This window comes from Burkholderia sp. FERM BP-3421 (genome assembly GCF_028657905.1).
Taxonomy (GTDB): Bacteria; Pseudomonadota; Gammaproteobacteria; order Burkholderiales; family Burkholderiaceae; genus Burkholderia.
Genome location: NZ_CP117782.1, coordinates 1,368,869 through 1,424,554 on the forward strand (window position 1 = coordinate 1,368,869; position 55,686 = coordinate 1,424,554).

The following is a 55,686-nucleotide window of genomic DNA, read 5'->3' on the forward strand; positions in this document are numbered from 1 at the left end:
CAACAGCGGCATGTGTTTGATGATGGCAAGTTTGATTTTGTGTGCAAATTGGTATTTCAATCGACAGATGTCCAAAATCAAAATGTCGATGCATATCGGCAGGAGCACTCTCTAGAGAATCTCGTGAGTTCTCCGGGGCATGTGAATGCGCTTCTTGATCGAATGCAGCGAGCTCCAGACCTAGGTATGCTCATGCCGCCGCTTGCCCACGTTGCTCAGTTCACTTTGGGGCATTCGTGGTGGGGAATGAATATCAACTGCAAATATATTGCCCTGCAGTTGGGAATTCAAATCCCGTTCGACTCGTTCACTCCACTTGCGCCGCTTGGTCGCATGTTCTGGGTCCGGCCTGCCGCATTGAGGAAGCTATTCGCGCGCAGCTGGACAAATGAGAGCCTCAGAGTAACTGCGGGCGAAGCACACAAGACCATGACGGCGCTGCTCGAGCGGATTCTTGCATACTGCGCCCTAGACGCGGGATTCCTAGCGCAGTGCGTAATGACGCAGGACCAAGCCGAATTTAACTATACGAAACTGGAGTACAAGGCTCAGCGGCTCGCCGCACATCTCCCAACCGGAAATATCATTGATCAGATTGAGCAGATGGAGCTTTTCGCCAAGCTTTCGGAGATTCTGCCACCGGGAACCTCGAAGCAAAAGATCGCTTACATCGAGGGGCTTGTGGGGTTGCGTGAAGCGCTGGCAACCGGTGGTGACCTAAATGACGCTAGACCTGTCGGTGAGGAACCTGCACAGTGAACAGTCCAACGTCGGACTGAGTAACCAAAAGAAGTTTGCCGCCCGGCCAGACAAGTTGGAGCAAAGCCAGATAGAAAGTCAACTGGCTCTGGCTGGCGCAGCGAGATCAGATTCATCGCGACACCGCGGATCCACTTCCAGTCGATCGTATGCGAGAACGCCCAATCGCAGAACCGGGGGGCGACTCGACCGCCTGATCGTCACCGCACACCGCGCGATCCTGGCCGCCCGCCCTCTTCATCGCGCGCTTGCTCGCACGGAGGCTCGACGACTCGGTACGCGGCGAGTGGTCGGGATAAAAGACGTCCTCGGACAGGGCGCGACGAGCCTTTTGAGATTTCATGGCGGATATGGACAGGAAATAAAAACTGAAGAATTCCGGTCGCGTATAATCTGGGCACAAAACAAACACGAGACCCCATGAAAATTACAATTTTTTGCGTCGTTCTCACGCTCACCGGATGCGTTGGCGTCAGCGTGATTCCAACAGCCGATGGGGGATACACGGTCGCCCCCGCCGCCACCGGAGGTTTCTGACCGACTGCGGACAGGCTTCGCAGCCCGCGCCCGCGCAAAGCCCGCTCCTCGGCGCACCGTTTCACGGTCAGGCAACACGTGGCCGGCGGCAGCCGGCTGCTGTCAGCTTCGTTCAGCGCGCGCCACGCCAGTCTCCCGCGTAGCCACCTCATCGAAGATTCAAGCAAAAAGCCCAGTCCACGGACTGGGCTTTTTGTTTTCCGGATGCCGATCGCCGCGTTCCCTCCTTCAAGGCCTCGCCCGGCTCATCGCCGCAACCGGCCCGACCTGCGCGCATCCTCCCGCATCAAACCACGCTCGCCCCCAGCAATTCCCGGTCGACCGTCGCGCGCGCCGTCTCGAACACGCGTTCGATCACCCGGCGCTCGCTGAGCAGCAAGCCGTCGACATGCACGAGCCGCCAGTCGATCACCACCGCGTCGCCTTGCAGCACACGGTAATGCGCCTTCTCGCCGACCCACACCTGCTCGGTCTTCACCTCGATCTCATAGCCCTTGTAGGCCTCACCGAAGTCGCCGATATCCGTTCCCCTCGGTTCCATCCCGCCTCCTTCGCCCCGCGCTGCGCGGATCAATCGTATTCCTCGGCCAGATAGGCCTTGCCGTCGTCGGTGATGTCGGCGCGGTCCGGGCCGCTCTGGTAAACAAAGCCGTCATTGAGCAGTTCTTCGAACGCGATGCGGAAACCGGCCGGCAAGGGCCGGCCCGCGCCGAACTGGTCGATCCATTTCAGCGCTTCGATCGCTTCGGGTGTGAGGGTGGGAAACATGGGCCGCCTCCGCCGTCGGTATCATTTCATCCTAGCACTTTCCCCGTGCCGGAAAGAAATGCCGTCGACGGGCGGCCCGACGCCGGTCAAAGGCGTGCGATCGACACCTCGGTCGACTTGACGAGCGCCACCACCTCCGCGCCCACCTTGAGTTCCAGTTCGTCGACCGAACGCGTCGTGATCACCGAGGTGACGATGCCGAACGGCGTATCCACGTCGACCTCGGACACCACCGGCCCGCGGATGATTTCCTTCACCTTGCCCTTGAACTGATTGCGTACGTTGATTGCGGTAATGCTCATCGGGTCATCGCTCCAAAATTCGAGTCATACAACAGTGGGTCACGGACGGTGGCGTCACACCGCCCAGCGAATCCGGGCGACCACGTCGTTCCCGGTCAAATGCGCGGCGCCGGTCTCGACCGGCGCGCGCGCACCGTTCGACAGCACCCGCTGCAACACGCGTGCCTCCAGCGTCGCGAATCCGCTCGACGCGCGCGCGCGCGGCCGTTCGAGCGGCACCGCCTGATCGAGCGCGATCCTGCCCTGCTCGACCAGCAGGATCCGGTCGCCGAGCGCGACCGCCTCCTGCACGTCGTGCGTGACGAGCAGCGCGGTAAAGCGGTGCTCGCGCCACAAGCGTTCGATCAGGCCATGCATTTCGATGCGGGTCAGCGCGTCGAGCGCGCCGAGCGGCTCGTCGAGCAGCAGCAGTTGCGGCCGATGCACGAGCGCGCGGGCCAGTGCGACCCGCTGGCGCTGGCCGCCCGACAGCTGCGCGGGCCAGTCGTTCGCGCGCTCCGCGAGCCCCACTTCGTCGAGCACCGCGCGCGCCGCCTCCTTCGCGCCGCGCCCGAGCCCGAGCATCACGTTCTGCAGCACCGTCTTCCACGGCAAGAGGCGCGCGTCCTGATACATGATCCGCGTATCGAGCGGGCCGCCCGTCTCGCCCTGTTTGACGAGCGCGCCCGCGCTCGGCTGTTCGAGCCCGGCGATCAGGCGCAGCAGCGTGGATTTTCCGCAGCCGCTGCGGCCGACGATCGCGACGAAGCTGCCGCGCTCGATCGACAGATCGACGTCGCTCAGCACCGCGCGCTCGCCATAGCGTTTGCCGACCCGCGTCAAGCGCACCGCCGGATCGGCTGCCGACGGACGTACGCCGCCGCGCCGCGCGAGCGGCAGCACGTGCGCGCCGCCGTCGCGTTCGAGCACGGCCGCCTGCTGCGCGTCGCCGTCGAGGGTGCGCGCTTGCGCGAGTTCGGCCTCGAGATCCGCGCCCGCGATCGGGCCGAACGAAGCCGCAAAGGTCGTGCCGCTCATGTCGATGCTCCTGGTTGATGCGCGGGGTGCCAGCGCAGAGTCACGTGTTCCAGCCAGCGCGCGATCACATCGGCGAGCTTGCCGAGCACCGCGTAGAGCAGGATGCCGACCACCACCACGTCGGTTTGCAGGAATTCACGCGCGTTCATCGTCATGTAGCCGATCCCCGACTGCGCGGAAATGGTCTCGGCGACGATCAGCATCACCCACATCAGCCCGAGCGCGAAGCGCACGCCGACCAGGATCGACGGCAGCGCACCCGGCAGGATCACGTCGCGATACAGCGCGAAACCTCGTACTCCATAGCTCTTCGCCATCTCGACGAGATTCGGATCGACCGAACGGATTCCGTGATAGGTGTTGATGTAGACCGGAAAGAACACGCCCAGCGCGACCAGGAACAGCTTCGCCTTCTCGTCGATCCCGAACCACAGGATCACGAGCGGAATCATCGCGAGCGCCGGGATGTTGCGGATCATCTGGATGGTCGAATCGAGCGCGATCTCCGCGCTCCTCGACAGGCCGGTCGCCAGCCCGAGCGCGAGCCCGACGCCTCCGCCGAGCGCGAAGCCGGCCAGCGCGCGCCAAGTGCTGACCTTGACGTTGGTCCACAGGTCGCCCGACTCGACGAGCGCCCACGCCGCGCGCACCACCGCGAACGGCTCAGGCAGCACGCGGGTCGACAGCGCGCCCGCGCGCGCCGCCAGCTCCCACGCGAGCACCAGCGCGGCCGGCACGAGCCAGGGCGCGATGCTGCGCCAGGCGCGGGCGACGAGCCCAGCGCGATCGACACGGAAAATCGATGCCATGCGCATTCCCTCCCGCTCAGCTCTGGCTTGCCTTGGGCAGATAGCTGTTGCCGACCACCTCGCCGAACGGCCCCGACAGCGGCCCGCCGCGACGCGTGACCTGGTCTTCCTTGATCAGCGGGAACACCAGCTCGGCAAAACGGTACGACTCCTCGAGATGCGGATAGCCCGACAGGATGAACGTTTCGATCCCGAGCGCGGCATATTCGCGCATCCGCGCGGCCACTTGTTCGGGATTGCCGACGAGCGCCGTCCCTGCGCCGCCGCGCACGAGCCCCACCCCCGCCCACAGGTTCGGGTAGATCTCGAGTTCGGCGCGCCCGCCGCGCTTGCCGCCGTGCAGCGCGGCCATGCGGCGCTGCCCTTCCGAATCCATCTTCGCGAACGCCTGCTGCGCGCGCGCGACCGTCTCGTCGTCGAGCCGGCTGATCAGCCGTTCCGCGTCGCGCCACGCCTCGTCCTCGGTTTCGCGCACGATCACGTGCAGGCGGATGCCGAACTTGATCTGGCGGCCACGCTCGGCCGCGCGCGCGCGAATGTCCGCGATTTTCTTCGCGACCGCCTCGGGCGGCTCGCCCCAGGTCAGGTAGGTGTCGATGTGATCGGCCGCGATCGTATGCGCGGCCGGCGACGAACCGCCGAACCACAGCGGCGGATGCGGATGCTGGACCGGCGGATACAGCAGCTTGCCGCCCTTCGACTGCAGATGCCTGCCGTCGTAGTCGATGCTCTCGTTCGTATGCGACGCGCTCAGCAGGTCGCGCCAGATGTGCAGGAATTCGTCGGTGATTTCATAGCGCGTGTCGTGATCGGCGAACAGGCCGTCGCCTTCGAGCTCGGCGGAATCACCGCCCGTCACGACATTGATCAGCAGCCGGCCGCCCGAGAGCCGGTCGAAGGTCGACGCCATGCGCGCCGACAGGCCCGGCGACGCGATGCCCGGCCGGATCGCCACCAGGAACTTGAGACGGCGGGTCGCCGGGATCAGGCTCGATGCGACCACCCACGCGTCCTCGCACGAACGGCCGGTCGGCAGCAGCACGCCTTCGTAGCCGAGCGTATCGGCCGCGACCGCGATCTGCCGGAAATAATCGTAGTCCGCCGCGCGCGCACCTTCCGCGGTGCCGAGATAGCGACTGTCGCCGTGCGTGGGAATAAACCAGAACACATTCATCTGCTGCTCCTGCCTGACTGTTCGTACCGGAAAATACGGGGACGACACGGCGCGCGCGTCATCGGACGCGCGGTCGGACCCGCTTGCGTAAAAGTTGGGAGTCGCTCGCCGGATCGCACCGCGCGACGGGCGAGCTCGCCTGGCGCGGGGGACGGCCTGACCGTCTCTGGGAAATCAGTCTATGGTGCGCGGTATCGTTGAGGAACGATTTTTTTGAGCTTAGTTTTTCCGCTTTCGTGCTTTGCGTGCTGCTGCAGCGAATAAGGGCGCGTGTGCCGCCTATAATGTCGCCCAGACTCCTGACAACCCCGCGCGATCCGTTGCAGACCGCGCGCTTTCGCGGTGTATCCGATGCAGAAAGTAATCCTGCCGTTTCTGTCCGGCTTTCTCGCCGCCCTGTTCTTCCGCGAGGCGACGCTCGCCTTGCTGCACACGGCCGGCCTCATCGAATCGGGCGGTTTCTCGACGCTGCCGTTCGCGCCGCTCGGCATTCCTGAATTCGTCGCCAACGCGATCATGAGCGCAGGCTGGGCCATCCTGATGGCCTGGCTGCTGCGCGTCGCGCCCGAGCGGCGCGCGCCGTGGATTCAGTCGCTCGTGTTCGGCGGCCTGGCGCTCACGGCCGCACGCCTGTTCGTGATCGATCCGCTGCGCGGCATCTGGCCGACCGGCAACATGCTGCCGCCGATCGTGGTCGGCTTCGTCGCGAATGCGATCTGGGGCTGGGGCGCGCTCGTGTTCATGCGCGCGTTCATGTCGGACGACGACGGCGACGACGACGCCTGAACGCCCCGCCGCCGCACGCGGTTCAATCGCGCAGATGGCGCAGCGGATGCGCGTCGGCGGACCACGGGCTGTCGAACATCGCCCGCACCGCGTCGCGGCTCAACGCGTCGATCGACGCGAAGCGCCAGCGCGGCGCATGGTCCTTGTCGACGATCAGCGCGCGCACGCCCTCGATCACGTCGCCGCGCGCAAAGGTCGAACGGGTCAGGTCGAGGTCGCGACGCAGGCATTCGGCCATCGTCGCCCCGCGCGCACGCTCGATCAATTCGAGCGACACGGCCATCGACAGCGGCGAGAGCTGGGTGCGCATCGCATCCGCGGCCTTCTCCCCCCATCCTTCCGGCGCCGCGCAATCCTGTTCCGCGGCGAGCGATGCGAGGATCGCGGCGAGATCGGGCTGCGCGAAATGCCGGTCGATCGCGGCGCGCGCGACAGCCAGCGGCGAGGCGTCGGGCGTCGGCGCAACCCGCTGCGCAGCCGCCGCGGCTGCGACCCGCGCGGTCACCGCCGCCCCGTTCGCGAACGATTCCGCCCGTAGCGCATCGAGCAGCTCGGGCAGCGCGGCGTCCGGCAGGTAGGCGTCGGCCAGGCCCGCATACAGCGCGTCCGCCGCGCCCAGCGCCGCGCCCGTCACGGCGAGGTAGCGCCCGAGCATGCCGGGCGTGCGCGCGAGGAACCAGCTCATCCCGACATCGGGAAAGAGCCCGATGCGCGTCTCCGGCATCGCCATCCGGGTCGAATCCGTCACGACCCGCAGGCCGCCCGTGCGGTGCGCCGCCTGCGCGATCCCCATCCCGCCGCCCATCACGACGCCGTGCATCAGCGCGATATACGGTTTCGGGTAGGTGAAGATCGTGTGGTTCAGCGTGTATTCGTCGATGAAGAACGCATCGACCGCGTCGTGTTCGCCGCGCTGGCAGGCCTCGTGAAAGAAGCGCACGTCGCCGCCCGCGCAGAATGCGCGCGGATGCGGGCTGTGGACCACCACCGCCAGGACCTCGGGATCCTCGCGCCAGGCGTCGAGCGCCGTCTGCATCGCGCGGATCATCGCGTCCGACAGCGCATTGAGCGCCTTCGGACGGTTCAGTTCGAGAAAGCCGATGCGGTTCGCCACGTGGGCGCGCACCTCGGTGAAACCTGCTGCGTCGGAAGCGGAATCGGTCATGGGCGGGAAGGAAACGGAGGGCGGACGCGCGTTCAGTGCGCCTGCATTTTCGAGAACAGGTTGAGCACGACCACGCCGGCGACGATGAGCGCGAGCCCGAGCACCGCCGGCCAGTCTGGAATCTGACGGTACAGCACGATCGCGACGAGCGTGATGAGCACGATGCCCGCGCCCGACCAGATCGCATAGACGATCCCGACCGGCATGCTCTTGAGCGTCAGCGACAGGCAATAGAACGCCGTGCCGTACCCCGCCGCGACGACGAGCGTCGGCCAGAGACGCGTGAAGCCTTCGGAGGCGCGCAGCGCCGAGGTGGCGATCACTTCGGCGACGATCGCGATCGCGAGCCATGCATAGCCGGGCAAGTTCATCGCGTCAGGCCTCCGGCAGCGCCAGCGTGTCGTAGGCATGGCCGAGCTGCGCGCACAGCGCCTCGACCACGAGTGCGTGATCGCGCCGTTGCGGCATGCCCGATACGGTGATCGAGCCGATCACGCCCGCGCCCGCGACGGTCAGCGGGAACGCGCCGCCATACGGCGCGTGATCGGCATTCGCGAGGCCGTGCTTGTCGGCGAGCGTCGCGCCCGCCTGCCGCAAGCGCAGCCCAACCGCATAGGAACTGCAGCGGAAATGCGCGACGACGTTGCTTTTGCGGCGCACCCAGTCGGCGTTGTCGGGCGTCGCGCCGTCGAGCGCCGCATAGAACAGCGGCTGGCCGAAGGTGCGCACGTCGATCGCGACCGCCTGGCCGCGCGCGCTCGCGAGCGCATGCAGTTGCACGCCGAGCGCCCAGGCGCGGCCGGCGTCGAAATGGGGAAACACAAGGGTGCGTTCTTGCGTGACGATCGTTTGCAGGTCGAGCGCGATATCCATGAGGCTTTGAGCGAGAAGCGCGCGAGCCGCGCGATTGAGAAGGCGGAAACTGCCCGATTCTAGCGCAGCGATTTCGCCGCCGAGGCGCAGCGCCCGCCGCGGGCCGCGGTCGTTGCATGAAGTCATTGCATTCGTGCGAACGATCTCTTATAATTTCGTTCTCAGACGCGGGGTGGAGCAGTCTGGCAGCTCGTCGGGCTCATAACCCGAAGGTCACAGGTTCAAATCCTGTCCCCGCAACCAGTTTCATGCGAAAGCCTTGATTTCGATTCGAAATCAAGGCTTTTTGCTTTGGCGCGCGGCATCCGCACGATCGACGCGCTTCGCGCACCCGGCTCGGCCTCGCCCGCCTCTATCCGGCAGCCGATGGACGGGCAACGCGTTTCCGGCGCGCCCGATAGAATGCTGACCAGCTTCGGCATCACCCCCATCTCACCAATCCAGGGCTGGACAGCAGCCTGCGTCACCGTTTTCCGGTGAGCCATCCCCTCGCATCCCAAGTCACGCTGCTTGGAGAAAACTATGTACAGCCAACGCTTGTTCGCCAGTTGGGGCGATATGGATTTCAATGCGCACATGCGCAACACGGCCTACCTCGACAAGGCGGCCGACGTGCGCATGAGGTTCTTCGCCGAACACGACTTCCCGATGAGTGAATTCGTGCGCCAGGGCCTGGGGCCCGTCGTCATGAAGGATGAAATCGAGTACATGCGCGAATTTCACCTGCTCGAGGAGGTGGAGGTCTCGCTCTGCCTGGCCGGCATGTCGGACGACGGCAGCCGCATGTTCATCCGCAATGAATTCTTTCGCGAGGGCAAGCTCGCCGCACGGGTGACCTCGACGGTCGGATGGCTGGATCGGAAGCAGCGCCGCCTGATATGTCCTCCCGGCCCGCTGCTTGCCGCCTTGCAGGCGCTGGACAAGAGCGACGACTTCGCGGTGCTGCCGAGCAGCGCCAATTCGCAGTAAGCGCTTCGACCCGACGAAGCCTAGGCCGCCCGCGGCCCTTCGCTGCGCCCACATCCCGGAGGACATCCGCCGCCGCGCTCGAGCGACGGGCCCCGCCCTCGTCCCGCCCTCGTGCGCGGCTCCACGCCCATGCGCCCGATGATCGCAGCCCGGGCCCGCGTATCGCTTCCCTTCGCGTCTCCGTGCAAATCCCGATCCGCCCCGCACTGTCGGCCGCCATCGCAAAATGATAAGTTCCCGCTGAGACCAGAAGTGGCACGGTGAACGCCGGCCTCGCCGCCGCGCCGCACCTTCGCCTGATCATCCCAATCGACTAACAAACGGGCCCCCGCGTGAAACTCGATGGCTGCTATATCAATCTCGACCGGAGCGCCGAGCGCCGCGACCTGATGGAGGCGCAACTGCGCGAACTGGGCGTCGCCGACCTGATCCGGCGGTTCGCGGCCGTCGACGGCCGCGCGCACGGCCCCTACGAGGGCATCGCCCAGAATGGCGCCTGGGCCTGCCGGCGCTCGCACGAGGCCGCGCTCGGCGCGGCATCCCCGGACAGCGCGACGATCGTGCTCGAGGACGACGTCGAGATCAGCCACCACTTCCCCGCGATCCTGCAACCGGACACGATCGCCCACTTCGCCGCCACCTCGCCCGAAGTCGACATGGCATTCCTCGACTGCTGCATCTACTGGGCGCAGGCGCCGCTGCTGCTCGCGAAGAGCGAGGGCCGCATGACGCAACGCGCAGCGGATGCGCCCGACGACGTCCGCCACCGGCTCGCGACCGTCGACGTGCTCGATGCGCGCGGCATCTACGCGTATTGCGCGGCGGCCTATGTCGTGACGCCGAAGGGCAAGCGCACGCTGGCGCGCCTGTTCGAAGCCGCTGCGGCCGATCCGGCCACGCCGATCGACACGCTGTACAACCGCTGGATCCACACCGGCGCGCTGGACGCGCGGATCTTCGTGCCGTTCCTCGCGACGCCGCGGCTCACGCTCGCGTCGACGATCGGCTGCGAGGACGGCGATCTGCCCGTGATCGATCCGGACGAACGTTTCTGGGCCGGCGTATTCCGGCGCCTCGTATTCGCCGGCAATCCGGCGTTCGATCTCGCGCAACTCGAGACCCACCTGAACCCCGCGCGCGCATCACGCGAATACCTGCTCGGGATGCGCGTCTATGAACACTTCCGCACGCTGACCTGAGGCGCGCGACGGCGGCGCGCCGGGCCGGGGCATGCAAGAATGCCCCGGCCCGGTGATACACTCGCGTCACTGTCCAGCCTCCCCGACCTATGAAATTCTGCTCCGTCTGCGGCCACGAAGTCATTGCGCGCATCCCGTCCGGCGACAACCGCGAGCGCTTCGTGTGCGACCAATGCGGCACGATTCACTACCAGAATCCGCGCAACGTGGTCGGCACGATCCCCGTCTGGGGCGATCAGGTGCTGCTGTGCCGGCGCGCGATCGAGCCGCGCTACGGCTATTGGACGCTGCCGGCTGGCTTCATGGAGATGGGCGAGACCACCGCCGAGGCGGCCGCGCGCGAGACGCTCGAGGAAGCCGGGGCGCGCGTCGAGGTGCAAAGCCTGTTCTCGCTCCTGAACGTGCCGCACGTGCATCAGGTCCACCTGTTCTATCTCGCGCGCCTCACCGATCCGTCCTACGCGGCCGGCGAGGAAAGCCTCGAGGTGCGGCTGTTCGACGAGGCCGACATTCCCTGGGACGAGCTGGCCTTCCCGACCGTCAGCCAGACCCTGCGCTTCTTCTTCGCCGACCGCGAGGCAGGCGACTACGGCGTGCACACAGGCGACATCTTCCGTTCGCTGCGCAACGGCTGAGCGCGGGCCGGCATGGTTCCCTGGCTCGGCCCCGACGATCCGTTTCCGCCCATCGAGCGCGCGCTCGGCGCAACGAGCGGCGCGCCGGGCCTGCTCGCCGCGAGCGCCGACCTGCTGCCCTCGCGGCTCATCGACGCGTATCACCGCGGCATCTTCCCGTGGTATTCGGACGGCCAGCCGGTGCTGTGGTGGAGCCCCGACCCGCGCATGATCCTCGCGCCGCGCGAATTCAAGATCTCCCCGTCCTTCAGGAAAACCCTCAAACGCGTGCTGCGCGAACCGCGCTGGGAGGTGCGGGTCGATCATGATTTCGCCGGCGTGATGCGCGCGTGCGCGCAAGCGCCGCGCGCCGGACAGCGCGGCACCTGGATCACGGCGGAGATCATCGACGCGTACGCGTCGCTGCATCGCACGGGCCACGCGCACAGCATCGAGACCTGGCTCGACGGCGAGCGCGTCGGCGGGCTGTACGGCGTGTCGTTCGGCAGGATGTTCTTCGGCGAATCGATGTTCGCCAACGTCAGCGATGCGTCGAAAATCGCACTCGCCACGCTCGTCGCGCACCTGCGCGAACACGGGGTGGAAATGATTGATTGCCAGCAGAATACGTCGCATCTGGCGTCGCTGGGCGGACGGGAAATCGCGCGCAAGGCCTTCGTCGCCCAGGTGCGCCGCGCGGTTGCCGAACCGGCGATCCCCTGGCGGTTCGACAAGGCCGCCCTTGCCGTCCTGGTCGGCCATGCCGCACCGGCGGCAGCGGGCAACACCGAGCGCTAGTGCGGCACATCGTCCACGCATCGAGAGCTGCCTGTGACTGATCTCACTGAGTTGCCGCATTCACGCGGCAGTTCTATCAAGGCCGCTTCCACGAGACCGATCTGACTCCGTTATTGCCGCCAATATTGTGGTCGATTCGAAAGGAAATGGCCGCGACAAGCGCGGCGAGCGCCGCTCGTCCCCAATTCACCGCAATACAAAAATGTGTAGCAATCCGATGACAAATACTGTGGCGATTGCGGCATAGAAAGCCACTTTCGTCCGCAGGAAATCGAGCTTGCCAGACTTCCGTTCGTATTCGTTATCCAGGTTCCAGAAATCAGCCGCCGAATCGGGGCGATAGGAGAGATTCAGGACGACGATCGCGCCAGCCGCAACGAACAGAACCAACGTCAGGACCGTAACGACCATTGATATTCCCTCACTTGGAGGTCCACCGATAGAACTCATCCCGCTCATCTTGATACACGTCGCTGGCCATCTCGCCGCCAATAGCGCCCGCGCTCGTGCCGATGTATGCGAGTATCGCGGCGCAGACCGGTTCAGCGGGCCCGCACAGGAACGAGGCGAACAGACCTGCAATGCCGCCGCCGGGCATCGAGCCCGCAGATACTGCTCTGCCGTGCAGCCTCCTTCACTTTCTTGTCCGCGTGGATGATGGCACCCACCGCAAACAGGGAGGTGACGAGCATGGCAACTTTTGCCATGACCCGCATCCTGCGAATGGCTGCGTTGACGTCATCGTTCGGACGCCCCGCCGCCTCGATGACCACGTAGTAAACCTTGTTTCGTTCCCGCTCCGTCAGTGCTGAAAACGGTTGATTGAATTCTCGCCGGGCGTACTTGTCCAGATAGTAGTCAAAGCCTCTCGACTTGAGCTTTATCTTCTCGGCACTGGCAACGCCGATAGCACTGGTATATCGCCGATACTCGACAAAGAGCTTGTCTCGCAGCTGGTTAATATAAATCGCGCCGTCCTTGACCGTGATGTGTCCGTGACCGGCCTGCTTCATAGCTGCAACAGAACGTCTTCACGCTAATGTGCGCCACTCTCGGTGCCCGCCCGTCACGACCGGACAAGAATTTCCCCCCTTATTCCCGCTTGGCCGAGCCCGCTCGATGAACCTACAGTCAGGCCTAGACATGATGCATTTAGCCCCGTTTTTATGTTAATTTCGTCGTAGCCAGTTTCGTAGTCGTCCGACCAGGAGGCTCGTCGGACCCAGCCACACAAACTGATGATTGATAAAGGTTTTTGATGGCAATCGTTGATAGACTGCCAGCAGAATATGTCGCATCTGGCGTCGTTGGGCGGCCGGGAAATCGCGCGCAGGGCGTTCGTCGCCCAGGTGCGCCGCGCGGTCGCCGAACCGGCGATCCCCCGGCGGTTCGACAAGACCGCCCTTGCCGTCCTGGTCGGCCGCGCCGGCCCAACGGCAGCGGGCCACACCGAGCGCTAGCGCGGCACACCGTCCACGCATCGAGAGCTGCCCATGACTCACCCCACTGAGCTGCCGCTTTCACCGCTATCCGCGTTGCAGTTCTACGCAACGGCGCCGTACCCGTGCAGCTACCTGGACGGCCGCGTCGCGCGCTCGCAAGTCGCCACGCCCAGCCACCTGATCAACTCCGACATCTACACCGAGCTGGTGAAGGCCGGCTTCCGGCGTTCCGGCGTATTCACCTACCGCCCCTATTGCGACGGCTGCCGCGCCTGCATTCCGGTGCGCGTGCCCGTCGACGCCTTCACGCCCGGCCGGACCCAGCGCCGCATGTGGAAGCGCCATCGCGGGCTGGTCGCGACCGTCTCGCCGCTGCACTACGACGAAGAACACTACGCGCTCTACATGCGCTACCAATCGGCCCGCCACGCGGGCGGCGGCATGGACCGCGACAGCCGCGACCAGTACGAGCAGTTCCTGCTGCAAAGCCGGATCAATTCGCGCCTCGTCGAGTTCCGCGACCTCGAATCGCCGGGCGGCGAGCCGGGCACGCTGCGGATGGTCAGCATGATCGACATCCTCGGCGACGGCCTGTCGTCGGTCTACACGTTCTTCGAGCCGGACGACGGGCACACCAGCTACGGCACCTACAACATCCTGTGGCAAATCGAACAGGCGAAAAGCCTGCGACTGCCTTACGTGTATCTCGGCTACTGGATCCGCGAAAGCCCGAAGATGGCCTACAAGGCCAATTTCCGGCCGCTCGAAGGGCTCGTCGAGGGACGCTGGCGCGTGCTGGATCCGGCCCGCATCGACCTGCCGCCCGTCGACGCCGCGCTCGTGCGCGCGCCGCTGCCGGGCGGGCACTCCGGCACGCCCTGAGCCGCCGCGGCGCGGGCCGTCGGCCCGCCCGCCAACTCCGCTAAAATAGCGGGTTACCAATTTTCCGGCCTCGCCCTACCGTCGTGTTCAGCTCCCTCTATCCGCTCGCCCGCGCGTCCCTCTTCAAGATGGATGCGGAAGATGCCCATCACCTCACCCTGCGCCTGCTCGGCGCCGCCGGCCGCACCGGCCTCGCGAGCGCGTTCGCGCCGCGCGTGCCGGATGCGCCGCGCACCGTGATGGGCCTGACCTTCCGCAACCCGGTCGGGCTCGCCGCCGGCCTCGACAAGGACGGCGCCTGCATCGACGGGCTCGCCGCGCTCGGCTTCGGCTTCATCGAGGTCGGCACGGTCACGCCGCGCCCGCAGCCGGGCAACCCGCGCCCGCGCATCTTCCGGCTGCCCGACGCGAACGCCGTGATCAACCGGATGGGCTTCAACAACGGCGGCGTCGACCAGTTCGTGAAGAACGTGCAGGCCGCCCGCTATCGCGGCACGCTCGGCCTGAACATCGGCAAGAACGCCGACACCCCGATCGAGCGCGCGGCCGACGACTACCTGTACTGCCTGGAACGCGTCTATCCGTTCGCGAGCTACGTGACGATCAACATCTCGTCGCCGAACACCAAGAACCTGCGCCAGCTGCAGGGCGCGGGCGAGCTCGACGCGCTGCTCGCGGCGCTCAAGGACAAGCAGCAGCGCCTCGCCGACCTGCACGGCAAGCTCGTGCCGCTCGCGCTGAAGATCGCGCCGGATCTCGACGACGAGCAGATCAAGGAGATCGCCGCGACCCTCGTGCGGCACCGCATCGAGGCCGTGATCGCCACCAACACCACGTTGTCGCGCACCGCCGTGCAGGGTCTGCCGCATGCCGACGAGGCCGGCGGCCTGTCCGGCCGGCCGGTGTTCGACGCGTCGACGGCCGTGATCCGCAAGCTGCGCGCGGAACTGGGCGACGCGCTGCCGATCATCGGCGTCGGCGGCATCTTCTCGGGCGACGACGCGCGGGCGAAGCTCGCGGCAGGCGCGTCCCTGGTGCAGCTCTACACGGGCTTCATCTACCGCGGCCCGGCGCTCGTCGCCGAGTGCGCGAAAGCGCTTCGCACCGCGTAATATAGACATAAACAAACAGTATTTAAGATTCGATTGCCTTTTCGCTATCATGGCCCGCTGTCATACACGCCCGTATCGGGCAAGCAAAGGAGCACGATGAAAGTAGCGCTGCTGAAGAAGATTCTGGTTGCCGGCCTGATCGGCGCGTCGTTCGCCGCCGCCACCGCGCATGCGGCCGATCTGCTCGACGAGGTCAAGCAGCGCGGCACGCTGCGGGTCGGCCTCGAAGGCACGTTCCCGCCGTTCAACTCGAAGAATCCGCAGGGCGAGCTGGTCGGTTACGACGTCGACATCGCGAAAGCGGTGGCCGCGAAGCTCGGCGTGAAGCCCGAATTCGTGACGATCGAATGGAGCGCGATCATCGCCGGCCTGCAGGCAGGCAAGTTCGACGTGATCGCCAATCAGGTCGGCATCACCGACAAGCGCAAGGAGGCGTTCGACTTCTCGCCCGCGTATACGTACTCGGCCGCGCAGCTGATCCAGCGCAAGGACGACAGCCGCCAGTTCAAGTCGCTCGACGACCTGAAGGGCAAGAAGCTCGGCGTCGGCCTCGGCACCAACTACATGGACATGGCGAAATCGGTGCCCGGCATCGACGTGAAGACCTACCCGGGCGCGCCCGAGTACCTGCGCGATCTGGCCGCCGGCCGTCTCGACGCGGCGCTCAACGACCGCCTGATGCTGGCCTACCTGCTGAAGAACTCGCAGCTGCCGCTGCGCACCGGCGCGCTGCTCGGCTCGGGCGATCCGTCGGGGATTCCGTTCAAGAAGGGCAATCCGAAGTTCGCGAAGGCGATCGACGACGCCATGGCGCAGCTCGAAGCCGACGGCACCTTCACGAAGATCTCCGACAAGTGGTTCGGTATCGACGTGACGAAGCCGATCAAGTAAATTCCGCATTCGCCGCGCCCCGCGCGGCGTCACTCCAGGGCGGCATCCGCAACGATGCCGCCCTGCGCTTTTTCGCCCGGTTTATGATTGCGCTTTCGCGCACGCTCCCCCGTATTACATGTCGACCACTACTCTGCTCGTTCAATCGCTCCCGGTGCTCGCCCAAGGCGCGGTGCTGACGGTCAAGTTCGCCGTGCTGTCGATGGTGTTCGGCCTGATCGCCGCCGTCGCCCTCGCGCTGATGGGCATCAGCCGCATCGCAGTGCTCGCGGGTCTCGCGCGCGTCTACGTGAGCCTGATGCGCGGCACGCCGCTGCTCGTGCAGATCTTCGTGATCTACTACGGGCTGCCGAGCCTCGGCATCTCGCTCGACCCGACGCCCGCCGGGGTGATCGCGCTGTCCGCGAACGTGGCGGCCTACATGTCCGAAAGCATGCGCGGCGCGATCAACGGCATCGACAAGGGCCAATGGCTCGCGTCGTACAGCCTGGGCTTGTCGTGGGGGCAGACGCTGCGCTACGTGATCGGCCCGCAAGCGCTGCGGATCGCCGTGCCCAGCCTGTCGAACAGCCTCATCAGCCTGATCAAGGACACCTCGCTCGTGTCGGTGATCACCGTCACCGAGCTGCTGCGCAGCGCCCAGGAAATCATCGCGTCGACCTACCAGCCGCTGCCGCTCTATCTCGCCGCGGCCGCCGTGTATTGGGTGCTGTGCCAGATCCTCGAATGGGCGCAGCGCTGGTACGAGCGCCGGCTCGCGCTGCCGAGCCGGCACTGAGCGCGCCGCGCCGGCGTCACTCCATCGGATAGCGCAGGCCGAGCGCCGCGCGCGCCGCGTCGGCCATCGCGATCATCGCGCGCGAATGCGCGTGCGTGATCAGCGGGCTTTCCAGCCGGCCCGCGCGCAACAGCTCGCAGAAGTGCGCGATCTCGTAGTTGAGCCCGCCGCCCTCGAACGGCGCATCGAGCTCGACCACGCGCGCGTCCGCGTAGCGGATCGTCGCCCGGGCCGGATTCCACCAGTTCTCGTGGATCGTCACGTGGCCGCCCTCGGCCGCCAGCAGCGCGTCGCCGCGCCCCATCACGTCGAGTCCGCAGAACAGCTGCGCCACGCCGCCCCGCGCATGGCGGCTGTTCAGGCTGGAAAACACGTCGACGCCCGTCGCGCCGAGCCGGCCGAGCGTCTGCACCTCGTCGGCCGCGCCGAGCCAGTCGACCGCGAGAAACAGCTCGTAGATGCCGATGTCGAGCAGCGCGCCGCCCGCCTGTTCGAAGCGGTAGACCGGATGGTCCGCCGGCACCGTCGACATCGCGCAGCCCGCGCGCACCAGCCGCACCTCGCCGATCGGATCGCGCTCGAGGTGCGCGCGCAGTTCGCGATACAGCGGATAGAACGGCGGCTTCATCGCCTCCATGAACAACCGCCCGGCCGCCTGGGCGGCGGCCAGCACCGCGTCCAGCTGCCGCGCGTTGATCATCGCCGGCTTCTCGCACAGCACCGCCTTGCCCCCGGCGAGCGCGGCAAGCGCGTACTGCGCATGGCTGTCGTTGAGAGTGGCGATGTAGATCGCGTCGAGATCGGCCGCGAGCAGCGCGTCGAGGCTGTCGCAGGCGCGGCCGCCGTGCGCCGCGCAGAAATCCGCCGCGGCCTCCGGGCGGCGCGCCCACACATGGGTGAGCGTCGCGTCGCCGACGTGCGCCACGCTGTGCGCGAAGCGGCGCGCGATACTGCCCGCGCCGATGATGCCGAAGCGGATCGGCGCATGAGGGGAAAGGGTCATCGATAGAGGTCCGGGGTCGGCTGTAGGGGCGGCCGACGCACGCGCCGGCCGGCCGTCATGATAAACGGCCGGCGGCCGGCCCGCGACCCGCCCGCTACCCGCGCTCGGGGATCTCCACCGCGAAGTTGCGCATTTCCTCGGCCGTGTAGTCGATCAGCTGCAGCGCCGCCGCCTCCGCTTCGCGCGGATCGCGCCGCTCGATCGCCGTGACCACCCGGCCATGCGCGCTCAGCGCCAGCTCGCGGATCCCCTCGCGCTGGCTCATGCGGGGGTTGACGAGACGCAGCGCGCCCCGAATGATCGCGGCCATCTGCTGAAAGAACTGGTTGCCGCTCGCATACACGATGCGGGTATGCAGCAGTTCGTCCGCCGCGTCGTAGCCCGGCTCGCCCGGCTCGACCAGCCGGAACGCGTCGAATGCGTCGCGGATGCCCGCGATCTCGCCCGCGTTCGCGCGGGTCGCGGCCTGCGCCGTGGCGCGCGGCTCGATCAGCATCCGGAACTCGATCACGTCGCGCATGAATTGCGGATCGGGTTTCGCGCGAAAGCGCCAGTTCACGACGTCCTCGTCGATCATCCGCCAGTCATGCATCGGACGCACGCGCGTGCCGACCTTGGGGCGAACATCGAGCATGTCGCGTGCGAGCAACATCGACAGCGCTTCCCGCATCACGGTCCGACTCACGTCGAACTCCTTGGACAAGACATCCTGCGGCGGCAGGATCCCGCCGTACTTGTCTTCGACAATGCCGGTGACAAGCCCGTCCATCACTTTGCTGACCAGTGACCGGTCTTTTCCCTGTTCCATGAGACCTCCCCGAAACGACGTCTGTGTAGGCACACTGCCCCCGCAGTCTGGCCGGCCCCTGCTCCAGAAATAAAAAGATGAAACCGTGAAGCTATTGTTCTTATGTTCGATACGTTGCTGAGTTCGACGCCAATGCGCTATCTGGATATCACCTGACAGGGTTATCCCTCTTACCATATCCAGAGAAAATTCGGACTCAAAAAAGCCCGGCAAGCTTCCAGAAAGCTTACCGGGCCTGGGTTTTCGCCGGAAGCCGCGCGCCGTTTCGACACGCGCGCGGGCACCCGCTCAATGCTTTGGATAACTGATCGACTCGACACCCAGCGCCGTGCCGAGCAGGCACAGATCCGCGCCGCGCGCGGCGAACAGGCCCACCGTCACGACGCCCGGCCAGCTGTTGACGGCCGCCTCGAGCGCGCGCGGATCGGTGATCGCGAGCCCCTTCACGTCGAGGATCTCGTTGCCGTTGTCGGTGAGGAACGGCGTGCCGTCCTGCGCGACCCGCACCACCGGCACGCCGCCCAGCGCCGCGAGACGGCGGCCGATCGCGGTGCGCGCCATCGGCACCACCTCGACGGGCAGCGGGAAGCCGCCGAGCACCGGCACGCGCTTGCTGCCGTCCGCGATGCAGACGAACGTATCGGACACCGACGCAACGATCTTCTCGCGCGTCAGCGCGCCGCCGCCGCCCTTGATCATCGCGCCGCTCGCGTCGATCTCGTCCGCGCCGTCGACATAGACCTGCAGCCCATCGATCTCGTTCAGGTCGAATACCTTGATGCCGTGCGACTTCAGGCGCTCGGTGGTCGCGATCGAGCTCGACACCGCGCCGCGATAGCGCGTCTTGACGGCGGCCAGCGCGTCGATGAAGCAGTTCGCGGTCGAGCCGGTGCCCACCCCGATCACGGCGCCTTCCGGCACGTTCTGGATCACATAATCAGCGGCGGCCTGGCCGACCAGGCGTTTGAGTTCGTCTTGGGTCATGGGAAATGGACTGCGGTAAAAGTAAGTGCGGGAAAAAACGCAAGTTTACCGGAGTCGTGGCGCATCCCGCCGATCGACGGATCAATCGACGGATCGGCTTGCGCGCCGCTCAGCGCGCGGCCGGCGCCTGGAGCGCCGCGTCGCGCTCGGGCGGCGCGGCCTGCGGGAAGTATTTGTCCAGCAGCGCCTGCGCGATCGCGTCGGTTTGCGCGTCCGGGTTGCCCGCGTAGTCGGACGGCCGGAAATGCATCTGGAACGCGGCGAACACGCGCCGCGTACGCGCATCGAGCACCCCGTCGGTCGCGACGTCGTAGCCGTAGCGCGCCAGCTTGAGCTGCAGCGCGCGCACCTCGACCGGTGCGTCGGGCGCGCGCCCGCCGAGCCGCGCGGCCACCGTCGCGTCGTCCGGCCATGCGCCGACGCCCGCCTGCGCGAGCGTGCGCCACGGAAACAGCGGCCCCGGATCGATCTTGCGCTGCGGCGCGATGTCGCTGTGTCCGACCACCCGCGTCGGCGGAATCCGATAGCGTGCGACGATGTCCTTCGCGAGCCGCACGATCGCCTCGACCTGCGCGGGCGGATACGGTTGCCAGGTCCGTCCTGCCGGCGTATCGATCGGCCCGCGGTTGACGTTCTCGATGCCAATCGACACGCCGTTCAGTTCCGTCGTGCCCTGCCACTCGCTCACCCCCGCATGCCATGCGCGCTGCGATTCGGGCACCAGCTGGTAGACGACGGGCTCGCCGCCCACCTGCGTCGGCTCCGCGGGCACCACGTAGTGCGCGCTGACGGCTTCCTCGGTCAGCACGTGCAGCGACTGCGCCTCGTCGATCTCGGTGTAATGCATCACGAGGAAACGGATCCGCGGATCCGCGCCCTGCGCGGGACGGCTCGTATCCGCATAGTAGGTGCCGCGCTCCACGAGCGTGGGCGAGGTGCAGGCGGCCAGGGCGCACAGGCTGGCGGCAAGGGCGGCGCGTAGCGGGAAGTTCATGGATGGGACGGGCAGGCGGGTGGAAAAGCGCGCCGGCCGCGGCGCGGGGAGCCGACGACCCCGCCGCGCGGCGGGGAGATTCACGGCGTGCGCCCGGTCGCCCCGGCGCGGCGGATCGCGCAACTAGGCGTTCGATTCTAGCAAATGGCTTGTGTTAAGAAAGGGGGCTCGCAACAATCGATTCCCGTTGCGGCGGAATCGCGCCGGCGCCGGCCCCGGCCGCGTCCGGCGCTCGATGCCGGCGGCTCGCGAGCCCGGCCCCCGCGCCGGGCGTTGCACGACATGACGCGTCCCGGGCCCGCCGGCGGCCTTTCGGGATCACCCCATCCTGACGCGGCGGACGGCGAATGGCATGCTCGTCCGCACGGCGGCCGGCAATCACGGCCGCGCCCCGCCCCGGACGACGACCTGGGCGAGCGCCGGCGACGCCCCTGCCCGCGCCCGAGACGCAAGCGCCGAACGCGCGCGGGCGGCGCAACGATGCAGCGCCACGCCCGGCCGGCTCCGAGCCCGGCGCCGATGACACAACCCGTGCGCCGGCGCGCAACCGGGTCGAGACAAGGAAGGAGAGACATGGTGGAGAAAGTCTGGCTGAAGTCCTATCCCGATGGCGTGCCCGCGACCGTCGACCCCGACCAGTACCGGTCGCTCGTGCATCTGCTCGACGAGGCGTTCACGACCTTCGCGTCCCGTCCGGCCTATGCATGCATGGGTCGCGAGATGCGTTACGCGGAACTCGATGCGCATTCGCGCCATCTCGCCGCGTGGTTCCAGGGGCTCGGCCTCGCCAAGGGCGCGCGCATCGCGGTGATGATGCCGAACGTGCTGCAGTATCCGGTCACGGTCGCCGCGGCGCTGCGCGCGGGCTACGTGGTCGTCAACGTCAATCCGCTGTACACGCCGCGCGAACTCGAACACCAGCTCGTCGATTCGGGCGCGGAAGCGATCGTGATCCTCGACAATTTCGCGACCACGCTCCAGCAGGCGCTGCCGAAAACCCAGGTCAGGCACATCGTGGTGGCGACGATGGGCGACCTGCTCGGCGCGGCCAAGGGCGCGCTCGTGAACTTCGTCGTGCGGCACGTGAAGAAGATGGTGCCCGCCTATACGCTGCCGGGCGCCGTGTCGTTCCCCGCCGCGCTGCGCGAGGGCGCGCGGCGCACCTGGCAGCCGGCCGAGCTCGGACGCGCGGACATCGCGTTCCTGCAGTACACGGGCGGCACGACCGGCGTGTCGAAGGGCGCGATGCTCACCCATCGCAACGTGCTCGCCAACATCCTGCAGAACGACGTGTGGGGCCAGCCCGTGATGAACAAGGCGCCGCGCGTCGATCAGCTCGTGACGATGTGCGCGCTGCCGCTGTATCACATCCTCGCGCTCAATGCCTGCATGCTGATGGGCGCGCGCTGGGGCGCGCTGAACGTGCTGATCCCGAACCCCCGCGACATCCCCGGCTTCGTGAAGACGCTCCGGCGCTACCGGATCAACTTCTTCCCCGGCGTCAACACGCTGTTCAACGCGCTGCTCAATGATCCCGGCTTCGCGTCGCTCGATTTTTCGGGGCTGCGGCTCACGCTCGGCGGCGGCATGGCGGTGCAGGACGTGGTCGCCGAGCGCTGGCTGAAGGCCACCGGCTGCCCGATCCTGGAAGGCTACGGCCTGTCGGAAACCTCGCCCGCCGCGACCCTGAACCCGGCGACGCTCAGCACCCACACCGGCATGATCGGCGTGCCGATCCCGTCCACCGAGGTGGCGATCCTCGATGCGGGCGACCAGCCCGTCGCGCTCGGCGAGTCGGGCGAGATCGCGATCCGCGGGCCGCAGGTGATGGCGGGCTACTGGAACCGTCCGGACGAAACCGCCAAGGTCATGACGGCCGACGGCTTCTTCAAGACGGGCGACATCGGCGTGATGGATGCGCGCGGCTACGTCAAGATCATCGACCGCAAGAAGGACATGATCCTGGTGTCCGGCTTCAACGTGTATCCGAACGAGATCGAGGCCGTGGTCGCCGCGCATCCCGGCGTGCTCGAATGTGCGTGCATCGGCGTGCCCGACGCGCACTCGGGGGAAGCGGTCAAGCTGTTCGTCGTGCGCCGCGATCCCCTGCTCACGGCCGCCCAGCTGACGGACTACTGCCGGGAACAGCTGACCGCCTACAAGCGCCCCCGGCACATCGAGTTCCGCGACAACCTGCCGAAGACCAACGTCGGCAAGATCCTGCGCCGCGCGCTGCGCGACGGGCAGGAGCAACCCGCCTGAGGCGGCGGGCCGGGCGCCCTTCGCCCGGCCGGAAACACGACGGCCCGCGCTCGCAGATACGCGGGCGCGGGCCGTCGTGATGGCAGGGGCCGCCCGGCTTCGCCGGACGCCCCCTGCCGCTCACTTCGTCACTTCTTCACCGTGCGCTGGCGCACCGCCTCGTACAGGCATACGCCCGACGCGACCGACACGTTCAGGCTCTCGACGCTGCCCGCCATCGGGATGTTCATCACGTCGTCGCAGGTATCGCGCGTGAGGCGCCGCATCCCCTCGCCTTCCGCGCCCATCACGAGCGCCACCGGACCGTCGAGACGGGTTTCGTAGACGCTCGCGGTCGCATCGTCCGAGGTGCCGATCACCCACACGCCCGCATCCTTCAGCTCGCGCAGCGCGCGGGCCAGATTGGTCACGGTGATGTACGGCACGGTATCGGCCGCGCCGCTTGCGACCTTGGCCGCCGTCGCGTTCAGGCCCACCGCGCGATCGCGCGGCGCGATCACCGCATGCGCGCCGGCCGCGTCGGCCACCCGCAGGCACGCGCCCAGGTTGTGCGGATCGGTCACCCCGTCGAGTACCAGCAGCAAGGCAGGCCCCGAGATGCCGTCGAGCAGCTCGGCCAGATTCTGCGCGAGCGGAATGTCCTCGACCCGCGCCACCACGCCCTGATGCCGCTCGGTGTGGGCGAGCCCCCAGAGGCGGGTTTCGTCGGCCGCGATCAGGCGCACGCCGGCGTCCTTCGCGGTCTGCAGGAAGTCCTGCATCCGGCGATCGCGGCGCGTCTGGTCGTACAGCACCTCCGCGACCGTCGCCGCATCGTGCCGCAAGCGCGCGGTAACCGCATGAAAACCGTAGAGAACCTTCAGACGTGACATGGCTGGAACAACCTTCGATCAAACGTGCGATCGCGCAACCTGCGCGATCGCGATGAAAAAATGGAAAGCGCCGCGTTTCCGGCCGGCTGACCGGGAACGCGGCGTCTTCGATCAGGCGTGCCGGATTCGCGCGCGAATCCGGCGACGCTCAATGCTTGCTGCGCGGACGCACCTTCTTGGCCGCCGACTTCGCGGCGGGTGCGCCCTTCTTGCGCGCCGCGCCGCGCGCTGTGCGCGCGTCCTTCACGGCGGCCGTCGGCGCGCTCGGGGCCTTCTTGCGGCGCGCCGGCTCGTCGACAGGCGGCAGCGCGCGCACGCGCGGGCCGCCGGCTTCGCTCGCGGGCGGCGGCGCGGTGCGCCCGGTCTTCACCGGCGTATCGCGCACGAGCCGGAAGTCGATCTTGCGCGCATCGAGATCGACGCGGCTCACCTGCACCCGCACCCGGTCCGACAGGCGGTAGCGGATCCCGGTGCGCTCGCCGCGCAGTTCGTTCTTGATCTCGTCGTACTGGAAATAATCGGAACCGAGCTCCGTCACGTGCACGAGACCCTCGATGAACAGCGTGTCGAGCTGCACGAAGATGCCGAACGACGTGACGCCGTTCACCATCCCGCCGTACTCCTCGCCGAGCTTGTCGCGCATGAAATAGCACTTGAGCCAGGCCTCGACGTCGCGCGACGCCTCGTCCGCGCGGCGCTCGTTCGACGAGCAGTGCAGGCCCAGCTCTTCCCAGATCGCGGTGTTCGAACGCGCCCGGCCGCGCGACTCGTCGTCGGCCTGCTGCATCGCGCGGGCGCGCGGCGACAGCGCGGTGTTCAGCTCGACGCCGTCCGGCGCCTTCGGCGTGTACTTCTTGCCGGCCAGGATCGCGTAGATCGCGCGGTGCGTGAGCAGGTCCGGATAGCGGCGGATCGGGCTCGTGAAGTGCGCGTAGGCCTCGTAGGCGAGCCCGAAGTGGCCGATGTTGTCGGGGCTGTACACCGCCTGCTGCATCGAGCGCAGCAGCATCGGCTGCAGCATCTGCGCATCGGGCCGATCGCGGATGCGCGCCATCAGCGCGGCATAGTCGCTCGCGTGCGGCGTCTCGCCGCCGCCGAGCGTGAGCCCCATCCCGCGCAGGAACGTGCGCAGGTTCTCGAGCTTCTCGGCGGTCGGCCCCGCGTGCACGCGATACAGGCCCGGATGCTTGTTGCGCTTGAGGAAGTCGGCCGCGCACACGTTCGCGGCCAGCATGCATTCCTCGATCAGGCGGTGCGCATCGTTGCGCTGGCGCGGCACGATCTGCTCGATCTTGCCCTGCGCGTTGCAGACGATGTAGGTCTCGGTGGTGTCGAAGTCGATCGCCCCGCGCTTCTGGCGCGCGGCGAGCAGCGCCTTGTAGACGCCGTAGAGGTTCTGCAGGTGCGGCAGGAGCGCGGCGCGGCGCGCCGCCTCCGGCCCCTTGGTGTTGCCGAGCACCGCGGCCACTTCGGTATAGGTCAGGCGCGCGGCCGAATGGATCACCGCGGGGTAGAACTGGTACGCCTTGATCTCGCCGCGCGCGGTCACCACGATGTCGCACACGAGCACGCAGCGGTCCACCTGCGGGTTCAGCGAACACAGGCCGTTCGACAGCTTCTCCGGCAGCATCGGGATCACCCGGCGCGGGAAATACACCGACGTGCTGCGCTCGACCGCGTCGCCGTCGAGGCCGCTGGCCGGCTGCACGTAGTGCGACACGTCCGCGATCGCGACGATCAGGCGGAAGCCGTCGCCGCGACCGACCGCGACCGGCTCGCAGTACACCGCATCGTCGAAGTCGCGCGCGTCCTCGCCGTCGATCGTGACGAGCGGCACGTCGCGCAGGTCCACCCGGTAGCGCAGGTCGATCGGCCGCACCTTGTCCGGCAGCGACGCGGCCTCGCCGAGCGCGGCCGCGCTGAACTCGTGCGGCACGCCGTACTTGCGCACCGCGATCTCGATCTCCATGCCGGGATCGTCGATATCGCCGAGCACCTCGGTCACGCGCCCGATCGGCTGCGAATGACGGCTCGGGAAATCGGTCAGCTCGACCACCACCACCTGTCCGACCTTGGCCTTCTTCGCGTTCTGCGTGACCAGGATGTCGTGGCTGATGCGCTTGTCCTCGGGCGCCACGATCAGCGCGCCGTTCTCGTTCAACAGCCGGCCGATCACGCGCTTGTTCGCGCGCTCGGTCACCTCGACCACATGACCTTCGGGACGGCCGCGCCGGTCGTAGCCGACGATCCGCGCCAACACGCGATCGTTGTGCATGACCTTCTGCATCTCGCCGTTCGGCAGGAACAGATCGTCCTGGCCGTCGTCGCGAATCACGAAGCCATAACCGTCGCGATGGCCCTGTACGCGGCCCGCGACGAAGTTGGACGGATGGGTGAGCTGGTAATGACCACGCTTGTCGAGCCGGATCTGGCCGTCGCGCTCCATCGCGGCGACCCGCCGGAAAAACCCTTCGCGCTCCTGGCGCTTGATCGACAGCGCTTCGGCGATGTCGTTCGCGGCGAGCGGAACGTCGCTGGTCCGCAGCGCGCCGAGAATCTCTTCACGGCTAGGGATGGGATACGGATACTTGCTCAAGGGCTTGTCGATGGTTGTTCTCGTTGCGTTGGCTTGCGTTGAAACGGCAGACGCCGAATGCCGCCCCATTCTATCACCCGCCGTCGCGGCGAACGCCGGTCGTGCGGCAGCGGGCCCGGCGCACGACCGGCAACCCACGAAACAAAACAAAACGGAAACAAAGGTGTTGACAGGTGTTTCAACCCAGCTATAATTACGTTCTTCGCAGCAAACACACCGGCCCAGGTGGCGAAATTGGTAGACGCACTAGGTTCAGGTCCTAGCGGTGGCAACACCGTGGAGGTTCGAGTCCTCTCTTGGGCACCATCAGCTGTTTCGGCGTAAGTCGATGGTAACGAGAAACCCCGCAAGATTCTGTCTTACGGGGTTTTTTGTTTTCCGCGTCGCTTTCCGAATCCGCCCTGCGTTCCGCGGTCTTCTTTCCCTCCTGCGCGCGACCCATCCTCGCGGATCGGCCGCGCGCCCGCATGCCGACCGCTCAGGCGGCCGGCGCGCGACGCTTGAGCCAGGTCGCGCAGAACACCATCACCAGCAGCACGCCGATCAGCGCGTACGGCACGACCGGTTGCAGGTCGTACAGCGCGTTGCCGACGAGCGGCGCGATCACCATGCTGCCCCCCTGCGCCATCGACATCGCGCCCGCGCATGCGCCCTGCTCGGCCGGTTCCACCGCCGTGCTGGCCAGCGCCGCGACCGCCGGGAACGACGCGCCCATCCCGAACGCCGCCACCAGATAGCTCACGCCGATCAGGACCGGCTGCGCCGGCTCGACGAGCAGCACCGATGCAAATCCGAGCGCGCCGACGAGCGCGCCCCAGCGCAGCCATTGCAGCGGCGCGACGCGCGGCAGGCGGCCGACCAGCGCCTGGGTGACGATCAAGCCGAGCCCCGCGCTGCCGAGCGCATAGCCGGCCACGGCGGCCGCCTCCCGCGCCGGCACCTGCAGGCGATCGATGACATAGAAGCCCAGCGCGCTGTTCGCGATCATCACGACGCTGTAGAGCGCGAGCGCGCTCAGCCAGGGCACCCGGATCCGTGCGTCGCCGACCCGCAGCCGCGCCGGCGGCGCGCGGCGCGCCTGCCGCGCGCTCGCATCGTGCAGACGGCCGAGCCCCGGCAGACCGATCAGCGGCAGCAAGGCGAACACCAGCAGCGCGATGGCCAGGTCATGACGGCCGATCCAGCCGACGAGCGGCGGCGCGAGCACCATGCCGACGGCGCCCGCCGCGCCGAAGCGCGCGAGCACGGCCCCGCGCGAGCGGACGTCGGTGTGATCGGCAATCCACGCGGTCGCGCCGACCGGCAGGCCCGCGAACCAGCCCCCCATCGCCGCGCGCGTGATCAGCAGCGCCGCGAGATTGAGCCCGAGCGCGGGCAGATGCTGCGCGCCGCCGCGCAACGCCCATCCGACGTAAGCGGCGAGACACAGAAAGGACAGGCTGAAGCCGACGATCGCCATCCGCATCACGGGAATCCGGCCGAGCACGTCGGCCGCGCGTCCCCAGCGCTGCGAGGTCGCGATCCACACGAGGCCGACCACGCCGATGACGAAGCCGACGTGCCAGGCCTGCAGATGCATCAGGCGGGCCATCGGGCCCGCCACCGCGACGAACGCATAGGTGCCCGCCATCATCGCGAAGTTCGCGAGCAGCAGCGGCCGCAACTGCCGGCTGGAACGGCTCAGGGTTGGCGCGGATTCAACAGAAGTCGTGGACATGGATTTCCTGGTAAGTGAAGCGGGCGCGGCTCAGCCGGCGCGCCGCGAATGGGCGAGCAGGCGTTCGCGCGCCTGCACGAGGGCCGCTTCGGTCGCATCCCAGCCGAGGCACGGATCGGTGATCGAGCAGCCGTAGCGCAACGACGCCGGATCCGCCCCGAGCGGCTGGTTGCCCGCCTCGATGAAGCTCTCGATCATCACCCCGCGAATCGACCGGTTGCCCGCGCCGATCTGCTCGACGACGTCGTCGAGCACCGCCACCTGGAGCGCGTGCTGCTTCGCGCAGTTCGCGTGCGAGCAGTCGACCACGAGATTCGCCGGCAGATCGCGCGCGACGAGCGCCGCCTCGGCCGCCGCCACGCTCGCCGCGTCGTGGTTCGGACCGTCGTTGCCGCCGCGCAGCACCACATGGCCGTGCGGATTGCCCTCGGTATGCAGCACCGCGGGCCCGCCGCGTTGGTCGATGCCGATGAACGCATGCGCGCGCCGGCTGCTCTGCAATGCATGGACCGCCACCTCCAGCCCGCCGTCGGTGCCGTTCTTGAAGCCGACCGGCATCGGCAACCCGGAGGCCATCTCGCGATGCACCTGCGATTCGGTGGTCCGCGCGCCGATCGCGGCCCAGCTCACGAGATCGCCGAGATAGTGCGGCGTCACGAGATCGAGCGCCTCGATCGCCGCCGGCAGGCCGAGCGTATTGACGTCGAGCAGCAACTGGCGCGCGGTCGCGAGCCCCTCCTCGATGCGGTGGCTGCCGTCGAGCCGCGGATCGTTGATGAGCCCTTTCCAGCCCACCGTCGTGCGCGGCTTCTCGAAGTACACGCGCATCACCACGCAGAACACGTCGCGCACGCGCCGCGCGAGGCCCGCGAGCCGCCGCGCGTAATCGCGCGCGGCATCGGGGTCGTGGATCGAGCACGGCCCGACGATCACCATCCGGCGCGGATCGCGCCGTTCGAGAATCGCCTGCAATTGCCGCCGCCCGCTGTCGACGTTCGCCCGCACGACCGGCGTCGCCGGCAGGCGGCCGCGCAGCGCCTCGGGCGTCGGCAGCGGCGCGCCGACACGCTGGCGCCCCGCCCGCTCCGCTCGGCTCGGCGCGCATACCGCGCCGCTGCCGCCGTCATCCAGATACAACTCAAGATTCTTCATCGCTGCTTGCCTCGGGTAGGTCACGTCATGCGCCCAAGGTCGCGCCGCCGTCGACGGTCACGCTGTCCAGCGTGACGTGCCGCGCGGCGTTCGACAGCATGAACAGCACGACCGACGCGACATCGTCGGGGGCCGCGATGCGGCCGAGCGGAATGCCGGTCCGGTACGCGGGCAGCGAGCCCGCGATCACCGCGGCCGCGCCGGTCTCGTCGCGCCACAGCTGGCGCTGCATGTCGGTGTCGGTCGAGCCCGGCGCGACGATGTTGCAGCGGATCCCGTGGCCGGCCAGTTCGAGCCCGAGGCAGCGCGTGAACTGGTGCGCGGCCGCCTTCGACGCCGCATACGCGGCCATCTGCATGCGCGGCACGAGCGCCGCGTTCGAGCCGACCGTCACGATGCTGCCCGCGCGGCGCGGCGTCATCCGCTGCGCGACCGCGCGCGACAGGTGGAATACGCCATGTGTGTTGACCGCGAAACTGCGCAGCCAGGCGTCGTCGTCGAGCGTGTCGACGGTCGCGAGCCGCAGGATGCCCGCGACATTCGCGAGCATCCCGATCGGGCCCAGCTCGGCTTCGATCCGTTCGATCGTCGCGCGTACCGCCGCGCCGTCCGAGACATCGAGGACATACGGCTGGATGCGCTGCCCGGCTTCCGCGCCCTCGGCCGCGAGGCGCGCCAGCCCGTCCGCCTGCATGTCGAGCGCGGCGACGGCCACGCCGCGCGCGGCGAGCGCGCGCGCCACGGCCGCGCCGATACCCTGCGCCGCACCGCTCACCACCGCCACGGCGCCGGGAAATTCATCAGTCATGCGATTCATAGCAAACACTCCATCGATTATTGAGCGCCGTTCGCGCGCGTCAGGCGCGCGACCAGCTCGGCGCCGATCGCGGCCATCGGCGCGGGATCGGACATGCCGTCATGGGAACAGTCGAGCACACGGCAGTGCAGGCGGCCCGGGCGCACATGCGGCAGCCAGCTGTCGGGCGCCGGTGCCTCGGCGGGATTGCGCGCCGCGCGGAACAGCAGCAGCTCGCCGTCGTACGCGGGCGTCGCGCTCGCGCGGAACAGCCGCATCTGACGCAGGGTCTGGCCGACGAACGCGTCGAGTCCGTCCGGCCCAAGCGCGGCGAACGGGCTCGTCGGGCGCAGCAGGCGCTGGCGCAGCGTGTCGTCCGTCGCCTCGGCGGTATCGAAGTCGCCGTTGACGGTCAGCAGGATCTGCAGCGCATCGCGCAGCGCCGGCTGGGGCCGTGCGGCCCACGCGGGCGGCGGATAGCTGTCCATCAGCGCGAGCAGGCCGACCTCGCGCCCCTGCGCGGCAAGCCGCGCCGCCACGCCGTGCGCGAGCGCGCCGCCGAGCGACCACCCGAGCAGGTGGTACGGGCCGTCCGGCTGCACCGCGCGCACGCGCTGCACGTAGTGCTCGACCAGGGCCTCGAAATCGGCCGCGCCGCGGGTTTCGTCGACCATCAGCTGCAAGCCGTGCACCGTCACGTCGGGCAGGTGCCGGGCAAGCCGCAGGTAACTCCACGCGAGCCCGTCGGCCGGATGAATACAGATCAGCGACGGCGCGCCGGCAGGCCCGTGCTGGATCGCGAGCGACGGCGCGAACGGCTCGGCCGCCCCGCCCGCCCGATACGGCAGCGGGGTCGACAGCGCGGCGGCCAGCGCGCGCACGGTCGCATGCCGGAACAGCAGCGACACCGGCACGTCGCGTCGCAATGCAACCGAAAGCTGCGCGGCGGCCTGGATCGCCTGCAACGACTTGCCGCCCAGGTCGAAGAAGTTCGACATCGGCGTCAGCGGCAAATCGCCCAGCACCTGCCGCCACGCATGCATGACCTGCCGTTCGAGCGGCGCCTGCGCGTCGTCCGCGCCCTCCGCCGCGCGCGCCTCCGGCTGCGCCGCCTGCTGCAGCGCCTTGCGGTCGGTCTTGCCGTTCGGATTGCGCGGCAGTTGGTCGAGTACGCGCCATACGTCGGGGATCGCCGCGGCCGGCAGCGCCTCGACGAGCCGCGCGCGCAGCGCCTGCACATCATCGGTTCCCGCGACGAACGCAGCCAGCGTGTACAGCCCCGCGCCGCGCGCGAGCGCCACCACCGCGGCTTCGCGCACGCCGGGCATGCCGAGCAGCAGGTTCTCGATTTCGAGCGGCTCGATCCGCACGCCGCTGATCTTCACCTGATGATCGATGCGCCCGTGAAACCGCAACTGCCCCGCTTCCCATTGCGCGAGATCGCCGGTGCGATAGCCGCGCTCGCCGCCGTCGGGCAGGCTCACGAAGCGCGCGGCGGTCAGCTCGGGACGGTTCAGATATCCGAGCGCGAGCGCCGGACCGCTCAGCACCAGCTCGCCGACCCGCCCGGCCGCGACGGGATACAGGCGTTCGTCGACGACCCGCGCGAAGAGCCCGGGACGCGGCGCGCCGATCGGCACGGGTTCGCCCGGGGTCCAGTCGGGCCGCGGCCCGGCAAGCTGCGCCGTGGTCGCGATGATGGTTGCTTCGGTGGGCCCGTAGGTGTTCAGCAGCACCTGCGCGGGCAGCAGCTCGCGCCAGCGCGCGACCCGCTCGGGCAACGCCGCCTCGCCGCCGATGATCGTCAGGCGCACCCGCGCGAGACGTCGCGCCGCGTCGGTCTCCAGTGCATGCGCGACGACCTGCCAGTAAGCGGTCGGCAAGTCGAGCACGGTGATCGCGAGCCGCTCGACCGCCTCGGCGAAGCACGCGACCGAATCGAGCATCGCGTCGTCGCGCAACACGAGCGTCGCGCCGTGGCATAGCGCGATGAAGATCTCCTCGAGGCTCGCGTCGAAATGCAGCGGCGCGAACTGCAGCACCCGGTCCGCCGGCTCGACCTCATACAGTCCGCGCGTGCTCGCGACGAACTGCGCGAGCGCGCCGCGCCCGACCAGCACGCCGTTCGGCGCGCCCGTCGAACCCGAGGTGTACAGCAGGTACGCGGGCTGGTCCGCCGGCGGCGCGCCGCAGCACGCGACGCGCGGCGCCGGCGCGGCGGCCGCCTCGTCGAGATCGAGCACCGGCAGCGCGCCGGCCTGCCGCCGCCAGGCTGCGCGCGTCAGCACCCAGTCGGGCGCCGCATCGGCCAGCATCGCCGCCGTGCGCTGCGCGGGCCCGTCCGGATCGACCGGCACGAACGCCGCGCCCACCCACAGCACCGCGAGCATCGCGACCACCGCATCCGGCGAGCGCGGCGCGAGGATCGCGATCCGGCGGCCCGCCCCCGCGCCGCGCTGCGCAAGCACCGCGGCGAGCGCCTCGACGCGCGCGAGCAGCGTCCCGTAGTCGAGCCGCGCGTCCGGCGACTCGATCGCGAGCTGGGCCGGCGTCCGCGCCGCAGCCTGCCGCAGCAACGCCAGCACGTCGACGGGCGGCGTCGCGAGCGGCGCACCCGCGCAGATCGACGGCGCGGGAAGGCCGTCGAGCAGCGCCGCGAGCGGCGCGTCGGCCGGATGGGCGGCGAATGCGTGCAGCCAGTCCGACAGGCTGGCCGCCAACCCGGCCAGGCGGGTGCGGTCGTAGGCGTGCGGATTCGCCTCGAGCGTCAGGCACCACGTGCGTTCGCGCACGGCAAGCGTGAGATTGAAATCCTTCACCGGCCCGCCGCTGACGGCGCGCATCCGGCTCGTCACGCCGGCGAACGCGACCTGTCGCTCGAACGGCATCAGGTTGACCGCCTGGTTGAACAGGAATTTGTTGCGTTCGAGCAGGCCCAGATCGCCGCGAATCCAGCCGTAGCGGTAATACAGATGCGGGCGCATCTCGCGCAGCGCGCGCGCGATCTCGCCCGCCAGCGCGCGCGGCGTCGCGTCCTCGCGCACGCGCACGCTGATCGGCACGATGTTCATCGCCATGCACGGCACCGCGAGCGCCGGCGTGCCGAGCCGGTTCATCACGGGCAGGCCCAGCGTCAGCTCGCGCTGGCCGCCCGTCTTGCCGAGCCACAGGCCCAGCGCGCCCAGCAGCCACGCGCCCCAGTCCACGTCGAGCGCCTCGGCCGCCGCGCGCCAGCGCGCCACCGTCGCGACGTCGAACTGCAAGGTCTGGCGCAGCGCGGTCGGCGCGGCCGGCTGCGGCGGCCCGAGCCGCAGCGGCGCGGGCACGTCGCGCAGCCGCTCGCGCCAGAATGCCTGGTCGCGGTCGAATCCGCCGTTGCGCCGATAAGCCTCTTCCGCCGCCACCACCGGATCGATCCGCCAGTCCGGCAGCGCCGGCGGCGCGACGCCCGTCGCCCGTGCGTTGTAGCGCGCGGCGACGGCCTGCTGGACCAGGCTGTAGCCGAAGCCGTCGAGCGCGATGTGGTGCACCTGCAGGTACCACCAATGGCATGCGGGGCCGAGCTTCAGCAGCGCCGTGCGATACAGCGGCGCCGAGGTGACGTCGCACGGCACCGCCAGCGCGGCCTGCATCCAGGCAAGCGCGGCCTCGCGCGGATCGGCGTGCGCGCCGAGGTCGACCAGCGGCACCTGCGCCGCGGCCGGCACGCGGCATTGCCAGAGCGTGTCGTCGCCCCATTCGAAGCGCATGTGCAGGCTGTCCGCACAATCGAGCACCGCTTGCACGGCCTGTGTGAACGCGGCCGCGTCGAGCGCGCCGTCCAGTTCGATCGCTTCCGCCGTCAGGTAGCCCGGATCGTCGGGATCGACCTGCTGCGCGACCCAGATGCCGTATTGCGCCGAGGTCGCGCGCAGACGTTCAGTGATGTGCTGCATGGGACAGGTATCCGCGAAGTAAGAGGGAAAACATGCGCGCCACGTCCGTCAGCCGCGTTGCCAATCGATCACGAGCTGCTTGTTGCGCGCCATCAGCGCCAGGTGCTCGTCCATCACGTACTGGATCTGCTCCAGCTTGTCCGTCGAGTCGGCCTCGCAGCGCAGGCTCAGCCGGTCGTCCGCGCGCGTGACGTGGCACTTGCCATAGGGAAAATCGATCGCGGCGCGCGTGTCGTCGAACACGACCGGCACCTTGATTGCGTAGTGCTTGCACATCTTGAAGAGCACGCGGTCGGCCTGTGGCACGGTGATTTCAGCGGTACTGACGAGCATGGGGATCAGGGTTGGCAAAGAGGGTGAGGACAATCGTTCCGCCCGGGCGCGGATCACGCGGGCACCGCGGCCGGACGCCGCAGCAGCGCCCACCACGCAGCGAGCGTCGGCGTCTGCGCGAGCTGCACGAACTCGACGTCGCGCCCCGCGCCGCGCCACGCCTCGACGAAGGCCATCAGCCGCACCGAGTCCAGTCCGCAATCCATCAGGTTGTCGTCGGGGCGCAGCTCGCTTGCCGCGACCCGCAGGCTGCGCGCAACCTCGGCCGTCAGCGCGTCGAGCGAATTCGGCGCGGCGCCCGCGTCGCGCGCGGCGGCGTCGGTCAGGTCCGCCGTGCGCACGGCCATCCCGCAGCGGCGCGCGACATAGTCGAGCGCCATCTGGTGCTCATGCGCGGAAAAATCGGCCAGCGCATCGGCGACGAAGAACGGCTGGATGTCCTTCATGAACGCTTCGCACGCGGTCATCAGGCAGCCGATATGCGCATAGACGCCGCAGATCACGAGCTGGTCGCGTCCGCCATCGCCCAGCAGCTGGTCGAATGCCGAACGCTGGAAGGCGCTGTAGCGCCACTTGTCGAGCACCTGGTCGCCGGGCTGCGGCGCGAGCGCCTCGCAGATCGCCGCGCGCTCCGGGTGTGCGGTGAGGCCCGGGCCCCACATGTCGTTGAGCAGCGCGCGCGCCTCGGCGGTCTGCTCCGGCAGCTGGGCGGTGTAGTACACCGGCATCCCCGCTGCGCGCGCGAACACGAGCAAGCGCGCGACGTTGGCGAGCAGCTCGGGAATCGGCGCGGCGGCGCGATCGTAGAAATCGACGAAATAGTCCTGCATGTCGTGCACGAGCAGCGCCGCGCGACGCGGCTCGAACGGCCACGACACCCGGTTCTCGGGCAGCGCGGCGGGCATCGGATAGGAAAGGATCTTGGGAATAGCCATGGTCGTCACAAGGAAAAGTAGGAATGGCAAGCGCGGGCGCGGCCCGCCCGACGCTCACCCGGCCGCGTGCTCGAACGCGGCGAGGCGCGCCGCGATGTCGGCGCGCAGCACCTGTTTGTTGGTTTTGCCGACGGCGGTCTTCGGAAACACGTCGACGAATTCGATCCGGTCGGGGATCTTGTAGGCGGCGATCCCCTGCTCGCGCAGGAATGCCAGCAGCGTCGGCGCGCGCAACGCCGCGTCGGCGCGGATCACGTAGGCGCAGCTCTTCTCGCCGAGATACGGATCCGGCATCGCGACGAGCGCCGCATCGACGACGCCCGGATGCGCGATCAGCAGATGCTCGACCTCTTCCGCCGACACCTTCTCGCCGCCGCGATTGATCTGGTCCTTCGCGCGCCCCTCGACGACCAGATAGCCGTCTTCCGTCATGCGCACCCGGTCCCCCGTCCGGTAGAACCCATCGGATGTGAACGCGCGTGCGTTGTGCGCCTCCGCGCGGTAATAGCCGCGAATCGTGTAGGGGCCGCGCGTCAGCAGGTTGCCGATCGCGCCCGGCGCGACCGGCCGGTCCTCGTCGTCGACGATGCGGATCTCGTCGTCCGGCGAAATCGGCCGGCCCTGGGTCTGCGCGACGACCTCGCGCGGGTCGTCGAGCCGCGTGTAGTTGACGAGCCCCTCGGCCATCCCGAACACCTGCTGCAGGCGCGCGCCCAACATGGTGTCGACGCGTCGCGCGAGCGTCTCGTCGAAGCGCGCGCCGCCGACCTGCACGAGCCGCAGGCTCGTCAGCGCGGCCGGCCCGCGCGCCGCGGCCGACAGCCAGACCGGCACGAGCGGCGGAACCAGCGCGGTGATCGTCACCCGTTCGCGCGCGATCAGCCCGAACGCCGCCTCGGGGCTGCCGCCGTCGCACAGCACGACGGTGCCGCCCGCATGCAGCACGCCGAACGAGCCCGGCGAGCTGAGCGCATAGTTGTGCGCGGCGGGCAGCACGCACAGATAGACGCTGCGTTCGTCCAGCCCGCAGATGCGCGCGCTTTCGCGCACGCTGTACAGGTAATCGTCGTGCGTGCGCGGAATCAGCTTCGGCGTGCCCGTGCTGCCGCCCGACAACTGCAAAAACGCGACCTCGCCCGCCGTCGGACTCGCGGGCAGCGGCGCGTGCGCGTCGCGCAGGCTGTCGAGCGCGCGGTGCTCGCCCGCCTCGCCGACGATCAGCACGTGCGCGAGGGTCGGCGCCTCGGCCCGCACCTCGGTCGCGAGCGCGCGATAGTCGAAGCCGTCGTGGCAATCGGCCGCCACGTAGGCGACGGCCTCCGCATGACGGCAGAAGTAGCCGATCTCCTGGCGCCGATGCGCGGGCAACGCGAACACCGGCAGCGCGCCGATCCGGAACAGCGCGAACACGACCGCGAAGAACTCGACCCGGTTCGGCAACTGCACGACGACGCGATCACGCGGCCCGATGCCGAGCGACACGAAGCCGCGCGCCAGCCGCTCCGCCTCGTCGGCCAGCCGCCGGTAGCTCCAGCGGGTCCCGCCGTGCACGAGCGCGGTGCGCGCGCCGAAACGCTCGACCTGCTGCGCGAGCCATTGATCGAACGACTGCCCCTGCCAATAGCCCTTGCGTCGATACGCGTCCGCGCAAGCGGTGGGCCACGGCGTGCCGAGCGCCAGCGTCATGCCGCCTCCTGCTGGTCCGCCGCGCCGTGCGCGACGCCCATCGCGTCGAGCATCGTGCGGAACTTCGCGCTCGTTTCGGCCAGTTCGCTGTCCGGCAGTGAATCGCCGACCACGCCCGCGCCGGCGAACAGGCGCAAGGCCGCGCCTTCCGCTTCCGCGCAACGGATCGTGACGATCCATTCGCCGTCGCCGCGCGTGTCGACCCAGCCCAGCATCCCGGTGTAGAAGCCCCGGTCGAACGGCTCGGTCTGCAGGATCAGTTCGCGCGCGACGCTGCGCGGGTAGCCGCAGACGGCCGGGGTCGGATGCAGCGCGAGCGCGAGCGTCAGCGCGTCGGCGTCCGTTTCGCCCGTCACTTCCGTGGACAGATGCCACATCGTCTGCGTATGGACCAGCGACGGCCGCGCCGGCACATGCAGGGTGCGGCAGAGCGGCGCGAGCGCATCGCGCACCGCGTCGACCACGACGCGATGCTCGTCCAGGTCCTTCGCGGATTCGAGCAAGGCCTCGGCGCGCCGCCGGTCCTCGATGGGGTCGCTGCTGCGCGGCGCGGAGCCGGCCAGCGGATTGGCCCGCACCACGCCCTGAAAGCGGCTGACCAGCAGTTCGGGGCTCGCGCCGAGCAAGGTCCGCCCGCCGCCCAGATCGACCGAGAACGTATAGCCATGCGGATTGCGCGCCGCGAGACGCGCCAGCAGCGCGCGCGCATCGACCGGCGCCTCGCCCGTCAGCTCCAGCGTGCGCGCCAGCACGACCTTGTCGAGATGGCCCGCGCGGATGTTCGAGACCGCCCGCGCGACCCCTGCCGCGTAATCGTTGCCGGCGGGCACCGGCCGCGTGCGGTAGCGGCCGGCGCCCGCCGGCTGCGCGGCCGCGGCCGCGGTGACGGCAGGCCGCGCGCGCGCCAGCGAGCGCGCCACCCGCAGCGCCGCCGGCCGCTCGACATCGAACGGCACGGCGCCGACCACGGCGGCGTCCGCATGCCCGGATTCGCGCGCGCGCGTCAGCGCCTGCCGCACACGCTCGCCGAGCGGCGCATCCGAGTGCGGGACCTCCGCGACGACGTCCCGCGCCAACAGCACATGCGCGGGCGTCGCGAGAAAAAGCGGCGTCGCGGGATGATAGTCATCGTCTATATTCAGTTCTGCCAATGAAAAAGGCATATCGGATACGGCGTTCATGCCATGCACCTCCAAAAAAATGAAATTCACCGGGATGGAATCGCCCGCCCTGCCGACCGCTGCCGGTTGCCCCGAACAGCGGCCGGCGGACGCGTCACATCTCCGCCGTCAGGCTGACTGCGACGCGGCGCCCCTGATCCACGAGCCAGTTGCCGCTCAACCCGCTCGCCCGGCTGCGGTCGTCCACCGGCACCATCCGGTTCGTGACGTTGAGCAGCGCGACGTTGAGCGAGAAATGCTTCGAGATCCGGTAGCGGCCGCCGAGATCGAAGGTCGTGGTCGACGGCCGCTCGCGCACGCCTTGCGCACCGTTGCGGAACGCCGCCCAGTATTCGTTGCCGATGTAATTGATGTCCGCGTACAGATCCAGCTGCGGCGTGGGCGTCCAGCCCAGCTCCACGTTGAACTTGTGCCGCGGCGTCTTGTCGAGCGGATAGCCGTTCAGCGACCCGCCGTTGAACGCGCGCTCGCCGCTGCCCTCGCGCCGCGACTGCGTCAGCGTGTAGGTGCCCGAGATCCGGAACTGCTTCGCGACGCGCGTGCCCGCGCCAAGTTCCAGCCCGTACAGCTTCACGCGATCGACGTTGTCGTACACATAGATGTTGCGGCCGGGCGAACGACTGTCGGCGACGCCCGTGTCGTAGCTGACCACCTTGTTCTTGAACAGGTTGTTGAACAGCGTGAGGCTCGCGTGGCTCTCGCCGCTGTCGTAGCGCACGCCCAGCTCTTCCGTCAGGCTGGTCTCGGGCTTCAGCGCCGGATTGCCGCACAGCGTGCCCGCCACCGCGCCCGCCGCGCCGCCCGAGGTCATGCAGTAGCCGGCCGTGCTCTGGCGCAGCGTCGGCGGCTTGAAGCCGGTCGACACGCCGCCGCGCACCGTCACCGTCGGCGTCAGCTTGTAGACGCCGTACACGCGCGGGCTCACATGGCTGCCGTAGCGCTCGTCGTGGTCGAGCCGCACGCCGGTCGTCAGCGTGAAGCGGCTGTTGAAGAAATAGTCGTTCTCGCCGAACAGCGCCCAGGCATTGCGCTTGATGCTGTCCGAGTTCCCCGCGTACCCCTTCGGCACCGCGTCCTGCATGCCCGCGCCCGACAGCCTCGACCAGATATGCTGCCCGCCCACCGTCAGGATGTTGCGCTCGCCCCACCACGGCACCTCGAGCTTGCCCTCGAGCACCGTATCGGTGATCGCCGGCTTGATCGGCGAACGCGCGAGCGACGTCCATTGGTCCTGCGTGCCGCGCTCGCCGTACAGCGACAGCGTCGACTGGCCGAAGTCCCAGCGACCGTTGTGCGTGATGCCCCAGTAGTCGCGCACGTGGCGCGTCTCGGTCACGGTCGTCGCGAGCGTGCGCGGCGTGACGGGCGCGATGCTCTCGCCGGGCGTGCTCAGGTAGGTGAGCTGCTCGCGGCCCGCATTGATGCTGAGATCCTGGTTGCGCGCCGGCTTGGCGGTCAGCTTCACGTCGAAGCTGCCGATGCGCTGGCCGTTCGCGCCGCCCGTCGCGCTGAGCGGATAGTAGATGTGGTCCTCGCCGCGATGCAGCGCGCGGCCCGACACCTGCAGGCCGAGCACATCGGCCTTGAGCGGACCGCCCACCCAGAAATCGACGCTCTGCGTATCGCCCTGATCCGACTCCAGCTGCCAGACGCTGCCGGCGGTGACCGTGCCGCCCCACTTCTTCGGCACCTTGCGGGTGATGATGTTGATCACGCCGCCCATCGCATCCGCGCCGTACATCGACGACATCGGGCCGCGCACGACCTCGATGCGCTCGATCGCGCTGAGCGGCGGCAGCAGGCTGGCCTGCACACCCGACGAACCGCGATTCATGGTCTCGCGGGTGTTCTGGCGGCGGCCGTCGACGAGGATCAGCGTGTATTCGCCCGGCATCCCGCGAATCGAGATGTCCTGGTCGTTCGGCGTGGCGCCGACCACGCTCACGCCCTCCACCTTGCCGACGATCTCGGCGACCGAGGTGTACGGCTTCGCCTCGATGTCCTCGCGGGTGATGACGGAAATACTGGCGGGCGCGTCCTTGATCGCCTGCTCGCGCTGGCTGGCCGTCACGACGACGGTGCCGAGCGCGTGGTCAGGCAGCGCCGGATCGGCCGCCTGCGCGGCGACGCCCGACGCACCGAGCGCGCACAAGCCGGCCACGACGGCCGGCTTCAAGGCAAAGCTTGAGACATGATTCGACATGACGGTGCTTTCGATAACGATAAATAAAATTGATTCTCATTTACATTATCGAAGATGAAAGCAGCCGGAATGTTTGCGTAAGAAACGAATTTGTTTGCCGTAAGCCGCGCCGTTCAGTGCCGCCCGCTGCTGCGCGCGAGTTTCGGCGTCACGCCGAAGCGGCGCTTGTAGGCGGTCGCGAAATTGGCGGCGCTCGTGTAGCCCGCGAGCGCCGCCGCCTGCTTGACGCTGATCGCGTCCTGCTCGAGCGCGAGCCGCGCGCGCTGCAGGCTCTGCTCGCGCAGGAAATCGAAGATGGTGGTGCCGTAGGCGCGGCGGAACTGCCGCTGCATCGCGTTCGCGTTCATGCCGGCGTGGCGCGCGATGTCGTCGAGCGACATCGCGTGCGCGGCGTCGCTGCCCAGGAACACGCGCAATTCCGCCATGCGCCGGTAAGCGCGCGAGTCGAGCGGCGCGTCCCGCTCCGCGGCCGGCGCGACCGCCTCGATCTGCAGCGACGAGAAGGCTTCGGCCAGCAGGTCGAGCACGCGCCCCTCGAGATAGATCGCCTGCAGCATCGGCGCGTAGGCGGGCGGACGGACGATCTGTTCCGCGAGCGCCATCGCGCGCGGCGTCGGTCGCCAGAATTCGATCGACAGATGCCCGGACAGGAGCGAGCCGAGCCGCTCGGGCATCGCCGCGTGGCTCGCGGCCTGCAGGTGCCGCAGCCACTCGCCCGACATGCCGAGGCTCAGCCGGCGCGCATAACCGCCCTTGCTGATCCGGCGCCGGAAGATCTCGGGCTCGACCGCATTGACGAGGAACGACTGCGAGCGCTCGGCCGCGCCGCGCCGCGCCGCGGTGGCCAGGACCACGCGCCGGTCGCCGTACGACACGTCGAGCCGCCCCTCCAGCAACAGCACCAGATGCAGCCCGGGCGAACACTGCCCGGACACCGTCGCATCGAATTCGTCCATCGCGTCGTCCGCATGCACCCTCAAGCCCGGCCGCACCTCGCGCAGCTTCGCGACATGCGCGGCATGGCCCGGCTCGTGGTTCCCGTTGATTTCCCGTTGCACACCCATTTTTCCAGCCCCCGGCTACGTTCGCGCCGCGCCCGTCAATAGGGCTGGCGCAAATCATTTCGTTGTTTTGCCAAACAAAAGCGCATCGCTGCGACACGCTTGTCCGGTTAAAATAAAATGCGAATCATTATCATTTATCGTATCGGGATTGGCGTGATAAAGACAAGCAAATTTTGGCTGGCGGCCTGCGCGTGGATGCTGGGCAGCCTGTTCCTCCAGGCCGCGGCCCACGCGGACGTCGCCGTTACCGACCTGGCGGGCCGCACCGTCAAGATTCCCGACCGCGTCGACCGGGTGCTGCTCGGCGAGGGCCGCATGCTGCCCGCGCTCGCGATCGTCGAAAGCGGCGATCCGAGCCGCCGCCTCGTCGGCATGATGGGTGATTTCGAACAACTCGACGCGGCCGGCTACGCGCAATGGCAGGCCCGCTTTCCGCATCTGAAGGACGTACCGCGCATCGGGCGTTCGCAGTCGGGCAGCTTCAGCGACGAACGCGCGCTCGCGCTGCGGCCGCAAGTGGCGATCTTCGGGCTCGGCGGCGGCCACGGCCCCAGCGAGCGGGATCGCGAAACACTCGCGCGGCTCGAGGCGGCCGGCGTCGCGATCGTGTTCGTCGATTTCCGTCACGACCCGCTCGGCAACACGCCGCGCAGCATGACCCTGCTCGGCCAGGTGTTCGGCGCGCCCAAGCAGGCGGCGGCGTTCAACACCTATTGGCAGCAGCAGCTCGATCTCGTCCAGCAGCGCCTGAAGCAGGCAAAGGCGCCCGCCCCCACCGTGTTCCTCGAAAGCCGGGTCGGCCTGTCGAGCGGCTGCTGCGACACGATGACGGGCATGCTCGGGCGCCTGCTCGACGCGGCGGGCGGCAACAACATCGCGAAGCCGCTGATCCCGGGCGAGCACGGCACGCTCAATCCGGAATTCCTGCTCGCCAAGCAGCCCGACGTCTACATCGGCACCGCGGTCGGCTCGATGCAGACCGTGCAGAGCGCGCCGCAACGCATCGCGCTCGGCGCGGGCGTCCCGGCCGACGTCGCGCGGCGCTCGCTCGAACACGTGCTGCAGCGGCCGAAGATCGCGTCGCTGCGCGCCGTGCGCGAGGGCCGCGCCCATGCGGTCTGGCATCACTTCTACAATTCGCCGTTCAACGTCGTGGCGGTGCAGGCGATGGCCAAGTGGCTGCATCCCGATCTGTTCGCCGATCTCGATCCGCGCCGCACGCAGGAAGAGATGTATCGCCGCTTCCAGCCGATCGCGCTGCAAGGCGAATACTGGACGAGCGTCGGGCGCTGAGATGCCGCATCCCGTCCATCCGACGCGCCGCGCGCTGCTGCTCGCGAGCGCGGGCGCCCTGTCCGGCTGCATCGCGCCCGCGGCGTCCCTGCCGCGCTCAGCCGGCACCGGCGACTGGCCCGGGCTGAGCGCCGCCCGCCCCGTGACGATCCCCGGCAGCCATCAGTTCGACATCGCGTTCGACGGCCGCATGCGGCGCATCTTCGTGGCGCTGCCCGAGCAGCCCGCGCCGCCCGAGGGCTATCCCGTGCTGTACGCGCTCGACGGCAATGCGTCGTTCCCGCTCCTCGCGCCGCTCGCGCGCCAGTACGCCGCGCGCCCCGGCGCGCTGCGGGGCGCGCCGCCCATCGTGGTCGGCCTCGGCTACGCCACCGATGCCGCCTACGACATGGACGCGCGCACCGACGACTACACGCTCGCGCCGCACGCCGGCCGCCCGCGCGCGGATGCCCTGCTCGATTTCCTCGAACACGGGCTGCGCCCCTGGCTCGCCCGGCAGGCGTCGCTCGATCCGCATCGCCAGACGCTGTTCGGCCATTCGTACGGCGGACTGTTCACGCTGTACGCACTGTTCACGCGCCCCGCGCTGTTCAGCCGCCATGTCGCGGCGAGCCCGTCGATCTGGTGGGGCGAGCGCGCCTTGCTGCCCTACCGCGACCGCTTCATCGAGCAGGCCGCGCCGCTCGCCGCCCCGACCACCGTGCTCGTGACCGCAGGCGGTCTCGAGGAAGGCGCGCCGCATCCCGATCCGGAACGCGCGCGGCGCCAGGCCGAGCGCCGGCAGGTCAGCTCCGCGCGCGAACTCGTGCGGAGCCTGCAGCGCGTGCCTCAGCTGCGGGCGACGTTCCGCCTGCTCGACGGCGAAGACCACGGCGGCGTGATGCCGCGCAGCGCGGCGCTCGCGCTCGGCGTCGCCTGCGCCCCTACGGAGGCATCGGCATGAGCGCGCCCGCCGTCGCCGCGCAGCGCTCGCTGCGCGGCCGCTATCGCGCCGTCGCGCTGCGGCGCCTCGCCGCGCTGGGCCTGCTCGCGGTCACGCTCGCCGCGCTGTTCGCCACGGATCTCGCGACCGGCCCCTCGCCGTTCCCGCTGCGCGACCTCGTCGCCGGCCTGCTGCATCCGGAACGGCTGGCGCTCGAACAACACGTGATCCTGTGGGACGTGCGGCTGCCCTACGCGGTACTCGCCGTGCTCGTGGGCAGCGCGCTCGGCCTGGCCGGCGCGGAAATGCAGACCGTGCTGAACAACCCGCTCGCGAGCCCGTTCACGCTCGGCCTGTCGGCCGCCGCGAGCGTCGGCGCGTCGCTCGTCGTGATCAGCGGCTGGCAGCTCGTGCTGTGGAACGAGAACCTCGCGCTGTCGCTCGGCGCGTTCGGCTGCGCGGTCGGCGCGACGCTGCTCATCATCTGGCTCGCGTGGCGGCACGGCGCGACCACCGAGACCGTCGTCCTGTTCGGCATCGGCCTGATGTTCAGCTTCGAGGCCCTGCTCTGGCTGCTCCAGTTCATCGCGGACAGCAACGCGCTCCAGCAGATCGTGTTCTGGAGCATGGGCAGCCTAGCCCGCGCGAGCTGGAGCAAGATCGCGATCCTGTCGTGCGTGCTCGCGCTGTGCGGACTCTGGTCGGGCACCCAGGTCTGGACCATGACGGCGCTGCGCGCCGGCGAGGAACAGGCGCGCAGCATGGGCATCGCGGTCGAGCGGCTGCGGCTCCTGACGCTCGTGCGCATCAGCCTGCTGTCGGCCACCGCGCTGTCGTTCGTCGGCACCATCGGCTTCGTCGGGCTGGTCGGCCCGCACATGTCGCGCCTCCTGGTCGGCGAGGATCATCGCTACTACCTGCCGGGCAGCGTCCTGGCCGGCGCCATCATGGTGTCGGGCGCGTCGATCCTGAGCAAGACGCTGATCAGCGGCGTCGTGCTGCCGATCGGCATCATCACCGCGCTCGTCGGCGTGCCGCTGTTCATGCTGCTGATCACCCGACGCCGGAGGCGCGATGCATAACGTCGACCCCACACTGCGCATCGCCGGCGTCAGCGTCGCGTACGGCGCGCGCACGATCGTCGAGCGCCTCGCGCTGCCGCCCATCGCGCCGGGCTGCATGGTCGCCGTGCTCGGCCCGAACGGCGTCGGAAAATCCACGCTGTTGCGCGCGCTGGCGCGCCTGCTCCCCGCGCGCGGCGAGGCGATGCTCGGGCCGACCGACCTGCTGCGCTGCGCACGGCGCGACCATCTGCGCTGCGTCGGCTACCTGCCGCAAAGCCTGCCCCAAGCCTCGTCGCTGCTCGTCTACGAAGCCGTGAGCGGCGCGTTGCGCGCCACTTGCGGCGGCCTGGGCGAGCACGAGCACGATGCGCGCGTGCAAGCGGTGTTCGCGCAATTGCACCTGCATCCGCTCGCGATGAAGTCGCTCGACCAGCTGTCGGGCGGCCAGCGTCAGATGGTCGGGCTCGCGCAGGTGCTGATCCGTCACACGCCCTTGCTGCTGCTCGACGAACCGACGAGCGCGCTCGACCTGCGCTGGCAATTGCTCGCGCTCGAAGCGATGCGCGACGCGGCGCGGCGGCGCGGCGCGATCGTGCTGGTCGCGATGCACGACCTGAACCTCGCGTCGCGTTTCTGCGACCGGATGGCGCTGCTGGGGCCGCACGGCCTGCTCGCCTGCGGCAGCCCGGCCGAGGTGCTGCAGGTCGAGCACGTGCGGCGCGCCTATCAGGTCGAGGCACGGATCGAGCGCACCGCGAGCGATGACTGCGTCGTCCTGGCCGAGCGCGCGCTCGCGCCTGCCGCCGAGATCGAGGTCGATCCGGTCGCGTGACGTGCGCAGGGACCTCGCCCGGCGGCCACCACGAGGCGTTCGCCCGCCGGGTGAACCGCTCACGCCGTGACCGCGGGCGAACCGAACCAGCGACGAAGCGCGGCCTCCAGCCCGTCCATGTCGTTCTCGTCGCCGGCCCAGGCGACGCAGGCATCGGGGCGGATCAGCATCGACGCCCCCCGCTCGACGGCGATGCAACGCACCCGTCCGGTCGCGGCCGCAACACGTCCGGACGCCGCCCCGTCCAGCGACGCATCGAGAAAGACGCCGCGGCCGTCCTGCATGAGCGCGTAGAGCGAACCCTCACCGTCGCCCCGTTCGATCGGCCGGTCGCCGATCGAACGCCCGACCTCGTCGAGCGCCGACCCGAGATCGTAGCGGGTGGACAGGCCGCTCATCATCTCGCCGACAAAACGATTGACCTCATCGAATTGCATGAGGTGCGCCATCAGGTCCCGCATCGCGCCGGCCTGCGGATCCGGCCGCAGGATGGCGACCTGGGCCAGCGTGTTCGCCATCACGGCCTCGGCCACCGGCCGGCGCTCGCTCGTATAGGTATCGAGCAGGCTGTCCGGCTGCTCGCCGCGAATGACGGCGGCGAGCTTCCAGCCGAGGTTCGCCGCATCGCCGAGACCGAGGCTCAGGCCCTGGCCGCCGAACGGCGAATGGACATGCGCCGCATCGCCGGCAAGCAGCACGCGGTCCCGGCGGTAGCGGTCGACGAGCCGCGTGTTGTCCGCCCATCGGCTCCCGCTTTCGAGCGCATTCACCCGGACGTCGACGCCGCTGACGCGGCGCAGGACCGCCTCGATTTCCTCGCGCGTGACGCTTGCCTGCCGATCCGCCGGGGGACCGCTGAAGTCCAGCATGAACAAGCGCCCTGGGAGCGGCCCATAGGCGAATACGCCACCGGTTGTGCGATACCAGCCGAACGACGGCAGGCATCCGGGCGGATCGATCTCGGCGACGGCCTGATAGAAGGTCATCGTGGGCGCGGTGCCGGGGAAATCGAAACCGGCGAGCTTGCGCACGAGGCTGCGCCCGCCGTCGCAGCCGACGAGATAGGCGCAGTGCGCCCGGCCGCCGCCTGCCGGAGCGGACCACGCCACCTCGACGCCGTCCGCCCGCTGCGCGAGGCGCGTGACCTCGCATGCGCGCCGCACCTCGATCCCGAGCGACCGCGCACGGTCGGCCAGCATGGCTTCGAGGTCGGGCTGATCCACGGCCCGCCCGCGCCGCTGCGGCTCTTTTTGCGCATCCCTGCGGATCAAGGCCAGGCCCGCGAAATGACCGCTGAACTTCGACGCGCGACTGCGCAGATCCACCCCGCTTTGCGCCGCGAACGCCTCCATCGTCGCCATGCTGCGCGCCTCGGCGGAGGCGATCGCCTCCGTCATGCCACGCCGCGCCAGCGCTTCGCATCCCAGCGCGCCGAGCGACAAGGCCTTCATGGCCCGGCTCGCGGCGGCCAGACGCTCCAGCACCAGCACACGTGCACCGCCCAGGGTCAGTTCGATCGCGGTCAACAGTCCGACCGGCCCCGCGCCCACAATCACCACGTCGATCGTCTCGTTCATATACTTAATCAAAATATGTACTGAGTATACAAACTATGCTATCGTCAGCGCCATGTCAATGCCACCTGATCGTCGATCCCGTAAGCGCCTCGCCACGCGGCAAGGCATCTCCAATGTCGCGACCCGGCTTTTTCTCGAACGGGGCTTCGAGCACGTCACGGTGGACGAGATCGCGGCCGCCGCCGACGTCGGCCGGATGACCGTGTTCAATCACTTCCCGCGCAAGGAGGACATGTTCTTCGATCGCGACGAGGAAGGCCGTGCGGTTCTGCTCGAAACGCTGCGGGCGCGCGACCCGCGGGTCGCGCCGATCGAGGTGCTGCGCCTGCTCGCGCATCGGCTCGTGGCCGAGCGCAGCCCTTATGTGCGTTTCTCGCCCGAAAGCCAGGGCTTCGTGGCGACGATCGAAGGCAGTGAAACCCTCAAGGCCCGGGCCCGCGCGATCCGCGGCGAGATCGCGCAAACCGTCGCGGCGGCGCTGACCGAGTGCGTCGGACGGGCGCCCGGCGATCCTGCAGCGCATCTGGCGGCCGGGTTGCTGCTCGCGACATGGACCGTCGCGCTCATCGAAGCGCATCGCGCCTTTCGGGACGGGCAGGATGCGGCGCAAGCCGAAGCGACCTTTCTGGCCCTGGTCGACCAGGGCAGCGCCGGCCTGAACGCGGCCCTGGCCGGCACGCCTTACGCCTGAACACGGGAAGTCCGCGCGAGCACGGCATGGCGCGCGTCCGCCGATCCTCGCGGCCAATGGGATCGGTTACCGCCGCCCCGCCCTCGCCTCGGCGATTGCACGGGAACGCCCGCCGGAACCTCCGTGATCAACGCCGCATATGCCCTTGCCAAGTTTTTTGTGGTCTCACCCTAAAATACTGTTGACATGTTCCATCACTCATATACAATTGCGGTCTTGCTTGATTGATGCAAGACGTGCCCAGGTGGCGGAATTGGTAGACGCACTAGGTTCAGGTCCTAGCGGTGGCAACACCGTGGAGGTTCGAGTCCTCTCCTGGGCACCATTTATTTCTTCAGCGGCTTTTTCGCTATTCAGCGCATACGCACGCAGCCCGCGCTCATCGCAGCAAAAACCCATAACCAAGCGGATCGTCCTCGTCGATGGTCCAGCGCGCGTGGCCGCAGATCGCCGCCCGCCCCTCGATCTCCGGAATCACGGCCGGCCTCCCCGCCACCGTCGTCTCGCTCATCACGCGCCCCTTGAACACCGTGCCGATGATCGATTCGTTGACCAGCGTCTCGCCGCGCGCAAGACGCCCCCTCAGATAAAGCTGCGCCACGCGCCCCGCCGTGCCCGACCCGGTCGGCGAACGGTCGACTTCCCTGTCCGCGAACACGCAGCAGTTCGCCTGCGTCGAGCCCGGATGACGCGGCTCGCCGTCGATGATCGTGCCGTAGATGTGGTTGAGGTCCGGCATCTCCGGATGCGCGAGCGTGAACGTCGCATTGGCGGCCGCCTTGACCTCCGCGCCGAAGCGCACGAGGCCGCCCAGCGCGGATTCGCGGATCGGCAGCCCATGCGCGCGCCCGTCCACATAAAAATAAAACGCCCCGCCAAACGCGATATCGCCCGTCACCGCGCCGAACGACGGCGTGCGCACCGTCACATCGCGCTGCCAGATGAACGAAGGCACGTTGATGAAGCGCACCGCGCCGACGCGCTCGCCATCCCACTGCACGAACGCCTCGATGAACCCGCACGGCGCGTCGATGCCGACGCGCGTCTCCGGTGCGACGCGCGTCACCCAGCCCAGCGCGACGGCCGCCGTCGCCAGCGCGATCACGCCGTGACCGCAGTGATCGCTGTATCCCTCGTTATGGATAAAAATCACGCCGAAATCCGCGTGCGCGCTGACCGGCTCGGTCAGGTAGGCCCCGTACATGTCGGCATGTCCGCGCGGCTCGTGCATCAGTGCGCGCCGCAACGGATCCGCGTGCGCGCGCAACCAGCGCCGCCGTTCCACGATGGTCGCGCCGGGAATGCGCGGCAGCCCCTCCGTGACGAGACGAAAGGGTTCCCCCGCGGTGTGCAGCTCGACGGTCGAAAACGTCTTCATGCGATCGCTCCTTCAGATCCGGCCGACGGACGGCACGCAACCGCGCGCGCCGCCGGCCGGTTGATCATTCGACCGGAACCAGCCGCTGGTCCCGGAACGTGAACACCGTCGTCGGCGCCTGCGCCAGTTCGCCTTCGGGCGTGAACGCATAGGTCGCCGCGACACCCCGATACGACCCGGCGCGCAAGGCGGGCAGGAGCTTCGCGGGCTCGACGGTCTGCGCCGCCGCCATCGTGTGCGCGACCAGCATCATGGCATCGTAGTACGTGATCCCATAAGCCTGCGGGTCACTGCCGAAACGCTTCCGATAACGCGCGGCATAGTCGCGCCCCGCCGGCGTGGCCGCGAGCCCCGTCCCGCTCATCGCGCAAAAGACATTCGCCGACGCGTCGCGGGCGATCCTGCCCATGTCGTCGGCGCAGATGCCATCCCCGCCCAGCAGCTTCGCGGTCACGCCGCGCTGCGCCATCTGCTGGGCCATCGGCGCGCCCTGTGGCGTGTAGCCGCCGAAGAAGATCACGTCCGGCTTCCGGCCCTTGATCGTCGTGAGCACGCCCATGAAATCGCTCGCCTGCGCATGCGTGAATTCGCGCGCGACGATCGCGAGCCCGAGGCGCTTCGCCTGCGCGACGAACTCGTCGGCCAGCCCCTGACCGTAGGCCGTGCGATCGTCGACGACGGCGGCCGTCCGCGCCTGCAGCCGTTCCACCGCGAAGGTCGCCATCGATGCGCCCAGCGTCCGGTCGGTCGCGCCCGTTCTGAAGATGTTCCGGTAGCCGAGCTTCGTCAGTTGGGGATTCGACGCCACCGACAGCATCGGCACGCTCGCGGCGCTCGTGAGGCGCGCCACAGGAATCGCCACCCCCGAGTTCTGCGGCCCCATGAACACGGCAGGCCCCTGGTCGAGCAGGCGCTGCGCGACCTGTACGCCCGTCTTCGGATCGGCCTGGTCGTCCTCCGACAACAACCTGAACCGGACCGGCTGGCCGCCGACCACCACCGGATTCCGGTTGAGCCCCTCGATCGCAAGCCGCAGGCCATTCTCGTCGTCCTTGCCGCTGACCGCCTGCGGTCCCGTCAGCGGTCCGGACAATGCAATGCTCACGACCTGCTCCGCGCGGGCCGCGCTCCCTATCGCCCCCATCAGCAGGCAGGCCACGACAATCGGCGTCTTCCCCATCACACCCCTCCAGGTTTGCGCGCCGCCGGCCGGCCCAGGACAAAGGGGCCCTCGCGACACCGCGCGGATGCGGATGTCGCGACACCCGTCGCCGCGGCATCGACGGATCGAATCGATATGGATGACGAAACATAAGCCGCGAGATCCGATCCCGATCTCGCGGCTGATTCGCGGGCTATACCGGCCCGGCGTCGAGCGCGAGCCACGCACGGCCCGGCGCCGCCGGCGCATCGATCCGGAGCCGCCCCGACGCTGCCGCGAGCCGCTCGAAGTCCGTCGCATCGAGGCAGACCACGGGCACGTGGAGGTCGTACAACTCGGCCGCAACGATCGCGCCGATCGCCAGGATCAGGTCCCGCTCCTGCAACACGATGCCCGCCGGCCCCGTGCCATGGCGAATGGCCTCCGCCAGCACGCTGCTGCTGGAACTGGAGCCTTTCGCGCGCGCCATGACGATGATCCTGCCCGCAAGGCTCTGTCCGGCGAGCGGATGCTGCCGATCGATGATCAACCCCGAGGCGGAGTCGTATCCCCCCCAGAAGCTGAGCGGCTGCGCCAGCACGATCAGGTCGGCGCAGGCGCGCCCCGCCACCAGCGCGGCACCCGACCACGCCGCGCCGGCGCCCGCGTTATCGAATCGTTTCGTCATCGAACCACACCCTTCCGTTGATCGCGGACCGCACGCACTCGCGCAGGCTGCCGTATGCGACGCTCACGCCGATATTCGCCGGCGCGTAGGACGCCCACTTGCCCGAATTGGTCATCACCCGCCCGGACATCTGCTTCATCACCGGCGTGATGTAGGTGCAGGTGTCGACGACGATCTGCACGCCCAGGCGCTCGAAGCCGGCCAGCATGCCGGCCTCGGTCAGCTGCCAGAGCACGAAGCGGCTCGTGTTCACATAGAAATCGCAGCCGAGCGGGCCGTCGAGCGGCGCGAGCAAGACCGCGAGCTGCTCGAATTCGGCCAGCGAGAAGTGCGGTGTGCCGAGCGCCACCGCGACGAGCGGATCGCCGGGCGACGCGCTGTTCAGCCGACGCCGCACGTCGACGAGATCGGCCATCGCGACCGCCACCGTTTGCAGCGGCGCCCGGCCTTGCAGCGCCGCGTCCAGCGTGGGGGCCTCGGGCGTCAGGCCGACCGCGTGGAACAGTGCGACCGCGCCGCTCGACGCCGCGGCGGCGCCGAGCGCCTTCAGTTCGTCTTCGGTCGTGTCGGCCGGCAGGCCGACGATCGCGGACACGGTCGCCCCCACGCGCTTGCCGAGCCACAGCCCGAGCGTCGCGAAGTAGATGTCGCGCGACGGCAGCCGCGCGAAGTCCGGCGCCTCGACGACGATTTGCGCGGCGCGATTCGCTTCGACGTGCAGCCCCGCATAGGGCACCCTGCCCGTGATCGCGGCCGCCAGATCGAGAAAATCGCCGTAGCGGCTGGTGCGCGCGCCCAGCACCGAATTGGCGAACACGATCGCATTGGATTCCGCCCATGCGATCTGGTCGCCGCGCGCCGGACGCCGGGCAAGCTGGTAAGGGGCACAGGTGAAGCTCGCTTCGCAGCCCATCTGCAGATGGGCATCCATCAGCCGCTGCGCGTCGCGTCGCACCTGCTGGTCGCCGCGATACAGCTCGGGATGGATGAGGTCGAGCGAGCCGACGTTGAGCGTCGTCGGCACGGCAACGCGCGCGCCGCTGGCGACGAAATACTCGACGAAATCGAGACTCGCCTGGCCGTGATACAGACAACCGTCGATATGAGCGGCGCTCACGTCGATCAAGCGCGGGGCGGACATGACATCCGCCGTACGCGCCACGATCCGCATCGCCCGCGCGACGCCCTCGCCGTGCGCACCGTCCAGCATTGCGCTGTCGCGCCCGCTCAGTTGAAGCATCTGGCCGTCCCGTGGTGTCCGATTCGCCTCACCTCCGCGAGGTGACGTCACGGACACTGTACGGGAGACCGATCAAGCCAACCATAGTGGTTTTTATTTATACCACTTCGCCAACCGCCGCCAGGCCATATCCACGAATAAATCTCAAAATAGCCGCAAGATCAAGGAAATTGCCTCGACAATCTGGATAAGAAAAGATCCAATTTCATGAAAACTGGATCCGTTCTTACCAACATCGATAGCCCCGCAGCGTGAAGCCCCTGCGCGCCCGCCTCCTCACTTGGGCGCGATATCTCGCTGCACCCGGTGTATGTGCTGCTCGACGTAAAACGCGGCGGCGTCGGCATTGCCGTCGAGGATCGCCTCGTAGATCAACCGATGCTCGGCCACGTACAAGCGGATGCGCGCGGGATCGTAGATGCCGTCTTCCTTGAGCCGTCGCCACAGCGGCTGGTCCATGGTCGCCGCGATCTCGTCGGCGATCTTCGCGATGAGCGCATCCCCGGTCATGATCGCAAGCTGCCGATGAAACAGGCGATCGCTCTCATTCCACAGCGCCTGCTGCACGGGATCCGAGACGTCGACGATCGACTCCATCTGTTCGAGATAGTGCTCGGCGAGCGTGTCCCGTTTGCGCCTGGCCGCCGCGAGCCGCACGATCGCGGGCTCGAGAATCAGCCGCACGCCGAGCGTCGCGGTGGGGCTGTAGTCCGCCGCCTCGACGCGCCCGGCGGCGCTTCCCGCCGCCAGCCGGCTGACGGCGTCGTCGGCCACGTAGGTCCCGGAGTTGCGCCGGGTCTGCACGAGCCCCTCGTTCGCCAGCGCGCCCAGCGCCTCCCGCACCGCCGGCCGGCCCACGCCGAAGCGCGTCGCAAGCTCGCGCTCCGAAGGCAGGCGCGCGCCCGCCTCGACATGCCCCGCGCGGATTTCCGCGCGCAGCTTCGCCGCGACCTGTTCGTAGATCTGCAAGGGGCGGAACGCCGCGTCGACGGAAGAGCTAGATGGAGTCATGGTGTTTGACCGGACGGGAAACAGAGGGGCAAGCCACGTCGCAACCGGAAACGCACGGGTTGTGACATTGGTTCCAGACACAACCAATTATGGCGAAATCTTAACGCAAAGCCCCGATGGTGAACGCGCGCGCATCAGTCGATCGTATGCAGCGCGCCTGGATGCCGCCGATGGACTCCAGACGATACCAACACCTAACCATCAGGAGTAATCTGGATTATTCTCGTACCAGAAGTGGCCTAAATTCAGCGCAAGCCTCGCATGAGCGCGGTCGGCTCGTGCGCCCCCCACTCCGCCCCAGGTCAACACCATGCCTCGTTCCGAACGCAACTTCGATGCCCAGGAAACCGCCGCACTGCTGGACCACCACGCACTTCTCGCCACCTTGCGCGATACCGTTCTCGAATACGACGCCGGCCGCGTCGTCAGCCCCGCCCGGCTCGTCGTCCCGCTGCACGACGGCGGCGTGATGCTCTCGATGCCCGCTCGCGGCGACGACCTCGCGATCCACAAGCTCATCAACGTTTGCCCGGGCAACGCCTCGCGCGGGCTGCCCACGATTCACGGTCAGGTCGTCGCCTGCGATGCGCACAGCGGACAGATCGCGTTCGCGCTCGACGGCCCGACGGTCACCGGACGCCGCACGGCCGTCATGACGGCGCTCGGCATCGACACACTGTGCGCTCAGTCGCCCAGGGAGATCCTGCTGATCGGCGCCGGCGGGCAAGCCGCCTGTCACGCCGACGCACTCGGCGCGCTGTTTCCGGATGCGGTCCTGTACGTGCACAGCCGCTCCCCGGACGACGCGCGCGCCTTCGTCTCGCGCCACCGCGCAGCGGCGCCGGGCCTGCGCGCGCTGGAAACGGCGCGGATCCCCGCGTCCGTCGACGTCGTCGTGACGCTCACGACGAGCAAGACGCCCGTCTACACGGAAGACGCCCGCCCGGGACGGCTGGTCGTCGGCGTCGGCGCGTTCACGCCGGATGCGGCCGAGATCGCGTCGCACACCGTGCGCGGCAGCCGCATCGTGGTCGACGATCCCGACGGCGCGCGGCACGAGGCCGGCGACCTGATCCAGGCCGACGTGGCATGGAGCAAGGTCGCCGCGCTTGCGGAGCGACTGAAGGAGAGCGATATCGACACGCGCGCGCCCTGGCTTTTCAAGAGCGTGGGCTGCGCGGCCTGGGATCTGGCCGCTTGCCGGGTCGCGCATGCGGCGCTGGGCTGAGCATGGCCGGCGCGCGACGAAGCGGCGCCGGACGTGACGACGCACGCAAGGCAACGATCGGTGTGAATTCGCGGAGCAGACGGGCAAGAGGGTCGAAGCCCCCTGATGCTCCAGGACGCATGCGGCCCGTCCGACGAGCCGCGGCACGCGCCACGGCTCCCCGAGCGGCGGTTCAGCTTGCGTCGGCGGGCGATGCCGCGCTTGCGTCGACCGCTTGCGGTGCGTCCACGCCGGCTTCGTTCGCCGGCTGGGCCGCAGCGGCAGCCGGTGCAGCAGCCTTGTCCGTGCCCGGACGCTGGCCGGCGGGCCGTTTGCCCTGCGGCCGGCGCGACGCGAGCCGCCGCGCGTGCGCGGCCTGCTGAGCGGTCACCGTGCCCGAGGCCTGCCCTTGCAGATCGACGCGCACCGCATTCTCGACGAGGCATGCCCAATAGCGGCTGCCCTGGCACCAGGTCGCGATCGCCTGCTGCAATTGGGCCTCCGTCATGCCCAGCGCTTCCAGGTGCTGCGCGGCGTCCTTCAGGATGCCCAGCTTGAGCGGCACCTTGGCGGCAGGCTTTTTCGGGAATGCTTGCGGAAACTGTTTCTGCAGGTGCCAGATCGATTCGACCAGCGGATCGACCGGCTCGCGTGGCTCACGCGGTTCGCGCGCCCTCGCGCGCGGCGCGGCAGCCTTCGGCTTGCTCTCGGCCGGCCGCTTCGGCCTGCCGTCAGCCGGCCGGGCTTGCCCGGTGGACTGACCCTGCTTCGCCTGTTTCGTCTGTTTGGCTTGCGCCGCGAGTTGCTTTTTCAACTCGGCAAGTTGTTCAAAACCCATCGTGCAATTCAGTCTGTTTGGTTCATATCGCCGGAAGCGCATGTGGGAAGCGCCACCCGTCCCGTGCCTGATGCACGGTCACGGAACAGCACTGTACAGTATCCCTGCGCGTTTCTCATCCGGATCGCCCGCTGCAACCGGCCTGCCGCAACGGCTGCGCGCATTCTACGCCTAGCGGGCCGCCCCGCCTTGGATTATGCGCATCCCGACGCGCCGGTCAACCGTAATCAAGGCGCCGCGCCGTCTGCCCGGGCGCCGCACGAGCCGGTCGCACGCCCCGTCGGCGGGCCGTCCGCGGGTCCAGCGGCCGCGGCCGCCTCAGCCGGCCGCACCCGCGCGCGCCAATATCTGCAGGCTTTCGTCGACGCTCAGCTCGGACAGCGACGTCGGCTTCAGCGTGTCGTCGCC

At 68.7% G+C, this 55,686-nt stretch carries 53 protein-coding genes, 3 tRNA genes and 1 pseudogene (2 of these 57 only partly in view); 21 read left to right on the top strand and 36 right to left on the bottom strand.

From position 1 onward, the window contains the following. Positions 1–759: the final stretch of a rhamnan synthesis F family protein gene (locus Bsp3421_RS22070; protein WP_274003428.1), read on the top strand. 1,095 nt of this gene lie to the left of the window's left edge; the window shows 759 of its 1,854 coding nt (coding positions 1,096–1,854); its start codon lies off the left edge, out of view; its stop codon occupies positions 757–759. Between the two features lie 823 nt (positions 760–1,582). Here the strand turns inward: Bsp3421_RS22070 and Bsp3421_RS22075 are convergent. The 6 genes from Bsp3421_RS22075 to ssuD form a co-directional block, all read right to left on the bottom strand. Beyond that, complete coding sequence (locus tag Bsp3421_RS22075) at positions 1,583–1,837, bottom strand: hypothetical protein (protein ID WP_274003430.1); 255 nt, start codon at positions 1,835–1,837, stop codon at positions 1,583–1,585. Between the two features lie 29 nt (positions 1,838–1,866). Next, the gene (locus tag Bsp3421_RS22080; RefSeq protein WP_252986521.1) at positions 1,867–2,064 is read right to left on the bottom strand and encodes a hypothetical protein; all 198 of its coding nucleotides are present in this window, start codon (positions 2,062–2,064) and stop codon (positions 1,867–1,869) included. 86 nt (positions 2,065–2,150) lie between these two features. Next, positions 2,151–2,366 (bottom strand): TOBE domain-containing protein, encoded by a 216-nt coding sequence (locus Bsp3421_RS22085; RefSeq protein ID WP_252986520.1) that lies wholly within the window; start codon positions 2,364–2,366, stop codon positions 2,151–2,153. A gap of 54 nt (positions 2,367–2,420) precedes the next feature. Then, complete coding sequence (locus Bsp3421_RS22090; protein WP_274003433.1) at positions 2,421–3,383, bottom strand: ATP-binding cassette domain-containing protein; 963 nt, start codon at positions 3,381–3,383, stop codon at positions 2,421–2,423. Further along, positions 3,380–4,192, bottom strand: a complete 813-nt coding sequence (gene ssuC / locus Bsp3421_RS22095) for an aliphatic sulfonate ABC transporter permease SsuC (RefSeq protein ID WP_274003435.1) — start codon at positions 4,190–4,192, stop codon at positions 3,380–3,382. Before ssuC ends, Bsp3421_RS22090 begins: the two co-directional genes overlap by 4 nt. Positions 4,193–4,208: 16 nt before the next feature. Beyond that, positions 4,209–5,366: an FMNH2-dependent alkanesulfonate monooxygenase gene (gene ssuD, locus Bsp3421_RS22100; RefSeq protein WP_274003437.1), complete on the bottom strand. Its 1,158-nt coding sequence runs from the start codon at positions 5,364–5,366 to the stop codon at positions 4,209–4,211. 351 nt (positions 5,367–5,717) lie between these two features. Here ssuD and Bsp3421_RS22105 point away from each other — a divergent pair, with 351 nt between their 5' ends. Next, on the top strand, positions 5,718–6,152 hold the full coding sequence (locus Bsp3421_RS22105) for a hypothetical protein (RefSeq protein ID WP_274003439.1): 435 nt from the start codon (positions 5,718–5,720) through the stop codon (positions 6,150–6,152). Between the two features lie 22 nt (positions 6,153–6,174). Here Bsp3421_RS22105 and Bsp3421_RS22110 read toward each other — a convergent pair whose 3' ends face one another. Genes Bsp3421_RS22110 through Bsp3421_RS22120 form a run of 3 tightly spaced genes read right to left on the bottom strand, consistent with a single transcriptional unit; the run spans position 6,175 to position 8,190 of the window. Next, the gene (locus Bsp3421_RS22110; RefSeq protein WP_274003440.1) at positions 6,175–7,317 is read right to left on the bottom strand and encodes an enoyl-CoA hydratase/isomerase family protein; all 1,143 of its coding nucleotides are present in this window, start codon (positions 7,315–7,317) and stop codon (positions 6,175–6,177) included. Between the two features lie 32 nt (positions 7,318–7,349). Further along, the gene (locus tag Bsp3421_RS22115) at positions 7,350–7,682 is read right to left on the bottom strand and encodes a DMT family transporter (protein ID WP_443111596.1); all 333 of its coding nucleotides are present in this window, start codon (positions 7,680–7,682) and stop codon (positions 7,350–7,352) included. A 10-nt stretch (positions 7,683–7,692) separates the two neighbouring features. Next, positions 7,693–8,190, bottom strand: a complete 498-nt coding sequence (locus tag Bsp3421_RS22120) for a heme-degrading domain-containing protein (protein WP_274003443.1) — start codon at positions 8,188–8,190, stop codon at positions 7,693–7,695. Between the two features lie 166 nt (positions 8,191–8,356). Between Bsp3421_RS22120 and Bsp3421_RS22125 the strand changes: the two genes are divergently transcribed. Next, a tRNA-Met gene (locus tag Bsp3421_RS22125) sits at positions 8,357–8,433 on the top strand. Here the strand turns inward: Bsp3421_RS22125 and Bsp3421_RS22130 are convergent. Then, positions 8,412–8,675: a hypothetical protein gene (locus Bsp3421_RS22130; RefSeq protein WP_274003446.1), complete on the bottom strand. Its 264-nt coding sequence runs from the start codon at positions 8,673–8,675 to the stop codon at positions 8,412–8,414. The two genes, Bsp3421_RS22125 and Bsp3421_RS22130, sit on opposite strands and share 22 nt — an antisense overlap. A gap of 37 nt (positions 8,676–8,712) precedes the next feature. On the opposite strand from Bsp3421_RS22130, the gene Bsp3421_RS22135 reads away from it, so the two are divergent. The 4 genes from Bsp3421_RS22135 to aat all read left to right on the top strand — a co-directional run bounded on the left by Bsp3421_RS22135 (position 8,713) and on the right by aat (position 11,770). Then, positions 8,713–9,159 carry an acyl-CoA thioesterase gene (locus Bsp3421_RS22135; RefSeq protein WP_274003448.1) on the top strand — a complete coding sequence of 149 codons (447 nt, stop codon included), beginning with the start codon at positions 8,713–8,715 and terminating at the stop codon, positions 9,157–9,159. 332 nt (positions 9,160–9,491) lie between these two features. Next, a complete protein-coding gene (locus Bsp3421_RS22140) occupies positions 9,492–10,358 on the top strand; it encodes a glycosyltransferase family 25 protein (RefSeq protein ID WP_274003450.1) in 867 nt (288 codons plus the stop codon). Positions 10,359–10,447: 89 nt separating this feature from the next. Continuing rightward, positions 10,448–10,993 (top strand): NUDIX hydrolase, encoded by a 546-nt coding sequence (locus Bsp3421_RS22145; protein ID WP_274003452.1) that lies wholly within the window; start codon positions 10,448–10,450, stop codon positions 10,991–10,993. Between the two features lie 12 nt (positions 10,994–11,005). After that, positions 11,006–11,770, top strand: coding sequence for a leucyl/phenylalanyl-tRNA--protein transferase (aat, locus tag Bsp3421_RS22150; RefSeq protein WP_274003453.1), 765 nt, complete (start codon positions 11,006–11,008; stop codon positions 11,768–11,770). Between the two features lie 186 nt (positions 11,771–11,956). Here the strand turns inward: aat and Bsp3421_RS22155 are convergent, their stop codons facing one another. Both Bsp3421_RS22155 and Bsp3421_RS22160 read right to left on the bottom strand, forming a co-directional pair. Next, complete coding sequence (locus Bsp3421_RS22155; protein WP_274003454.1) at positions 11,957–12,181, bottom strand: hypothetical protein; 225 nt, start codon at positions 12,179–12,181, stop codon at positions 11,957–11,959. 131 nt (positions 12,182–12,312) lie between these two features. Next, entirely contained in the window at positions 12,313–12,783 is a 471-nt protein-coding gene (locus tag Bsp3421_RS22160; RefSeq protein WP_274003455.1) for a hypothetical protein, read from the bottom strand. A gap of 255 nt (positions 12,784–13,038) precedes the next feature. Here Bsp3421_RS22160 and Bsp3421_RS22165 point away from each other — a divergent pair. From Bsp3421_RS22165 to Bsp3421_RS22185, 5 genes and pseudogenes are all read left to right on the top strand, one after another. After that, a pseudogene (locus tag Bsp3421_RS22165) lies at positions 13,039–13,230 on the top strand (leucyl/phenylalanyl-tRNA--protein transferase); the annotation flags it as partial. A gap of 33 nt (positions 13,231–13,263) precedes the next feature. Continuing rightward, entirely contained in the window at positions 13,264–14,094 is an 831-nt protein-coding gene (locus tag Bsp3421_RS22170) for an arginyltransferase (protein ID WP_274003456.1), read from the top strand. Positions 14,095–14,177: 83 nt separating this feature from the next. Beyond that, entirely contained in the window at positions 14,178–15,206 is a 1,029-nt protein-coding gene (locus tag Bsp3421_RS22175) for a quinone-dependent dihydroorotate dehydrogenase (protein ID WP_274003458.1), read from the top strand. 96 nt (positions 15,207–15,302) lie between these two features. Then, positions 15,303–16,097 carry a cystine ABC transporter substrate-binding protein gene (locus Bsp3421_RS22180; RefSeq protein WP_274003460.1) on the top strand — a complete coding sequence of 265 codons (795 nt, stop codon included), beginning with the start codon at positions 15,303–15,305 and terminating at the stop codon, positions 16,095–16,097. 118 nt (positions 16,098–16,215) lie between these two features. After that, a complete protein-coding gene (locus Bsp3421_RS22185; protein WP_274003461.1) occupies positions 16,216–16,875 on the top strand; it encodes an amino acid ABC transporter permease in 660 nt (219 codons plus the stop codon). A gap of 16 nt (positions 16,876–16,891) precedes the next feature. Here Bsp3421_RS22185 and Bsp3421_RS22190 read toward each other — a convergent pair whose 3' ends face one another. The 4 genes from Bsp3421_RS22190 to Bsp3421_RS22205 all read right to left on the bottom strand — a co-directional run bounded on the left by Bsp3421_RS22190 (position 16,892) and on the right by Bsp3421_RS22205 (position 20,664). Continuing rightward, positions 16,892–17,878: a Gfo/Idh/MocA family protein gene (locus Bsp3421_RS22190; protein ID WP_274003464.1), complete on the bottom strand. Its 987-nt coding sequence runs from the start codon at positions 17,876–17,878 to the stop codon at positions 16,892–16,894. Positions 17,879–17,972: 94 nt separating this feature from the next. Beyond that, positions 17,973–18,686, bottom strand: a complete 714-nt coding sequence (locus tag Bsp3421_RS22195; RefSeq protein ID WP_274003466.1) for a FadR/GntR family transcriptional regulator — start codon at positions 18,684–18,686, stop codon at positions 17,973–17,975. A 288-nt stretch (positions 18,687–18,974) separates the two neighbouring features. Then, complete coding sequence (rpiA, locus tag Bsp3421_RS22200; protein ID WP_274003467.1) at positions 18,975–19,670, bottom strand: ribose-5-phosphate isomerase RpiA; 696 nt, start codon at positions 19,668–19,670, stop codon at positions 18,975–18,977. A gap of 109 nt (positions 19,671–19,779) precedes the next feature. Beyond that, positions 19,780–20,664, bottom strand: a complete 885-nt coding sequence (locus Bsp3421_RS22205; protein ID WP_274003468.1) for an N-acetylmuramoyl-L-alanine amidase — start codon at positions 20,662–20,664, stop codon at positions 19,780–19,782. 576 nt (positions 20,665–21,240) lie between these two features. Here Bsp3421_RS22205 and Bsp3421_RS22210 point away from each other — a divergent pair. Further along, entirely contained in the window at positions 21,241–22,926 is a 1,686-nt protein-coding gene (locus tag Bsp3421_RS22210) for a long-chain-fatty-acid--CoA ligase (RefSeq protein WP_274004316.1), read from the top strand. A 128-nt stretch (positions 22,927–23,054) separates the two neighbouring features. Here the strand turns inward: Bsp3421_RS22210 and rlmB are convergent, their stop codons facing one another. Then, positions 23,055–23,798 carry a 23S rRNA (guanosine(2251)-2'-O)-methyltransferase RlmB gene (gene rlmB, locus Bsp3421_RS22215; protein WP_274003471.1) on the bottom strand — a complete coding sequence of 248 codons (744 nt, stop codon included), beginning with the start codon at positions 23,796–23,798 and terminating at the stop codon, positions 23,055–23,057. Positions 23,799–23,946: 148 nt separating this feature from the next. Next, complete coding sequence (gene rnr / locus Bsp3421_RS22220) at positions 23,947–26,394, bottom strand: ribonuclease R (RefSeq protein ID WP_274003473.1); 2,448 nt, start codon at positions 26,392–26,394, stop codon at positions 23,947–23,949. A gap of 219 nt (positions 26,395–26,613) precedes the next feature. Here rnr and Bsp3421_RS22225 point away from each other — a divergent pair. Further along, a tRNA-Leu gene (locus tag Bsp3421_RS22225) sits at positions 26,614–26,700 on the top strand. Positions 26,701–26,872: 172 nt separating this feature from the next. Here the strand turns inward: Bsp3421_RS22225 and Bsp3421_RS22230 are convergent. The 10 genes from Bsp3421_RS22230 to Bsp3421_RS22275 form a co-directional block, all read right to left on the bottom strand. After that, positions 26,873–28,111 carry an MFS transporter gene (locus Bsp3421_RS22230; RefSeq protein WP_274003476.1) on the bottom strand — a complete coding sequence of 413 codons (1,239 nt, stop codon included), beginning with the start codon at positions 28,109–28,111 and terminating at the stop codon, positions 26,873–26,875. A gap of 30 nt (positions 28,112–28,141) precedes the next feature. After that, positions 28,142–29,263 (bottom strand): 3-deoxy-7-phosphoheptulonate synthase, encoded by a 1,122-nt coding sequence (locus Bsp3421_RS22235; protein ID WP_274003478.1) that lies wholly within the window; start codon positions 29,261–29,263, stop codon positions 28,142–28,144. A gap of 25 nt (positions 29,264–29,288) precedes the next feature. Continuing rightward, on the bottom strand, positions 29,289–30,071 hold the full coding sequence (locus Bsp3421_RS22240) for a 2,3-dihydro-2,3-dihydroxybenzoate dehydrogenase (RefSeq protein ID WP_337995316.1): 783 nt from the start codon (positions 30,069–30,071) through the stop codon (positions 29,289–29,291). Positions 30,072–30,097: 26 nt separating this feature from the next. Next, positions 30,098–33,994 (bottom strand): amino acid adenylation domain-containing protein, encoded by a 3,897-nt coding sequence (locus tag Bsp3421_RS22245; protein ID WP_274003482.1) that lies wholly within the window; start codon positions 33,992–33,994, stop codon positions 30,098–30,100. A gap of 48 nt (positions 33,995–34,042) precedes the next feature. Beyond that, entirely contained in the window at positions 34,043–34,327 is a 285-nt protein-coding gene (locus tag Bsp3421_RS22250; RefSeq protein WP_274003483.1) for a DUF2218 domain-containing protein, read from the bottom strand. Positions 34,328–34,380: 53 nt separating this feature from the next. Beyond that, entirely contained in the window at positions 34,381–35,262 is an 882-nt protein-coding gene (locus tag Bsp3421_RS22255; protein WP_274003485.1) for an isochorismatase family protein, read from the bottom strand. A 54-nt stretch (positions 35,263–35,316) separates the two neighbouring features. Then, complete coding sequence (locus Bsp3421_RS22260; protein ID WP_274003486.1) at positions 35,317–36,948, bottom strand: (2,3-dihydroxybenzoyl)adenylate synthase; 1,632 nt, start codon at positions 36,946–36,948, stop codon at positions 35,317–35,319. Continuing rightward, complete coding sequence (locus Bsp3421_RS22265; protein WP_274003488.1) at positions 36,945–38,129, bottom strand: isochorismate synthase; 1,185 nt, start codon at positions 38,127–38,129, stop codon at positions 36,945–36,947. Before Bsp3421_RS22265 ends, Bsp3421_RS22260 begins: the two co-directional genes overlap by 4 nt. Positions 38,130–38,223: 94 nt before the next feature. Further along, entirely contained in the window at positions 38,224–40,332 is a 2,109-nt protein-coding gene (locus Bsp3421_RS22270) for a TonB-dependent receptor domain-containing protein (protein WP_274003489.1), read from the bottom strand. 113 nt (positions 40,333–40,445) lie between these two features. Beyond that, positions 40,446–41,324, bottom strand: a complete 879-nt coding sequence (locus Bsp3421_RS22275; RefSeq protein ID WP_274004317.1) for a helix-turn-helix transcriptional regulator — start codon at positions 41,322–41,324, stop codon at positions 40,446–40,448. 267 nt (positions 41,325–41,591) lie between these two features. Between Bsp3421_RS22275 and Bsp3421_RS22280 the strand changes: the two genes are divergently transcribed. The 4 genes from Bsp3421_RS22280 to Bsp3421_RS22295 are packed head-to-tail and all read left to right on the top strand — an operon-like array spanning position 41,592 to position 45,507. Then, positions 41,592–42,689 (top strand): ABC transporter substrate-binding protein, encoded by a 1,098-nt coding sequence (locus Bsp3421_RS22280; RefSeq protein ID WP_274004318.1) that lies wholly within the window; start codon positions 41,592–41,594, stop codon positions 42,687–42,689. A 1-nt stretch (position 42,690) separates the two neighbouring features. Further along, on the top strand, positions 42,691–43,632 hold the full coding sequence (locus Bsp3421_RS22285; RefSeq protein ID WP_274003490.1) for an alpha/beta hydrolase: 942 nt from the start codon (positions 42,691–42,693) through the stop codon (positions 43,630–43,632). Continuing rightward, the gene (locus Bsp3421_RS22290) at positions 43,629–44,693 is read left to right on the top strand and encodes a FecCD family ABC transporter permease (RefSeq protein ID WP_274003493.1); all 1,065 of its coding nucleotides are present in this window, start codon (positions 43,629–43,631) and stop codon (positions 44,691–44,693) included. The genes Bsp3421_RS22285 and Bsp3421_RS22290 overlap by 4 nt, the downstream gene beginning before the upstream one ends. Then, entirely contained in the window at positions 44,686–45,507 is an 822-nt protein-coding gene (locus Bsp3421_RS22295; RefSeq protein WP_274003496.1) for an ABC transporter ATP-binding protein, read from the top strand. The genes Bsp3421_RS22290 and Bsp3421_RS22295 overlap by 8 nt, the downstream gene beginning before the upstream one ends. 59 nt (positions 45,508–45,566) lie before the next feature. Here the strand turns inward: Bsp3421_RS22295 and Bsp3421_RS22300 are convergent, their stop codons facing one another. Then, positions 45,567–47,084, bottom strand: coding sequence for an FAD-dependent oxidoreductase (locus tag Bsp3421_RS22300; protein WP_274003498.1), 1,518 nt, complete (start codon positions 47,082–47,084; stop codon positions 45,567–45,569). A 58-nt stretch (positions 47,085–47,142) separates the two neighbouring features. Between Bsp3421_RS22300 and Bsp3421_RS22305 the strand changes: the two genes are divergently transcribed. Both Bsp3421_RS22305 and Bsp3421_RS22310 read left to right on the top strand, forming a co-directional pair. After that, positions 47,143–47,775: a TetR/AcrR family transcriptional regulator gene (locus Bsp3421_RS22305; protein WP_274003500.1), complete on the top strand. Its 633-nt coding sequence runs from the start codon at positions 47,143–47,145 to the stop codon at positions 47,773–47,775. Between the two features lie 238 nt (positions 47,776–48,013). Continuing rightward, positions 48,014–48,100 (top strand) — tRNA-Leu (locus Bsp3421_RS22310). A gap of 54 nt (positions 48,101–48,154) precedes the next feature. On the opposite strand, the gene lhpH is transcribed toward Bsp3421_RS22310, so the two are convergent. The 5 genes from lhpH to Bsp3421_RS22335 form a co-directional block, all read right to left on the bottom strand. Next, positions 48,155–49,153, bottom strand: coding sequence for a trans-3-hydroxy-L-proline dehydratase (gene lhpH / locus Bsp3421_RS22315; RefSeq protein ID WP_274003501.1), 999 nt, complete (start codon positions 49,151–49,153; stop codon positions 48,155–48,157). A gap of 64 nt (positions 49,154–49,217) precedes the next feature. Further along, positions 49,218–50,333, bottom strand: coding sequence for a branched-chain amino acid ABC transporter substrate-binding protein (locus tag Bsp3421_RS22320; protein WP_274003503.1), 1,116 nt, complete (start codon positions 50,331–50,333; stop codon positions 49,218–49,220). Positions 50,334–50,508: 175 nt separating this feature from the next. Then, positions 50,509–50,982 (bottom strand): aconitase X swivel domain-containing protein, encoded by a 474-nt coding sequence (locus Bsp3421_RS22325; RefSeq protein WP_274003505.1) that lies wholly within the window; start codon positions 50,980–50,982, stop codon positions 50,509–50,511. Beyond that, positions 50,963–52,222 (bottom strand): aconitase X catalytic domain-containing protein, encoded by a 1,260-nt coding sequence (locus Bsp3421_RS22330; RefSeq protein WP_274003507.1) that lies wholly within the window; start codon positions 52,220–52,222, stop codon positions 50,963–50,965. The genes Bsp3421_RS22325 and Bsp3421_RS22330 overlap by 20 nt, the downstream gene beginning before the upstream one ends. Positions 52,223–52,498: 276 nt before the next feature. Next, positions 52,499–53,233, bottom strand: coding sequence for a FadR/GntR family transcriptional regulator (locus tag Bsp3421_RS22335; protein WP_274003509.1), 735 nt, complete (start codon positions 53,231–53,233; stop codon positions 52,499–52,501). A gap of 310 nt (positions 53,234–53,543) precedes the next feature. Here Bsp3421_RS22335 and lhpI point away from each other — a divergent pair, with 310 nt between their 5' ends. Further along, positions 53,544–54,461 carry a bifunctional Delta(1)-pyrroline-2-carboxylate/Delta(1)-piperideine-2-carboxylate reductase gene (lhpI, locus tag Bsp3421_RS22340; protein ID WP_274003511.1) on the top strand — a complete coding sequence of 306 codons (918 nt, stop codon included), beginning with the start codon at positions 53,544–53,546 and terminating at the stop codon, positions 54,459–54,461. A gap of 172 nt (positions 54,462–54,633) precedes the next feature. On the opposite strand, the gene Bsp3421_RS22345 is transcribed toward lhpI, so the two are convergent. Further along, positions 54,634–55,320: a ProQ/FinO family protein gene (locus Bsp3421_RS22345; protein WP_274003512.1), complete on the bottom strand. Its 687-nt coding sequence runs from the start codon at positions 55,318–55,320 to the stop codon at positions 54,634–54,636. A 276-nt stretch (positions 55,321–55,596) separates the two neighbouring features. Then, a protein-coding gene (locus Bsp3421_RS22350) for a SulP family inorganic anion transporter (RefSeq protein ID WP_274003514.1) crosses the window boundary here: on the bottom strand, positions 55,597–55,686 show its 3' end. Its footprint extends 1,617 nt past the window's final position; the window shows 90 of its 1,707 coding nt (coding positions 1,618–1,707); its start codon lies beyond the right edge, outside the window; it ends in the stop codon at positions 55,597–55,599.

Coding starts and splice junctions, on each gene's coding strand:
- Bsp3421_RS22080 (WP_252986521.1), bottom strand. CDS start 2,064: ATGTTTCCCACCCTCACACCCGAAGCGATCGAAGCGCTGAAATGGATC.
- Bsp3421_RS22235 (WP_274003478.1), bottom strand. CDS start 29,263: ATGAAGAATCTTGAGTTGTATCTGGATGACGGCGGCAGCGGCGCGGTA.
- Bsp3421_RS22265 (WP_274003488.1), bottom strand. CDS start 38,129: ATGAACGCCGTATCCGATATGCCTTTTTCATTGGCAGAACTGAATATA.
- Bsp3421_RS22170 (WP_274003456.1), top strand. CDS start 13,264: ATGACTCACCCCACTGAGCTGCCGCTTTCACCGCTATCCGCGTTGCAG.
- Bsp3421_RS22240 (WP_337995316.1), bottom strand. CDS start 30,071: ATGACTGATGAATTTCCCGGCGCCGTGGCGGTGGTGAGCGGTGCGGCG.
- Bsp3421_RS22085 (WP_252986520.1), bottom strand. CDS start 2,366: ATGAGCATTACCGCAATCAACGTACGCAATCAGTTCAAGGGCAAGGTG.
- Bsp3421_RS22290 (WP_274003493.1), top strand. CDS start 43,629: ATGAGCGCGCCCGCCGTCGCCGCGCAGCGCTCGCTGCGCGGCCGCTAT.
- Bsp3421_RS22110 (WP_274003440.1), bottom strand. CDS start 7,317: ATGACCGATTCCGCTTCCGACGCAGCAGGTTTCACCGAGGTGCGCGCC.
- Bsp3421_RS22330 (WP_274003507.1), bottom strand. CDS start 52,222: ATGCTTCAACTGAGCGGGCGCGACAGCGCAATGCTGGACGGTGCGCAC.
- Bsp3421_RS22130 (WP_274003446.1), bottom strand. CDS start 8,675: ATGGCTCACCGGAAAACGGTGACGCAGGCTGCTGTCCAGCCCTGGATT.
- Bsp3421_RS22255 (WP_274003485.1), bottom strand. CDS start 35,262: ATGGCTATTCCCAAGATCCTTTCCTATCCGATGCCCGCCGCGCTGCCC.
- Bsp3421_RS22270 (WP_274003489.1), bottom strand. CDS start 40,332: ATGTCGAATCATGTCTCAAGCTTTGCCTTGAAGCCGGCCGTCGTGGCC.
- Bsp3421_RS22325 (WP_274003505.1), bottom strand. CDS start 50,982: ATGACGAAACGATTCGATAACGCGGGCGCCGGCGCGGCGTGGTCGGGT.
- rlmB (WP_274003471.1), bottom strand. CDS start 23,798: ATGTCACGTCTGAAGGTTCTCTACGGTTTTCATGCGGTTACCGCGCGC.
- Bsp3421_RS22320 (WP_274003503.1), bottom strand. CDS start 50,333: ATGGGGAAGACGCCGATTGTCGTGGCCTGCCTGCTGATGGGGGCGATA.
- Bsp3421_RS22190 (WP_274003464.1), bottom strand. CDS start 17,878: ATGACCCTTTCCCCTCATGCGCCGATCCGCTTCGGCATCATCGGCGCG.
- Bsp3421_RS22230 (WP_274003476.1), bottom strand. CDS start 28,111: ATGTCCACGACTTCTGTTGAATCCGCGCCAACCCTGAGCCGTTCCAGC.
- Bsp3421_RS22300 (WP_274003498.1), bottom strand. CDS start 47,084: ATGAACGAGACGATCGACGTGGTGATTGTGGGCGCGGGGCCGGTCGGA.
- Bsp3421_RS22245 (WP_274003482.1), bottom strand. CDS start 33,994: ATGCAGCACATCACTGAACGTCTGCGCGCGACCTCGGCGCAATACGGC.
- Bsp3421_RS22105 (WP_274003439.1), top strand. CDS start 5,718: ATGCAGAAAGTAATCCTGCCGTTTCTGTCCGGCTTTCTCGCCGCCCTG.
- Bsp3421_RS22345 (WP_274003512.1), bottom strand. CDS start 55,320: ATGCGCTTCCGGCGATATGAACCAAACAGACTGAATTGCACGATGGGT.
- Bsp3421_RS22250 (WP_274003483.1), bottom strand. CDS start 34,327: ATGCTCGTCAGTACCGCTGAAATCACCGTGCCACAGGCCGACCGCGTG.
- Bsp3421_RS22155 (WP_274003454.1), bottom strand. CDS start 12,181: ATGGTCGTTACGGTCCTGACGTTGGTTCTGTTCGTTGCGGCTGGCGCG.
- Bsp3421_RS22205 (WP_274003468.1), bottom strand. CDS start 20,664: ATGAACTTCCCGCTACGCGCCGCCCTTGCCGCCAGCCTGTGCGCCCTG.
- Bsp3421_RS22285 (WP_274003490.1), top strand. CDS start 42,691: ATGCCGCATCCCGTCCATCCGACGCGCCGCGCGCTGCTGCTCGCGAGC.
- Bsp3421_RS22260 (WP_274003486.1), bottom strand. CDS start 36,948: ATGACGCTGGCGCTCGGCACGCCGTGGCCCACCGCTTGCGCGGACGCG.
- ssuD (WP_274003437.1), bottom strand. CDS start 5,366: ATGAATGTGTTCTGGTTTATTCCCACGCACGGCGACAGTCGCTATCTC.
- Bsp3421_RS22335 (WP_274003509.1), bottom strand. CDS start 53,233: ATGACTCCATCTAGCTCTTCCGTCGACGCGGCGTTCCGCCCCTTGCAG.
- Bsp3421_RS22280 (WP_274004318.1), top strand. CDS start 41,592: ATGCTGGGCAGCCTGTTCCTCCAGGCCGCGGCCCACGCGGACGTCGCC.
- Bsp3421_RS22090 (WP_274003433.1), bottom strand. CDS start 3,383: ATGAGCGGCACGACCTTTGCGGCTTCGTTCGGCCCGATCGCGGGCGCG.
- aat (WP_274003453.1), top strand. CDS start 11,006: ATGGTTCCCTGGCTCGGCCCCGACGATCCGTTTCCGCCCATCGAGCGC.
- Bsp3421_RS22120 (WP_274003443.1), bottom strand. CDS start 8,190: ATGGATATCGCGCTCGACCTGCAAACGATCGTCACGCAAGAACGCACC.
- lhpI (WP_274003511.1), top strand. CDS start 53,544: ATGCCTCGTTCCGAACGCAACTTCGATGCCCAGGAAACCGCCGCACTG.
- Bsp3421_RS22160 (WP_274003455.1), bottom strand. CDS start 12,783: ATGAAGCAGGCCGGTCACGGACACATCACGGTCAAGGACGGCGCGATT.
- Bsp3421_RS22295 (WP_274003496.1), top strand. CDS start 44,686: ATGCATAACGTCGACCCCACACTGCGCATCGCCGGCGTCAGCGTCGCG.
- Bsp3421_RS22180 (WP_274003460.1), top strand. CDS start 15,303: ATGAAAGTAGCGCTGCTGAAGAAGATTCTGGTTGCCGGCCTGATCGGC.
- Bsp3421_RS22185 (WP_274003461.1), top strand. CDS start 16,216: ATGTCGACCACTACTCTGCTCGTTCAATCGCTCCCGGTGCTCGCCCAA.
- rpiA (WP_274003467.1), bottom strand. CDS start 19,670: ATGACCCAAGACGAACTCAAACGCCTGGTCGGCCAGGCCGCCGCTGAT.
- Bsp3421_RS22145 (WP_274003452.1), top strand. CDS start 10,448: ATGAAATTCTGCTCCGTCTGCGGCCACGAAGTCATTGCGCGCATCCCG.
- Bsp3421_RS22135 (WP_274003448.1), top strand. CDS start 8,713: ATGTACAGCCAACGCTTGTTCGCCAGTTGGGGCGATATGGATTTCAAT.
- Bsp3421_RS22075 (WP_274003430.1), bottom strand. CDS start 1,837: ATGGAACCGAGGGGAACGGATATCGGCGACTTCGGTGAGGCCTACAAG.
- ssuC (WP_274003435.1), bottom strand. CDS start 4,192: ATGGCATCGATTTTCCGTGTCGATCGCGCTGGGCTCGTCGCCCGCGCC.
- Bsp3421_RS22195 (WP_274003466.1), bottom strand. CDS start 18,686: ATGGAACAGGGAAAAGACCGGTCACTGGTCAGCAAAGTGATGGACGGG.
- lhpH (WP_274003501.1), bottom strand. CDS start 49,153: ATGAAGACGTTTTCGACCGTCGAGCTGCACACCGCGGGGGAACCCTTT.
- Bsp3421_RS22305 (WP_274003500.1), top strand. CDS start 47,143: ATGCCACCTGATCGTCGATCCCGTAAGCGCCTCGCCACGCGGCAAGGC.